The organism is Blastomonas natatoria, assembly GCF_003201955.1.
GTDB lineage: Bacteria > Pseudomonadota > Alphaproteobacteria > Sphingomonadales > Sphingomonadaceae > Blastomonas > Blastomonas natatoria.
Window position 1 is genome coordinate 112242 of record NZ_QJJM01000010.1, and the last position, 54975, is coordinate 167216.

At 63.7% G+C, this 54975-nt stretch carries 50 protein-coding genes and 1 tRNA gene (1 of these 51 cut by a window edge); 27 read left to right on the plus strand and 24 right to left on the minus strand.

Features of this window, described 5'->3' with window-relative positions; translation table 11 throughout:
• The 9 genes in view from ccoN to C7451_RS13700 are tightly spaced (at most 11 nt apart) and all read left to right on the plus strand, a layout consistent with a single transcriptional unit that may run on beyond the window.
• Positions 1-1543, plus strand: partial view of a cytochrome-c oxidase, cbb3-type subunit I gene (gene ccoN / locus C7451_RS13660; RefSeq protein WP_110299521.1) — the 3' portion only. It extends 116 nt beyond the left edge of the window; 1543 of the gene's 1659 nt are visible here — the last part of the coding sequence; its start codon lies beyond the left edge, outside the window; its stop codon occupies positions 1541-1543.
• A gap of 11 nt (positions 1544-1554) precedes the next feature.
• On the plus strand, positions 1555-2358 hold the full coding sequence (ccoO, locus tag C7451_RS13665) for a cytochrome-c oxidase, cbb3-type subunit II (protein WP_110299522.1): 804 nt from the start codon (positions 1555-1557) through the stop codon (positions 2356-2358).
• Complete coding sequence (locus C7451_RS13670) at positions 2355-2513, plus strand: cbb3-type cytochrome c oxidase subunit 3 (RefSeq protein ID WP_060980016.1); 159 nt, start codon at positions 2355-2357, stop codon at positions 2511-2513. Before ccoO ends, C7451_RS13670 begins: the two co-directional genes overlap by 4 nt.
• Complete coding sequence (gene ccoP / locus C7451_RS13675) at positions 2506-3435, plus strand: cytochrome-c oxidase, cbb3-type subunit III (RefSeq protein ID WP_110299523.1); 930 nt, start codon at positions 2506-2508, stop codon at positions 3433-3435. Before C7451_RS13670 ends, ccoP begins: the two co-directional genes overlap by 8 nt.
• Positions 3428-4882 carry a cytochrome c oxidase accessory protein CcoG gene (ccoG, locus tag C7451_RS13680; RefSeq protein ID WP_110299524.1) on the plus strand — a complete coding sequence of 485 codons (1455 nt, stop codon included), beginning with the start codon at positions 3428-3430 and terminating at the stop codon, positions 4880-4882. The genes ccoP and ccoG overlap by 8 nt, the downstream gene beginning before the upstream one ends.
• A complete protein-coding gene (locus C7451_RS13685) occupies positions 4882-5352 on the plus strand; it encodes a FixH family protein (protein WP_110299525.1) in 471 nt (156 codons plus the stop codon). The genes ccoG and C7451_RS13685 overlap by 1 nt, the downstream gene beginning before the upstream one ends.
• Entirely contained in the window at positions 5349-7484 is a 2136-nt protein-coding gene (locus C7451_RS13690; RefSeq protein WP_110299526.1) for a heavy metal translocating P-type ATPase, read from the plus strand. Before C7451_RS13685 ends, C7451_RS13690 begins: the two co-directional genes overlap by 4 nt.
• Complete coding sequence (ccoS, locus tag C7451_RS13695; RefSeq protein ID WP_110299527.1) at positions 7481-7645, plus strand: cbb3-type cytochrome oxidase assembly protein CcoS; 165 nt, start codon at positions 7481-7483, stop codon at positions 7643-7645. The genes C7451_RS13690 and ccoS overlap by 4 nt, the downstream gene beginning before the upstream one ends.
• Positions 7642-7902: a hypothetical protein gene (locus tag C7451_RS13700; RefSeq protein ID WP_110299528.1), complete on the plus strand. Its 261-nt coding sequence runs from the start codon at positions 7642-7644 to the stop codon at positions 7900-7902. The genes ccoS and C7451_RS13700 overlap by 4 nt, the downstream gene beginning before the upstream one ends.
• Before the next feature lie 13 nt (positions 7903-7915).
• Here the strand turns inward: C7451_RS13700 and C7451_RS13705 are convergent, their stop codons facing one another.
• The 3 genes from C7451_RS13705 to C7451_RS13710 form a co-directional block, all read right to left on the minus strand.
• Complete coding sequence (locus tag C7451_RS13705; protein ID WP_244181890.1) at positions 7916-8287, minus strand: DUF421 domain-containing protein; 372 nt, start codon at positions 8285-8287, stop codon at positions 7916-7918.
• The gene (locus tag C7451_RS20425; RefSeq protein ID WP_279629500.1) at positions 8284-8418 is read right to left on the minus strand and encodes a hypothetical protein; all 135 of its coding nucleotides are present in this window, start codon (positions 8416-8418) and stop codon (positions 8284-8286) included. Before C7451_RS20425 ends, C7451_RS13705 begins: the two co-directional genes overlap by 4 nt.
• 86 nt (positions 8419-8504) lie before the next feature.
• Positions 8505-9035 (minus strand): low temperature-induced protein, encoded by a 531-nt coding sequence (locus C7451_RS13710; protein ID WP_110299529.1) that lies wholly within the window; start codon positions 9033-9035, stop codon positions 8505-8507.
• A 299-nt stretch (positions 9036-9334) separates the two neighbouring features.
• Between C7451_RS13710 and C7451_RS13715 the strand changes: the two genes are divergently transcribed.
• The 3 genes from C7451_RS13715 (at position 9335) to C7451_RS13725 (ending at position 13332) form a co-directional block, all read left to right on the plus strand.
• Positions 9335-11206, plus strand: a complete 1872-nt coding sequence (locus C7451_RS13715; protein WP_244181891.1) for a methyl-accepting chemotaxis protein — start codon at positions 9335-9337, stop codon at positions 11204-11206.
• Positions 11207-11291: 85 nt separating this feature from the next.
• A complete protein-coding gene (hemN, locus tag C7451_RS13720; protein WP_110299530.1) occupies positions 11292-12635 on the plus strand; it encodes an oxygen-independent coproporphyrinogen III oxidase in 1344 nt (447 codons plus the stop codon).
• A 64-nt stretch (positions 12636-12699) separates the two neighbouring features.
• A complete protein-coding gene (locus C7451_RS13725) occupies positions 12700-13332 on the plus strand; it encodes an isochorismatase family protein (RefSeq protein ID WP_110299573.1) in 633 nt (210 codons plus the stop codon).
• Positions 13333-13456: 124 nt separating this feature from the next.
• On the opposite strand, the gene C7451_RS13730 is transcribed toward C7451_RS13725, so the two are convergent.
• The 5 genes from C7451_RS13730 to C7451_RS13750 all read right to left on the minus strand — a co-directional run bounded on the left by C7451_RS13730 (position 13457) and on the right by C7451_RS13750 (position 20509).
• Complete coding sequence (locus tag C7451_RS13730) at positions 13457-14668, minus strand: CaiB/BaiF CoA transferase family protein (RefSeq protein ID WP_110299531.1); 1212 nt, start codon at positions 14666-14668, stop codon at positions 13457-13459.
• A 12-nt stretch (positions 14669-14680) separates the two neighbouring features.
• Positions 14681-16558, minus strand: a complete 1878-nt coding sequence (locus C7451_RS13735) for a hydantoinase B/oxoprolinase family protein (protein WP_110299532.1) — start codon at positions 16556-16558, stop codon at positions 14681-14683.
• 199 nt (positions 16559-16757) lie between these two features.
• On the minus strand, positions 16758-18806 hold the full coding sequence (locus C7451_RS13740; protein WP_110299533.1) for a hydantoinase/oxoprolinase family protein: 2049 nt from the start codon (positions 18804-18806) through the stop codon (positions 16758-16760).
• Positions 18807-18865: 59 nt separating this feature from the next.
• Positions 18866-19771 carry a hydroxymethylglutaryl-CoA lyase gene (locus tag C7451_RS13745; protein ID WP_110299574.1) on the minus strand — a complete coding sequence of 302 codons (906 nt, stop codon included), beginning with the start codon at positions 19769-19771 and terminating at the stop codon, positions 18866-18868.
• Positions 19772-19825: 54 nt separating this feature from the next.
• Positions 19826-20509 carry a GntR family transcriptional regulator gene (locus tag C7451_RS13750; RefSeq protein ID WP_110299534.1) on the minus strand — a complete coding sequence of 228 codons (684 nt, stop codon included), beginning with the start codon at positions 20507-20509 and terminating at the stop codon, positions 19826-19828.
• A 187-nt stretch (positions 20510-20696) separates the two neighbouring features.
• Here C7451_RS13750 and C7451_RS13755 point away from each other — a divergent pair, with 187 nt between their 5' ends.
• The 4 genes from C7451_RS13755 (at position 20697) to C7451_RS13770 (ending at position 24868) form a co-directional block, all read left to right on the plus strand.
• Positions 20697-21449 carry an aspartate/glutamate racemase family protein gene (locus C7451_RS13755; RefSeq protein WP_110299535.1) on the plus strand — a complete coding sequence of 251 codons (753 nt, stop codon included), beginning with the start codon at positions 20697-20699 and terminating at the stop codon, positions 21447-21449.
• Positions 21449-21880, plus strand: a complete 432-nt coding sequence (locus C7451_RS13760) for a nuclear transport factor 2 family protein (RefSeq protein WP_110299536.1) — start codon at positions 21449-21451, stop codon at positions 21878-21880. The genes C7451_RS13755 and C7451_RS13760 overlap by 1 nt, the downstream gene beginning before the upstream one ends.
• The gene (locus tag C7451_RS13765) at positions 21880-22278 is read left to right on the plus strand and encodes a nuclear transport factor 2 family protein (protein WP_110299537.1); all 399 of its coding nucleotides are present in this window, start codon (positions 21880-21882) and stop codon (positions 22276-22278) included. The genes C7451_RS13760 and C7451_RS13765 overlap by 1 nt, the downstream gene beginning before the upstream one ends.
• 76 nt (positions 22279-22354) lie before the next feature.
• Positions 22355-24868: a TonB-dependent receptor gene (locus tag C7451_RS13770; protein ID WP_244181892.1), complete on the plus strand. Its 2514-nt coding sequence runs from the start codon at positions 22355-22357 to the stop codon at positions 24866-24868.
• 42 nt (positions 24869-24910) lie between these two features.
• On the opposite strand, the gene C7451_RS13775 is transcribed toward C7451_RS13770, so the two are convergent.
• The 9 genes from C7451_RS13775 to C7451_RS13815 all read right to left on the minus strand — a co-directional run bounded on the left by C7451_RS13775 (position 24911) and on the right by C7451_RS13815 (position 37244).
• Complete coding sequence (locus C7451_RS13775; RefSeq protein ID WP_110299576.1) at positions 24911-25237, minus strand: DUF423 domain-containing protein; 327 nt, start codon at positions 25235-25237, stop codon at positions 24911-24913.
• Positions 25238-25256: 19 nt separating this feature from the next.
• The gene (locus C7451_RS13780; protein WP_110299538.1) at positions 25257-26321 is read right to left on the minus strand and encodes a PLP-dependent cysteine synthase family protein; all 1065 of its coding nucleotides are present in this window, start codon (positions 26319-26321) and stop codon (positions 25257-25259) included.
• Complete coding sequence (locus C7451_RS13785) at positions 26318-28360, minus strand: M3 family metallopeptidase (RefSeq protein ID WP_110299539.1); 2043 nt, start codon at positions 28358-28360, stop codon at positions 26318-26320. Before C7451_RS13785 ends, C7451_RS13780 begins: the two co-directional genes overlap by 4 nt.
• A gap of 52 nt (positions 28361-28412) precedes the next feature.
• Positions 28413-30419, minus strand: a complete 2007-nt coding sequence (locus C7451_RS13790) for a tetratricopeptide repeat protein (RefSeq protein ID WP_167398555.1) — start codon at positions 30417-30419, stop codon at positions 28413-28415.
• A gap of 49 nt (positions 30420-30468) precedes the next feature.
• On the minus strand, positions 30469-31878 hold the full coding sequence (gene prsR, locus C7451_RS13795; RefSeq protein WP_208625219.1) for a PEP-CTERM-box response regulator transcription factor: 1410 nt from the start codon (positions 31876-31878) through the stop codon (positions 30469-30471).
• Positions 31879-31881: 3 nt separating this feature from the next.
• Positions 31882-33999 carry an XrtA/PEP-CTERM system histidine kinase PrsK gene (gene prsK / locus C7451_RS13800; RefSeq protein WP_110299578.1) on the minus strand — a complete coding sequence of 706 codons (2118 nt, stop codon included), beginning with the start codon at positions 33997-33999 and terminating at the stop codon, positions 31882-31884.
• A gap of 4 nt (positions 34000-34003) precedes the next feature.
• Entirely contained in the window at positions 34004-35389 is a 1386-nt protein-coding gene (locus C7451_RS13805) for a TIGR03013 family XrtA/PEP-CTERM system glycosyltransferase (RefSeq protein WP_110299541.1), read from the minus strand.
• 103 nt (positions 35390-35492) lie between these two features.
• Positions 35493-35771, minus strand: coding sequence for a hypothetical protein (locus C7451_RS13810; protein ID WP_110299542.1), 279 nt, complete (start codon positions 35769-35771; stop codon positions 35493-35495).
• Between the two features lie 75 nt (positions 35772-35846).
• Positions 35847-37244 carry a helix-turn-helix domain-containing protein gene (locus tag C7451_RS13815; RefSeq protein WP_110299543.1) on the minus strand — a complete coding sequence of 466 codons (1398 nt, stop codon included), beginning with the start codon at positions 37242-37244 and terminating at the stop codon, positions 35847-35849.
• 364 nt (positions 37245-37608) lie between these two features.
• Here C7451_RS13815 and C7451_RS13820 point away from each other — a divergent pair, with 364 nt between their 5' ends.
• Positions 37609-37929 (plus strand): hypothetical protein, encoded by a 321-nt coding sequence (locus C7451_RS13820; RefSeq protein ID WP_110299544.1) that lies wholly within the window; start codon positions 37609-37611, stop codon positions 37927-37929.
• 54 nt (positions 37930-37983) lie between these two features.
• Here C7451_RS13820 and C7451_RS13825 read toward each other — a convergent pair whose 3' ends face one another.
• From C7451_RS13825 to C7451_RS13835, 3 genes are all read right to left on the minus strand, one after another.
• Positions 37984-38577, minus strand: coding sequence for a DUF3501 family protein (locus tag C7451_RS13825; RefSeq protein WP_110299579.1), 594 nt, complete (start codon positions 38575-38577; stop codon positions 37984-37986).
• A gap of 17 nt (positions 38578-38594) precedes the next feature.
• Positions 38595-39938, minus strand: a complete 1344-nt coding sequence (locus tag C7451_RS13830) for a (Fe-S)-binding protein (RefSeq protein WP_110299545.1) — start codon at positions 39936-39938, stop codon at positions 38595-38597.
• Between the two features lie 228 nt (positions 39939-40166).
• Entirely contained in the window at positions 40167-40592 is a 426-nt protein-coding gene (locus C7451_RS13835) for a rubrerythrin family protein (protein WP_031318249.1), read from the minus strand.
• Between the two features lie 244 nt (positions 40593-40836).
• On the opposite strand from C7451_RS13835, the gene C7451_RS13840 reads away from it, so the two are divergent.
• Entirely contained in the window at positions 40837-41112 is a 276-nt protein-coding gene (locus tag C7451_RS13840; RefSeq protein ID WP_110299546.1) for an HU family DNA-binding protein, read from the plus strand.
• A 133-nt stretch (positions 41113-41245) separates the two neighbouring features.
• On the plus strand, positions 41246-42736 hold the full coding sequence (locus C7451_RS13845) for a helicase HerA domain-containing protein (protein WP_110299547.1): 1491 nt from the start codon (positions 41246-41248) through the stop codon (positions 42734-42736).
• 123 nt (positions 42737-42859) lie between these two features.
• On the opposite strand, the gene C7451_RS13850 is transcribed toward C7451_RS13845, so the two are convergent.
• Complete coding sequence (locus C7451_RS13850) at positions 42860-44188, minus strand: dihydroorotase (protein WP_110299548.1); 1329 nt, start codon at positions 44186-44188, stop codon at positions 42860-42862.
• 48 nt (positions 44189-44236) lie between these two features.
• Here C7451_RS13850 and ygfZ point away from each other — a divergent pair, with 48 nt between their 5' ends.
• From ygfZ to C7451_RS13865, 3 genes are all read left to right on the plus strand, one after another.
• Entirely contained in the window at positions 44237-44974 is a 738-nt protein-coding gene (gene ygfZ, locus C7451_RS13855; protein ID WP_110299549.1) for a CAF17-like 4Fe-4S cluster assembly/insertion protein YgfZ, read from the plus strand.
• 73 nt (positions 44975-45047) lie between these two features.
• Positions 45048-45692, plus strand: a complete 645-nt coding sequence (locus C7451_RS13860; protein WP_110299550.1) for a TetR/AcrR family transcriptional regulator — start codon at positions 45048-45050, stop codon at positions 45690-45692.
• A 91-nt stretch (positions 45693-45783) separates the two neighbouring features.
• Positions 45784-45858, plus strand: a tRNA-Val gene (locus tag C7451_RS13865).
• A 122-nt stretch (positions 45859-45980) separates the two neighbouring features.
• Here C7451_RS13865 and C7451_RS13870 read toward each other — a convergent pair.
• Positions 45981-47078, minus strand: coding sequence for a tyrosine-type recombinase/integrase (locus tag C7451_RS13870; protein ID WP_110299551.1), 1098 nt, complete (start codon positions 47076-47078; stop codon positions 45981-45983).
• A gap of 193 nt (positions 47079-47271) precedes the next feature.
• Positions 47272-47493, minus strand: a complete 222-nt coding sequence (locus tag C7451_RS13875; RefSeq protein ID WP_244181893.1) for a hypothetical protein — start codon at positions 47491-47493, stop codon at positions 47272-47274.
• A 105-nt stretch (positions 47494-47598) separates the two neighbouring features.
• Between C7451_RS13875 and C7451_RS13880 the strand changes: the two genes are divergently transcribed.
• From C7451_RS13880 to C7451_RS13895, 4 genes are all read left to right on the plus strand, one after another.
• Positions 47599-48003: a helix-turn-helix domain-containing protein gene (locus tag C7451_RS13880; protein ID WP_066526817.1), complete on the plus strand. Its 405-nt coding sequence runs from the start codon at positions 47599-47601 to the stop codon at positions 48001-48003.
• A 615-nt stretch (positions 48004-48618) separates the two neighbouring features.
• Complete coding sequence (locus C7451_RS13885; protein ID WP_244181896.1) at positions 48619-48906, plus strand: helix-turn-helix domain-containing protein; 288 nt, start codon at positions 48619-48621, stop codon at positions 48904-48906.
• The gene (locus C7451_RS13890) at positions 48903-50165 is read left to right on the plus strand and encodes a type II toxin-antitoxin system HipA family toxin (protein WP_110299553.1); all 1263 of its coding nucleotides are present in this window, start codon (positions 48903-48905) and stop codon (positions 50163-50165) included. The genes C7451_RS13885 and C7451_RS13890 overlap by 4 nt, the downstream gene beginning before the upstream one ends.
• 329 nt (positions 50166-50494) lie before the next feature.
• A complete protein-coding gene (locus C7451_RS13895) occupies positions 50495-52810 on the plus strand; it encodes a TonB-dependent receptor (RefSeq protein ID WP_110299554.1) in 2316 nt (771 codons plus the stop codon).
• Here the strand turns inward: C7451_RS13895 and C7451_RS13900 are convergent.
• Positions 52794-53204 carry a winged helix-turn-helix domain-containing protein gene (locus C7451_RS13900; protein ID WP_110299555.1) on the minus strand — a complete coding sequence of 137 codons (411 nt, stop codon included), beginning with the start codon at positions 53202-53204 and terminating at the stop codon, positions 52794-52796. The genes C7451_RS13895 and C7451_RS13900 overlap by 17 nt on opposite strands.
• A gap of 396 nt (positions 53205-53600) precedes the next feature.
• Here C7451_RS13900 and C7451_RS13905 point away from each other — a divergent pair, with 396 nt between their 5' ends.
• Positions 53601-54917: a TonB-dependent receptor gene (locus tag C7451_RS13905; protein WP_244181894.1), complete on the plus strand. Its 1317-nt coding sequence runs from the start codon at positions 53601-53603 to the stop codon at positions 54915-54917.
• The last annotated feature ends 58 nt before the right edge of the window (positions 54918-54975 follow it).

The window sequence follows — 54975 nt, forward strand, 5'->3', positions numbered from 1 at the left end:
CGCCGCGCTGCTGGCCCTTTGGTTCACCATGAGCCGTGCCGATTATGGCGCGATCGCGCGGGGCATCCTGAGGGCGCCCGCCCATCAGGGCGAATATGATGACGATCCCATTCGCTGGGGCGTTATCGCCACCCTGTTCTGGGGCACTGCCGGCCTTGCCGCCGGGCTGTTCATCGCGCTGCAGCTTGCCTATCCCGCGCTCAACTTCAATCTGGAGTTCACGACTTTCGGACGCTTGCGGCCACTGCATACCTCGGCGGTGATCTTCGCGTTCGGCGGCAATGCGCTGATCGCGACCAGCTTTTACGTCGTGCAGCGCACCTGCCGCGCGCGCCTGGCCTTCCCGTCCATGGCCCGCTTCGTGTTCTGGGGCTATCAGCTGTTCATCGTGCTCGCCGCGACGGGCTATCTGATGGGCGTGACCGAGGCGAAGGAATATGCCGAGCCCGAATGGTATGTCGATCTGTGGCTGACCATCGTCTGGCTTGCTTATCTGGCGGTGTTCGTCGGCACGATCGTGAAGCGGCGCGAACCGCATATCTATGTCGCCAACTGGTTCTATCTCAGCTTCATCATCACCATCGCCATGCTGCACGTGGTGAACAACCTGTCGCTGCCCGCCACCATCTTCGGATCGAAGAGCTATGCGGCGTTCGCAGGCGTGCAGGATGCGCTGACCCAGTGGTGGTACGGCCATAACGCCGTCGGCTTCTTCCTGACCGCCGGCTTCCTGGCCATGATGTACTATTTCGTGCCCAAGCAGGCCGAGCGCCCGGTCTACAGCTATCGGCTGTCGATCATCCACTTCTGGTCGCTGATCTTCCTCTATATCTGGGCGGGTCCGCACCATTTGCATTACACCGCGCTGCCCGACTGGGCGCAGACCCTGGGCATGGTCTTCTCGATCATGCTGTGGATGCCGAGCTGGGGCGGCATGATCAACGGCCTGATGACGCTCAACGGCGCGTGGGACAAGATCCGCACCGATCCCATTATCCGCATGATGGTCATGGCGCTCGCCTTCTATGGCATGAGCACCTTCGAAGGCCCGATGATGTCGATCAAGTCGGTCAACAGCCTGTCGCACTATACCGACTGGACCATCGGCCATGTGCATAGCGGCGCGCTGGGCTGGAACGGCATGATCACCTTTGCCTGCATGTACTATCTGGTCCCGCGGCTCTGGGGTCGCCAGCGGCTCTATTCGCTGCGGATGGTCAACTGGCACTTCTGGCTCGCGAGTGCAGGCATCGTCTTCTACGCCGCCTCGATGTGGGTCGCGGGCATCATGCAGGGCCTGATGTGGCGCGAATACGGGGCCGACGGATATCTGGTCTACAGCTTCGTCGAAACCGTCGCCGCGATGCACCCGATGTACCTGATGCGCGCCTTTGGTGGCCTGCTCTACCTCAGCGGCTTCATCATCATGATCGTCAATGTCTGGGCAACGCTGGCCGGCAAGGTCCGCGACGAGAAGCCGATGACCGAAACGCCGCACAATGCCGCCGCCGACCGTCCGCTGGTCGCTGTGCCCGCTGAATAAGGAGCCGAGAAATGGCCGAACCAATCGCCGAACCGCGCTTCAGCCACAAGAAGCTGGAACGCAACATCACCCTGCTGGGCCTGGGCGCGCTCGCCGCCGTCGTCGTCGGCGGCATCGTGGAAATCGCCCCGCTCTTCTGGATCGACAACACGATCGAGAAGGTCGAGGGGATGCGCCCCTATACCCCGCTCGAGCTGTCCGGACGCAACATCTACATGCGCGAGGGCTGCTATACCTGCCACAGCCAGATGATCCGTCCGTTCCGTGACGAGGTGGAACGCTACGGCCATTACAGCCTCGCGGCCGAAAGCATGTACGATCACCCGTTCCAATGGGGATCGAAGCGCACCGGGCCGGACCTGGCCCGCGTCGGCAAGCGCTATTCGGACGAATGGCACCGCGCGCACCTCGCCGATCCGCGCAGCGTGGTGCCGGAATCGATCATGCCGCCTTATGCGTTTCTCGCCGAGCGTGAACTGGAAGCGGGCGACATGAGCGATGACCTCACGGCTCTCTCACGGGTAGGCGTACCATATAGCAAGGCCGCAATCGCCGCCGCCAATGCGGACCTCAAGGCACAGGCCGACCCCAATGCGGATGGGGCCGAAGAACTGCAGGCGCGCTACCCCAAGGCGCAAGTGCGCGACTTTGACGGCGACCCGTCGCGGATTACCGAGATGGACGCGCTGATCGCGTATCTGCAGATGCTGGGCACTCTGGTCGATGTCGAAAAGGCTGCGCCGCAGGATCAGGGCGATGCGCCCGTGCCTGCCAAGGTCGCCGCCGCTGCCCCGGCCAAGGGAGGCAATCCATGACCTATGACGATCTGCGCCACTTTGCCGACAGCTGGGGCCTGCTCGCCATGACCGTGCTGTTCATCGGCCTGATCGCCTGGCCCTTCCGCAAGGGCGCGCGCCAGCACAACCACGACGCCGCCAACATGATCTTCAGGGAAGACGACAATGTCTGACAAGAGCCGCATCGACGAACCCACCGGCACCGCCACCGTCGGCCATGAATGGGACGGCATCGAAGAGCTGAACACCCCGCTGCCGCGCTGGTGGCTGTGGACCTTCTACGCGACCATCGCCTGGGCGGCGGTCTATGTCGTGCTGTTCCCGGCCTGGCCGATGGTCAACAGCGCCACGCGCGGAATGCTCGAGTGGTCGAGCCGCGGCGATCTCAAGGCCGAGCTCGCCGCGCAGGATGCCAAGCGCGCGCCGATCGCCAAGGCGATTGCGGCCACGGCGATTACCGATCTTGCCGCCCGGCCCGAGCTGATGGAAGCCGCGATCCAGGGTGGCAGCGCCGCGTTCAAGGTGCATTGCGTGCAGTGCCATGGCGCGGGCGGGGCTGGCGTGGCCGGAGCCTATCCCAGCCTGACCGATGACGACTGGCTGTGGGGCGGCGACCTCGCTGCGATCGAGACCACGCTGACGCATGGCATCCGCAACCCCGACCACACCGAAACGCGCTTCAACGTGATGCCCGCATTCGGCAAGGACGGCATTCTCGACACTGCCGCGATCAACGATCTGGTCAGCCATGTCCGCGTCATCAGCCGCCAGGAAAAGCCGAGCGCTTCTTCGGCACGCGGCGCGGTGCTGTTCGAGGCCAATTGCGTCGCCTGTCATGGCACGAACGGCGAGGGCATCCGTGAGCTGGGCGGCCCGAAGCTGACCGACGCCGTATGGCTCTATGGCGGCAGCCGCGAGGCGATCGCGAAGACGATCTACGCCCCGCGCAACGGCGTGATGCCGCGCTGGAACGACAAGCTCGACGCGGTGACCATCAAGATGCTCAGCGCCTATGTCCATTCTTTGGGCGGCGGAGAGGACGCTCCCGCTCCTGTCCTCACCGCTCAGCCCAAGGGGGAGGCCGACAATGGCTAACCCTGACGCCCTTGCGGGTGCCGAAGGCCCGCTCTACGTCGCACGCAAGGGCGTCTATCCCAAAAAGGTGGACGGTCCGTTCCGCCGCCTGAAATGGCTGATCATGGCCGTCACCCTGGCCATCTATTACGGAACGCCGTGGATCCGCTGGGATCGCGGCCCCTATGCGCCCGACCAGGCGGTACTGGTCGATCTCGCGAACCGGCGCTTCTACATGTTCCAGATCGAGATCTGGCCGCACGAATTCTATTATGTCGCGGGGCTGCTGATCATGGCGGGCATCGGCCTGTTCCTGGTCACCAGCGCGGTCGGCCGGGCCTGGTGCGGCTATGCTTGCCCGCAGACCGTCTGGACCGACCTGTTCCAGCATGTCGACCGGCTGATCGACGGCGACCGCAACGCGCAGATCCGGCTCGCCAACGGCCCCTGGACGCTGGAGAAGATCGGAAAGCGCACGCTCAAATACGGGCTCTATCTCGCCATCGCCTTCTGGACCGGCGGCGCGTGGATCATGTATTTTGCCGATGCGCCGACCCTGACACGCGAATTCTGGACCGGCGAGGCTGCCTCTGTCGCCTATGCGACGGTCGGCGTGCTCACCGCGACGACCTTCGTGCTCGGTGGTTTCATGCGCGAACAGGTGTGCATCTACATGTGCCCCTGGCCGCGCATCCAGACCGCAATGATGGACGAAAAGTCGCTGCTGGTGACCTACAAGGACTGGCGCGGCGAGCCGCGCGGCAGCCTCAAGACCGCGCTCGCGCATCCGGGCAGCGTCGGCGATTGCGTCGACTGCAACCAGTGCGTCGCGGTCTGCCCCACCGGCATCGACATCCGCACCGGGCCGCAGATCGGCTGCATAACCTGCGCCTTGTGCATCGATGCCTGCGATCATGTGATGGCGCAGGTCGGTCGTCCCCGCGGGCTGATCGACTATTGCGCGCTCGACGATGTCGCGGTCGAGCGCGCGGGCGGCACCGCGCAGCCGGTGCTCAAGACGCTGCTGCGCCCCCGTCTGATGGTCTATCTGGCCATCTGGTGCGCGATCGGCCTGGCGATGCTTTTCACGCTCGGCCAGCGCACCCGGCTCGATCTCGCCGTGCAGCACGAGCGCAGCCCGCTCCATGTCCAGCTGTCCGACGGGATGATCCGCAACAACTACACGCTCAAGCTGCGCAACATGGAAGCGCGCCCGCGCAAGGTGGCGATCAGCGTCAGCGGCCTGCCCGGTGCGCAGCTCTGGACCGAGACCGGATCGCGCGAAAAGGCAAGCCAGCGGGTCGAGATGACCATCTCGCCCGACAGCGTCACCCGCGTCCGCCTGTTCATAGCCGCGCCTGCTGATGGCCCGGCGCGGCAGGACTTCACCATCGCCACACAAGGCCGCGACGGCGATGCGCGAGGCGATGCAGACACCATCCAGTTCGACCGTCCGGAGGCACGATAATGGCTACCCGCACCGCCCCTCGCCCTTTTACCGGCTGGCACATCACTGCGATCCTTGTCGGGTTTTTCGTCATCGTCATGGCGGTCAACTTCACCATGGCGCGACTGGCGCTGTCGAGCTTCGGCGGCAAGGTGGTCGAAAACAGCTATGTCGCCAGCCAGCATTATAATGAGCTGCTCGAGAAGGCCGAGGCGCAGGACCGGCTCGGTTGGCAGCCCTCGGTCTGGCTCGACCGCACCCGCCATGTCCGCGTGACGCTGGCGCATGACGGCGAGCGCCTACCGATCGAAAGCGCCACCGCGATGATCCACCACCCGCTGGGCCGCCTGCCCTCGCAGGCGCTGGTGATGGTCGGCGACGGCCAGGGCGGAATTGTATCGACCAAGGCGATTCCGCAGGGCCGCTGGCGGATCGAGCTCGCCGTGACCCATGGCGACGACGAGGCACGGTATCGGAGGGACCTGAAATGAACGTGATGACCCGTCTCGCGCCCGAACCGGCGCTGATCGAACGCGACTTTGCCGTGCCTGACATTCGCTGCGCCGGGTGCATTTCCAAGCTCGAACAGGGCCTGGTGCGCGATGCCCGGATCAGGAGCGCGCGCGTCAACTTCACCGAAAAGCGCGTGCATGTGGCGCATACCGCCGATGCGGATATGCCCGCCCTGCTCGGCGCGTTCACCTCGCTGGGTTTCGAGGCGCATCCGATCGGCGAGGGCCCGAAGGACGTCGACGGCGAGGCGGCGAGCAGCCAGGAACTGGTCCGCGCGGTCGCGGTCTCCGGCTTTGCGATGATGAACATCATGCTGCTCTCGGTCTCGGTCTGGTCGGGCGCGACCGGGGTGACACGCGACCTGTTCCACTGGCTCTCCGCGCTCATCGCGCTGCCGACCATTGCCTATGCTGGGCGGCCGTTCTTCCGCTCGGCCTGGCGCGCACTGCGCCACGGGCACACCAATATGGACGTGCCGATCAGCATCGGCGTCACGCTCGCCACGGCGCTCAGCATCTACGAGACCGCGACGCATGGCGCGCATGCCTATTTCGACAGTGCCGTCATGCTGCTGTTCTTCCTGCTCTGTGGCCGCTGGCTTGACAGCGTGATGCGCGACCGCGCGCGCGGCGGCGTCACCGCGCTGCTGCGCAACATGGGCACCGGCGCGATGGTGGTCGGTGCGGATGGCAGCACCCACTGGACCGATGCGACCCAGCTGCAGCCCGGTATGGTGATGCTGGTGGCGGCGGGCGAGCGCCTCGCCGCTGACGGCGTGATCGTGCAGGGCCGTACCCGGATCGACCTGTCCCTGCTGACTGGTGAGAGCGCGCCGCAGGATGCCGATATCGACGATCCGGTGCATGCCGGAACGCTCAACATCGATGCCCCGGTGCGCGTGCGCGTGACCGCTGCAGGCACCGATACCGCAATTGCCGATATCGCACGGCTGATGGGCGAGGCCTCACAGGGCAAGTCGCGCTATGTCCGCATCGCCGACCGCGCCGCGCGGCTCTATGCCCCCGCAGTGCATGGCCTGGCTATCACTGCCTTTGCCGGATGGATGGTCGCAGGCGCTGGCTGGCACGAGGCATTGCTGATCGCGGTGGCAGTGCTGATCATCACCTGCCCCTGCGCGCTGGGCCTCGCAGTCCCCGCCGCGCAGATCGTCGCGGCAGGCGCATTGATGAAGCGCGGGGTGCTGATCAAGGACGGCTCCGCGCTCGAGCGCATGGCCGAGATCGACCGCGCGCTGATCGACAAGACCGGCACGCTGACGCTCGGCCGCCCGGTCGCGAGCAATCTGGCCGAGATCGCGCGCGAACATTACCCGCTGCTGCTGGCGCTGGCACAGATGAGCCGTCACCCCTTGAGCGCAGCGCTCACCCGCGACCTCACCGCGCAGGGCGTGCACGCCGCGCAGATCGACGAGGTCCAGGAAACGCCGGGCTTCGGCGTTGCCGCCCTATGGAACCATCGTCCGGTCACGCTCGGCAGGCCGCAAGGGCACGAGGCGGGAAGCGAACTGGCAAGCGAACTCAGCATCGACGGCCAGCCTGTCGCGCTGGTGCGCTTTGCCGATGCGCTGCGCCCCGATGCGGTGCAGGCGATTGGCGCGCTCAGGGCGGAAGGCGTCGATGCCATGATCCTGTCAGGCGACCGCATCGAAGCCGTCGCGCCGGTCGCGCGCGCACTGGGCCTCACCGCGATGACCGGGCTCAGCCCACAGGACAAGCTCGCCGCCATCGGACGTACCAGCGGCGCAGGTCACAAGGTGCTGATGATCGGCGATGGCCTGAACGACGGCCCCGCTCTCGCTGCCGGCCACGCCTCGATGGCGCCCGGCAGCGCCAGCGATGTCGGCAAGAACGCGTCGGACTGCATCTTCATGGGTGACCGACTGATGCCTGTGGTCGACACCATCCGCATGGCCAAGCGCACCCAGGCAATTGTCCGCCAGAACTTCGCACTGGCGATCGGCTACAATGTCGTCGCGGTGCCGCTTGCCTTTGCCGGACTGGTCACGCCGCTGGTCGCCGCGATCGCCATGTCGGGCTCGTCGCTGATCGTCGTGGGCAATGCGCTGCGCCTCAAGGGAGCGTTGAAATGAACGGTCTGCTGCTGCTTATCCCTATCGCCCTGTCGCTCGGCCTGTTGGGGCTGGGCGCCTTCTTCTGGTCGGTCCAGGGCGGTCAGTATGACGATATGGATGGCGCCGCCTTGCGCATTCTGGTCGACGACGATGCCGGTGCCGACGGGGCCCTGCCATGAACGCGCTGCGCCGTCCCGGCGGTCTTCCCGCCCTATGCGCGCTGGTCATCGCCATCGCGATGGTCAACGCCCCGCTGGCGCGCGCGCAAGGCCGGGTTTTGGTGATGGAAAACTGCAATGGCGGCACGACCACGATCCTGATTCCCGAGAAGGACGATGGCCTGCCCAGGAAGCAAAGCGATTGCGCCAAGGCCTGTCATGCCATGACCGACCGGCGCGGCAAGAGTACCGGCAAGAAGGCCGGCCCGCATTGCTGACTAGTTGGGCTGACTAGTTGGCAGACGGCAGAGCGTCGCGATTTCCAGCCTGGCTCCGCAGAATCACGCTGAAGCTGCCATCGGTCTCCAGAACCACTGCGGCAATAGCGCAAAGATCACCATAACCCGCGCTGCGCACGGCCGAGAGTACCTCCGCGCGCGTAACCCGTTCGTGCTTCATGGCCTCTTCCTGGAGCTTCCCGTCTATCAGCAGACAGCAAGCATCCGCCTTCGCGACAGCCTCGACGGCGCGGAACCGTACGGACAAGGCAGCGATGAGATATTGCGCCAGTCCAAGCACGAGAAAGGCCGCTACACCCTGAGCCAGCGCAGTGTCCTTGCTCAGAATGATGGTCGCAAGCGATGAACCCAGCGCGACCGTCACCACAAGGTCGAATGCATTCTTTTCGCCAGCGTCCGCTTGCCGCTGAGCCGCAGCAGCAGAACCAGCGAAACATAGGCACCGACGCCCAGCACCAGCACACGCAGCACCGAATTCCAGTCGTCAAAGAACATGTCCGCTCCCGGGCTCTCGCCGCAAGCTTTGCGAAACATCTGAACGGGGCCGACAGCCGATGCGGCCGACCCCGTTTCAGGCCGGATCAGGCGAGCGTGCCGGTGCGCGCGTTCAATGAATTGTAGCCGCCTGCCCCGAACAGGATGTCACGCACATGCATGGGCGAGACACCGGCAGCATCGGCATCGACCGATACGAAAATTCCGCCCTGCGTCATGCGCTCTTCATAGAAACGGGCCTCGTCCTCGTCGACGCCGTGGCTGGTAAGGACACCGAGCAGGCCGCCTGCCGCGGCTCCGACCACGGTTCCGGTAATCGCCGCGCCGCCAACCGCCGCCTCGGCAATGGCGCCTGCGGCTATGAAAGGCCCGACGCCAGGAATGGCGAGCGCGGCGATGCCGAACAGCGCACCCAGGCCTGCGCCGGCGGCCGCCGTGCCGACCACGTCACGCGTCGTTTCTTCGCCTGCACCATCGGTGGCAGTCGCCTTCCCGTCTTCCGAGCGCGCGATGATGGAAATCGCGCTGTCGGGCACACCGGCCGAACGGAGCTGTTCGACTGCCTGTCCGGCCTGTCGTTGATTGTCGAAGATCGCGGATACGAAACTGTTATGCATGGGGTTTCTCCTCTGTCACCCGGCCCGACAGGGAAGATACGAGGGCACAGGCACGTCCGTTCCCTGCATGCAAAAATGCCAGACCAAGCTCGAATGGCGCGGCGTTCGGTGTTCGGATTCCAGGACAGCTGTTCCGTTGCGTTTGCTGATTGAGCAACGCGAGAATAAGACATTGCCGCAAGGATCAGCTCTATTCATTGTTACTCAAGCATAATTTGGCGTTAACCCAAAATTCAGCGCTTTGCGTAACTATGTCGCGCATTCGCTATTCCAGACAGCCTTCAGAAAAGCTGAGGCTCATGACACTTTCCCCGATGATGTCGGGAACCGGGCGATCTGGCTGGCGCGAAAGGGCAGGACAGATGCAGATCGGCAAGGCCACGCTGGCAGGGACCGGCGTCATTTTCGCTACCGTAGCGGCTGCTGCGCTTTTCGTAGGCGCGGCGATGGCCACCATCAGTGTCGGCGGCCCGATCTCGAACGACAATCAGCAGGCGTCCGATCTTGTCGCGGATATCTTGCCGCCACCGGTCTATATTCTCGAATCCTATCTTGAGGCGAGACTGGCCATGGCCGAGCCTCAGCAGTTCGATCATCATGCCGCACGGCTGAAAAAGCTGCACAGTGAGTTCGACGCGCGCCAGAGACACTGGGCGGCATCCACCCTGCCCGATGACCTGAAGGCTCAGGTGCACAATGTCGACGCCCCTGCCCGCCGCTTCTATACCGAGCTCGAACAGCGATTTCTGCCCAGCCTGAAACGCGGCGACGAGGTGGCCGCGCGGCAGAGCGTCCGGCGGCTGGCCGGCGCCTATGCCGATCACCGGCGCGAGATCGACCGGCTGGTCGAGCAGACCTCCATCTATCAGGCCGCAACGCGGCAAGCCGGCGACAGCTATGTCACCATGGCGTTTGTCGCGATGGCCGTGGCGGGGCTCATCCTGCTGCTCGTGCTGGCCGCAGCCAATCTGCTGCTGCGCCGCCATCTGGTCGATCCGTTGAAGGCCGTGTCCGGGGTCATGTGGCGCATGGCCGAGGGCGACCTCGGGGCCGAGGCCAGGCTCGACAAGCCGATGGATGAAATCGCAGACATGATGCGCGCGATCGAGGTCTTCCGCAAATCCTCGCAGGCCTGCCTCGCCGCCGACGTCCAGGCTGGTGTGGTGCGCGAGCTGACCATGGGGCTCGAGGCGCTCGCCAGTCGCAACCTGGCCTATCGCATCGCTGCGGCCTTTCCGCCCGAGTTCGAACCACTGCGGATCAGTTTCAACAGCGCGACCGAAACCTTGTGCAGCGTGGTCACCCGGACTGCTTCCTCGGCCAGCAATGTGCTCAACGGATCGGCCGAGATCCGATCGGCCTCGGGCGATCTGGCGCAGCGTACCGAGCAGCAGGCGGCGAATATCGAGGAAAGCGCCGCCGCGATGCGTGAGGTCACCGGCATGGTGCAACAGACCGCGAAGAATGCCTTCGATGTCGGCCAGCAGGTGTCCGACGCGCACGGCAGCGCGACCGAGGGCGGCATCGTCGTCACGCGCGCGGTCGAGGCGATGGGGCATATCCAGAAGTCTGCCAACGAGATCACCAGCATCATCGATGTCATCGACGGCATCGCCTTCCAGACCAATCTGCTCGCGCTCAACGCCGGGGTGGAAGCCGCGCGCGCCGGCGAATCGGGCAAGGGATTTGCGGTCGTCGCCAACGAGGTCCGCGCACTCGCACAGCGTTCCGCCGACGCCGCCAGCGACATCAAGGCGCTGATCGGCGCATCGCACGCATCGGTGGCCGAAGGTGTGGCGCTGGTCGACGAAACCGGTACCGTTCTGATGCGGATCGGCGAGCGCGTCGCCGCGATCAACGACCGCATCGCCGAGATCGCCGATTCCGCCCAGGCTCAGGCGCTGCGGCTGCAGCAGGTCAACCAGGCGGTGAGCGACATGGACAAGATGACGCAGCAGAATGCCGCAATGGTCGAACAGTCCAACGCCGCCGCACGCAGCCTTGCCGACGAGGCGAACGACCTTGCAAGGCTGGTCGAAGGCTTCGACACCGGCCAGCGCGCCAGCCGCCCAGCTTCGCGCCCTGCCCATGCGAACCATCGGCCTGCGCTGGTGACCGGCAATCTGGCGCTGAAGGCGGATCCCGATAACGAGAGCTGGTCCAGCTTCTGACGGGCGCAGGCACCGCGCGCGCGTCTTTCGAGGAACTTTGACCTCCATCAATGTTGCCCGACGCCGAACGGCATAATCTGCGGGCATGTGGACATATCACCCCGATCTGCTCAGCCGCCCCGTGCCGCGCTACACGAGCTATCCGACCGCGGCCGATTTCGGCGAGGATGTGGGGGCTCAGCAGTATATGCACGCGCTCGATGCGGTGGAATCGGGAGCCCCTCTCTCGCTCTATGTCCACATACCCTATTGCGAGCAGATCTGCTGGTATTGCGGCTGCAACACCGGCGCGGCCAATCGCAAGCACCGGCTGACCGATTATCTGACCGCCCTGCGCGCCGAGATCGCGATGGTCGCCAAGAGGCTGGGCGGGCGCGGTCGCGTGAAGCATATCGCCTTTGGCGGGGGCAGCCCCAATGCCATCGCGCCGGTCGAGTTCGTGCGCCTGCTCGACCGGATCATGACGGTGTTCGATTGCTCTCGCCCCGAAGTGTCGATCGAGATCGACCCGCGCAACTTCTCCTCGGAATGGGCGCTGGTGCTGGCATCGTCGCGGGTCGGCCGGGTGAGCATGGGGGTACAGACCTTCGCGCCGCATATCCAGGCGGCGATCGGCCGCATCCAGCCGCTCGACCATATCGAGACCGCGATGACCAGCCTCAGGATGCGCGGGATCGACGCGATCAATTTCGACCTGATGTACGGCCTGCCCGGCCAGCATCTCGACGATCTCGATGCGACGCTGCAGCAGACGATCCGCCTTGCGCCCAGCCGTATCGCGCTGTTCGGCTATGCCCATCTTCCCGATCTGATTCCGCGGCAGAAGCGGATCGATGCACGCGACCTGCCCGATGATCGCGAGCGGTTCGAACAGGCGGCCTATGGCTATCTGACGCTCACCCAGGCGGGCTATGTCCCTGTCGGCTTCGATCATTTCGCGCTGCCGCATGACCCGCTCGCCATTGCCGCGCGCGAAAGCCGCGTGAACCGCAATTTCCAGGGTTTCACCCATGACGGCGCGTCGACGCTGCTGGGCTTCGGGGCCAGCGCGATCAGCATCTTCCCCGATCTGATCGTGCAGAACGAGAAGAACGCGGGCCCCTATCGCAAGCTGGTGAGTGAGGGCCGCCTGACGCCGACGCGCGGCGTCGCGCTCAATGCAGACGATATCCGCCGCGGCGACATCATCAACGCGCTGCTGTGCCGGGGCCGCGCGAGCCTGAATGACGAGTTCCTCCCTACTGCCCGCGCCGTAATGACCGAGTTCGAACGGCGCGGGCTCCTTTTCTGGGAGGATCACGATCTGGTGCTGGCCGAGGGATCGGAACCCTATGCGCGGGTGATCGCCGCGCAGTTCGATGGCTTTCGCGGGCAAATTCATCCGCATGGCGGAGCCCAGCGCTTGCATTCCGCAGCGCCAGCCTGTTGAGCTTGAACCCTTGAGGCTGCAGACCCGCGAATCAGCGGGGATCGGCGGCAAAGGGGGACTGGCCATGACGGAATCGCAAGCAGCATCGAACTATGCGGGCGTGTTCGGCAACCGCATCGGTTTCGGCAAAAGCCCCGCCCTGCTGCTGATCGATTTCGTCCAGGCCTATTTCGATCCGGATTGCCCGTTGTTTGCTGACGTCGACGATGCGCTGGCGAGCGCGATCCGCGTGCGCGATGCCGCCCGTGCGGCGGGCGTCCCGATCATCTATACCAATGTCGTCTATCACCCCAGCATGGTCGATGGCGGCCGCTTCAAGCAGAAGACGCCGCTGCTCGAGGTGTTCAAGGCAGGATCACCGATGGGCGCCTGGCCGCAGGGGCTGGAGCCGAATGCGGACGAGTTGGTGATCTCCAAGCAATATCCGAGCGCGTTTTTCGGCACCTCGCTCGCCGCGACGCTGACCGCGATGGGCGTCGATACGGTGCTGCTCACCGGGCTTTCCACCAGCGGCTGCGTGCGCGCGACCTGTGTCGACACCTCAAGCCACGGCTTCATCCCCATCGTCATCGCGGATGCGTGCGGCGACCGGCACCAGGCCCCGCACGAGGCCAACCTGTTCGACATGGACGCAAAATATGCCGATGTGGTGCGCGAGGCCGAGGCGCTGGACTATCTGGCCGGGCTGAAAGGTTGAGTTGACCTTCACCTGCCAACCCCTTCCCGTCACCCCCGCGAAAGCGGGGGTCCCGCTTGTACGCAAGGTACAGAAAGAAGCGGGATTCCCGCTTTCGCGGGAATGACGAGGCACCCGGACGGAATCAGATCGCCCCTGCCGCCTTCAGATTATCGATCGTCTGCTGGTCCATGCCGAGTAGCCTGCCATAGATCTCGTCATTATGCTCGCCGATGCTCTGCGGCGCGAGGCTGCGGATTCCGCTTGGCGTATCGGACAGCTTGGGGAAGCTGTTCTGCATCGCGAACCTGCCCCAGCGCGGGCTCTCCACCTCGACCAGGGCCTCGCGCGCCTTGAAATGCTCGTCCTCCAGCATGTCGGCCGCGCCGTAGATCCTGCCCGCCGGCACGCTGTATTCGATCATCAGCGCCTCGACCTCGGCCACGGTCAGCGTCCTCGTCCAGGCCTCGATCAGACCATCGAGCTCCTTCTGGTGCTGGCCGCGCGCGACATGGCTGACATAGCGCGGATCGGTTGCGAGTTCGGGCCGCCCCATCGCCTGGCACAGACGGGCGAACACCGCATCCTGATTGGCGCCGATCAGATATTCGCCATCGCTGCACTGATAGACGTTGCTCGGCGCGATGCCTTCGAGGATCGATCCGGTCCGCCTGCGGACATGGCCGCTGACCATATATTCGGGCACCAGGCTTTCCATGACCTGCAGCACCGCTTCATAGAGCGCACTGTCAACGACCTGGCCCTTGCCGGTCCGCTCGCGGGCATGGAGCGCGGCGAGCGCGCCCATGCAGCCATAGGTCGCCGCGAGACTGTCGCCGATCGACACGCCCATGCGGCTGGGCGGACGATCGGGATCGCCGACGATCGCGCGCCAGCCGCCCATCGCCTCGCCGATGCCGCCAAAGCCGGCACGCGATGAATAGGGGCCGGTCTGACCGTAGCCCGAGACGCGCACGATGATCAGGCGCGGGTTGATGGCGTGCAGCGCATCGGGGCCCAGCCCCCATTTCTCGATCGTGCCGGGCTTGAAATTCTCGATCAGGATGTCGGCATGTGCAGCGAGCTTGCGCACGATCTCCTGCCCTTCGGCGATGCGCAGATTGGCGCTCACCGACTTCTTGTTGCGCGAGACGACCTCCCACCACAATTTGTGCTCGCCATGGCCCCAGTTGCGCATGGGATCGCCGCCGCCCTTGCCGTCGACGGCGGGGGGCTCGACCTTGATCACTTCTGCCCCCATGTCGCCGAGCAGCTGGCCGCAGAACGGGCCTGCGATCAACTGTCCCAGTTCGACGACACGAATCCCGGCCAATGCCCCCCGGTTTTCCTGGCTCATCTCACCCGTCCCTTATTCTGCAGCAATGGCGTAATTGGCCCAGCGCGGCTGGATCGGCGCGGGCAGCCCGGTTTCGGCCTCGCAATGGGCGCGCAAGGTCTCGATTCCCGGGCCATAGTCGAACAGCGCCAACTCGCCGCGACCGGCGCGCATCTCCGACCGCAGTGCCTCGGTCGCGGCCGGATCGACCACACCCTCGCTGTCTGCAACCACGCCATAGGCCTTGGCGCCGGTCGGCGTGACCAGACCCTGGCGGATTTCCTTGCCCACCAGCTCGGGATCGCGCTCGAGCGGGTCGCCCCAGCCGCCGCCACCCCAGGTGATGAAGTGCAGGACATCGCCCGCTTCGATGGCGACATCCTCCACCTTGTTGCCGACGATGGTTTGCGTGCCATCGGGCTTTTCTAGGATCTTGCGCGCGCGGGCGCCCGGCTTGCCGCCATTGACGCCCCAGGGCGGCACGAACCAGCGATCGTCATGGATCGCGATGACGCCCGGCTCGAGGAAGCGATAGGTCATCACGATGCCGTTGCCGCCGCGATGCAGCCCGGCGCCGCCGCTGTCCGCGACGGTCTCGTAGCGTTCGATGACGAGCGGGAAATAGCGTTCCAGAAACTCGTTGGGCACGTTGGTAAAGCCCGGCCACAGCGAATGGCCATCGGGCCCGTCGCCCATCGGACGGCCCGGAATGCCGCCAAAGCCGATCTGGAACAGCTGGAACCACTCACCCTTCCTGTCGGTGCCCGCATAGAACAGGTGCGGCGATGACGAGAAGCCTGCGGCGTTGAGGAATTCGGGCGTCTTCTGACCGAGCAGCCCGCCAAGGATGTCGAAGATACGGCCCAGCGCATGGGTGCGGCCCGACAGTGCGGCGGGATAGCGGGGCTTCAGCAGCGAGCCATCCGGAATGCGCACCTCGATCAGATCGTAGAACCGGTCGTTGAACAGGATCTGCGGATCGAACACCATGATCATGTAGATGCCGAAGAACATCTTGAACATGTTCTCGTTGAGCAGGAAGTTGATCGAGGCCTGGCTCTGCGGGTCGGTTCCGTCGAAATCGAGGATGACGGTATCGCCCTTGCGCCACATGGTGCATTTCAACTTGTAAGGGCCATAGCCCATGCCGTCGTCGCAGATATAATCCTCGAAGCTCACCGGCTCCTCGCTGATCGCCTGGGCGAGCAGCGTCTTCATAGCGCGGTGGTTGCGCGCCAGCAGCTCCTGCGTCGCCGAGACATAGGTATCGACACCGAATCGCTCGCTCATCTCGATCACGCGGCGCGCGGCGACGCGGCACGAGGCGATCAGCGCGTTGAGGTCCGCCGCGCACCAGGCAGGCGTACGGCTCTGGTGCAGCACCAGCTTGACCAGATCCTCGTTATAGACGCCCTTCTTCCAGATCTTCACCGGCGGAATGCGCACGCCTTCCTGGAAGATGTTGGTGGCATCGATCGGCATCGATCCGGGCACCTTGCCGCCGATATCACTCTGATGGCCGAACATCGCGGTATAGGCGAGCAGGCGGCCGTCCTTGAACACCGGCAGCAGCACCAGCCAGTCGTTGCAATGGCTGATCGCGCCGCCGACCGAATAGGGGTCGGACAGGAAAATCATGTCGCCATCCTCGAGCGTGCCGTCATAGCCCTCGAGAAAGCCGCCGATAAAGCTGCCGAACTGGCCGACGATCATCCGCCCCTCATGGTCGGCGATCAGCGGAAAGGCATCGCCCTGTTCGCGGATGCCCGGCGACATGGCCGTGCGCACCAGCGTCGCGTCCATTTCGATCCGCGCATTGCGCAGGGCGTTTTCGATGATGTCGAGCGTGACCGGATCGATCGCCTTTTTCTCGAACGGGGCGGTGTTGGTCTGGATGATGGTTGCGGGCATCAGAGTATCTCCAAATGCCCCTCTCCCTTTGCGGGAGAGGGTTGCGAAGTCTTGGCGACGAAGGAGCTTAGACGGAGCTGGGTGAGGGGGCGGCGACGCTCGCGCAGCGCAAGGCCCCCTCTGAGACTTGCTAGGCAGCGAGCTGCCAAGCCAAGTCTTTTCTCTCCCGTGAAGGGAGAGAAGTTTTCCGCGTTCCCCGTCATTGCAGCGTGATCAGGATGTTGCCGACACTGTCGACAGTGCCGGTGCAGTCCGCCTCGATCAGCGTGGTGGAATCCATTTCGATGACGATGGCAGGCCCGGGAATCACGTCTCCGGCGAGCAGCTTCGACCGGTCGTAGATGATCGCAGGGACCATCCTGCCGTCCATCCACAATTCGTGATCGCGCAGCTTGGCGGCGGACGGGTCGCCATTGCCCTGTGGCAGCTGCGCCGCAGGCAGATCGAGCGCCTTGCCCATCGCGACCGCGCGCAGGTTCACGATCTCGTGCTCGGAGTCCATGTTGAAGGTGAACAGCCGGTGATGTTCTTCGTCGAAGCGCCCGGTCAGCCATTCGATGCCGTGCGTGTGCAGATCGTCGCGGGTGACCGACATCGGCACCTCGAAGGCTTGCCCTGCATAGCGCACATCGACCTCGAAGGTGATGTCCACATCCTGCCTGGCCACGCCTTCTGCAACCAGCTCGTCGCCGATCTGCGCCGCCATCTCGTCGAGAATGCCGCCCAGTTCGTCCAGCGTCGTCTGCGAGGCCAGACGCGAGAAGCTGCGTGCGGTCTCGGTGCGCATCCGCGTCGTCGCATCGCCAAGCGCGCACAGCACGCCGGGCGAGACCGGCGAGATTGCGGGCCAGCTGCCCATCAATCGGGCGACGGCGTTGACGTGCAGCGGCCCTGCCCCGCCAAAGCCCATCAGCGCAAAGTCGCGCGGGTCATAGCCCTGCTGCACCGAGATCATGCGCAGCGCACCGAACATGTTCTCGTTGACGATGTCGATGATGCCGCGTGCAGCAGCATAAAGGTCGATGCCCAGCGCATCCGCGATGGTCTGCACCGCCTTTTTGGCACCCTCGCGGTCGAGCTTGAAGGTGCCGCCGAGCAGCGCTTCGGGCAGGTAGCCCAGCACGACATTGGCGTCGGTCACCGTCGGCAGCTCGCCGCCCTTGCCATAGGCGACGGGCCCCGGCACCGCGCCCGCCGATTGCGGGCCGACACGCAGGGCGCCGGTCAGTTCGGGCACATAGGCGATCGATCCGCCGCCTGCCCCCACGGTCTTGACGTCCAGCGCCGATGCGCGGACCGAAAGATGCCCGACTTCGGTGGTGCGCACACGGCGCGCCTCGAGATTTTCGATCAGCGCCACATCGGTCGAGGTGCCGCCGACATCCAATGTCAGGATGTTCCTGATCCCGGCATTCTTGCCGACCCAGATCGCTCCGGTCACGCCGCCTGCCGGACCCGACATCAGCAGCGAGACGGGATGCTCTTCGGATTTTTCCGACGACATCAGGCCACCGTCCGAGCGCAGCAGCGCGAGCTTGCCTGCCATGCCGGCATCGCGCAGCCGGCTGCGCAGGTTGCGCACATAGCGACCGACGACCGGGCGCACGGCCGCATTGGCGACGGTGGTCAGGGTGCGCTCATATTCCTGCATTTCGGGAAGCACGATGTGGCTCAGCGAAATCGGCACATCGGGCAGGATTTCCGCCGCCAGATCCGCCACCCGCTTTTCGTGCGCGCCATTGAGATAGGCGTTCATCAGACTGACGGTCAGCGCCTCGACGCCCTGCGCCTTGAGCTTCAGCAGCGCAGCGCGGATATCGTCATCGTCAATGGGGCGGATTACCTCGCCCTGCGCCGACATGCGCCCCCTGATCTCGACGGTGTCTTCCAGCGCGGCCAGCGGGGTGGGCTTGGGCCAGACGATCCAGCCGGCGAGCCCGCCGGGCACGAAGCTGCGCGCGATCTGCATCACCTGACGATAGCCTTCGGTGACGATCAGGCCGACGCGCGCGCCCTTGCCTTCAAGCACCGCATTGGTCGCGACCGTGGTGCCGTGCAGGAATATCTCGACATCCGCCGGGGTGATCCCGGCATTGGCGCAGATCGCCTGCACACCGGTGAGAATGCCTTCGGAACTGTCATGCGGCGTCGAAGGGGTCTTGTGACGCCAGAAGGCGCCCGATTGTTCGTCGAACAGCAGCAGATCGGTAAATGTGCCGCCGACATCGACACCCAGCCTGTAACTCATTCATTCACCCCTTCGCTTGCCGGCACGGGGGCCGACACGATTGATTTGTTGGCCGTTCCTCAAGCTGCCGCACGGGCAACCAGGGAGGGCAGCTCCCGGCCGAGAATCCCGGCCATCCAGCGATTGGCCGCGATCGCTGCGTGCAAATCCATGCCGTGGTCGATGCCTGACCGCTCTGCGAGATAGATCAGCTCTTCGGTCGCGATATTCCCGGTGGCCTTCGGTGCGAACGGGCAGCCGCCCAGCCCGCCCAGGCTGGCATCGAGCACGCTGACCCCGGCCTGGATGGCCGCCCAGGCATTGGCGATGCCGGTGCCTCGGGTGTTGTGGAAATGCGCGCGCAGCGGAATGTCGGCGGGCACGAATTCGCGAAGGCGCCCGTAAAGATCGCTCACCTGCGCGGGAACGCCGACGCCGATCGTGTCGGCCAGTGCGATCTCGGACGGCCCGGCTTCGAGAACCGCCCTGGCGATATCGACGATCCGCTGGGCAGGAACGTCACCCTCGAACGGGCACCCGAAAGCGGCGGAGATGGTCACCTGCGCGATCAACCCGTTTTCCTTGGCGAAGCGGATCATTTCGCTAGCCTCGGCAATGCCTTCCGCCACCGTCTGCCCCTGGTTCTTCTGCCCGAAGGTGTCGGTGGCAACGATCACGCAGCCGATTTCATCGACGCCACGCCTGCCGCCCTCTTTCGTGGCCAGCGCGCGAAGCACCCCGCGCTTGTTCAGCGTCAGGCCGATATAGGACACGTCCTCGCGGTCGGGCAGGCCGGCGATCACGCTTTCCGCATCGGCCATCTGCGGCACGCGCTGCGGATGGACGAAGCTTGCCACCTCAAGCCGGCGCGCACCCGCGTCGATCATCCGCCCGATCATCTCCAGCTTGTCGGCGGTGGAGACGATATCGGGCTCGTTCTGCAGGCCGTCGCGCGGGCCGACTTCGACAATCTGGATACTGGTCATGGGCATGTTTGTATACATTTCGATCATGCGCGTCCAGCGCGCGCGAAAATTGACTCAGTCATTGGCCTGACGCTGCTCCTTGTGCCGCTTGGCGGTGCTGCTGAAGACGTGAAAGGCACGGCGGATATGGCTGGTCATCACTGCACGCGCCCAGTGCGAATCACGCGCGGTGAACGCGGCGATGAGCTCGCGATGCTCGCGCGCCGACTGTAACAGCTCCTCGGTCTTGTACTGCGTTGCCGTGCGCCGGACGACCGGCTGCTCGACCAGCATCGGCAGCATGGCGGACAGGCGGGGCGAGCAGGCCGCCTCCAGGATGATCTCGTGAAACCGGCGATTCTGAGCCAGGAACTCGCTGACATCGGGAGGACTGCAGCGCACCGCTGCATCGAGAAGGTCGGATATCCGGCCCAGTTCCTCGATCTGCCGGCCCGATATGTTGCGCGCGGCGCGGCTGGCGGCATGGCCTTCGAGCATCCCGCGCAACACGAACATCTCATCGATATCATCGGCAGACCAGTCGGCAACGAACAGCCGCTTCGAATCGCTGCGCACGATCAGCAGCTCGTTCTCGAGCCGGCGCACCGCCTCGCGCACCGGGGTCCGCGATACGCCGGAAATGCGCGCGAGCTGCTCCTCGGTCAGCTGCTGGCCCGGCTCTGCCCGGCCCGAAAGCACGAATTGCCGGATCTTGTCATAGGCAATGTCCGACGCCCGCGGCGATGTGGCATTTTCCATCAAGTTTCATCCCGTCCCAAGATTGCGCAGCCTTCGCGTCGTCCCTTGCTCGGCATGCGCCAAATTGCGTTGATCTGACGCCAACCGAATTTCGTTCTTGACGATAGACATTTGTATACAATACCGTCAAGCCATGGATCGCGACCGGGCAAACTGGCGCAACAGATCCGCGGAGGTGGGGTAGCGTATGGCAGATGATCGCCGCATCAAGGTGATAGTACCCATTCCCATGGACGAGGCCGGCGTCGCCGCCCGCGCCGCGCAGCTGCCTTCCGATTTCGTACGCCCCGGATTTGCGCCCGAATTCGTTGCCGTGCCCTGGGGCGCCGCGCTTGGCGACAGCTATCACGACATGCTGCTGATGGACTGGACGGTGTTCCAGACCGGAATCACCGCCGAGGCCGAGGGCTATTCAGGCGTGCTGATCGACACGGTCAGCGATTCGGGGCTGCGCGCGCTGCGGTCGCGCCTCACCATCCCGGTCATCGGCCCGGGCGAGGCCGCGTTCGCCGCCGCGATGATGCTGGGCAAGAAGTTCACCGTGCTGACCATGTGGCCCGAATGGTTCCCGCTCTACCAGAAAACGCTGACCGAATATGGCTTCTGGGACCGCGTCGCATCGCTGCGGTCGATCGACACCCGGCCCGATGTCACCGAACTGCTCGCGGGCAAGGAAGAGGTGATATTCGACAAGCTGAAGGCCGAAGCTATGCGCGCGATGGAAGAGGATGGCGCGGACGTGATCGTGCTCGGCTCCACCACCATGCACCAGTCGGCAACATTTCTCGCGGCGAACCTGCCGATCCCGGTGATCAATCCCGGCCAGGTGGCGTGGAAATTCCTCGAAGGGCTGATCGAGTGCGGCCTTACCCACAGCAAGAAGGCATTTCCGACCCCGGAAGTGCCCAAGGATGCAGATATCAGAAAGGGTTGGTTCTGATGACAGACTGGTCACCTGGCGGCGCAGGACAGGCTCCGCTGCCCTATCCGTTCTATATCGACATCGTCAGCAAGCGCTATTTCGATGGCGTCGACAACAAGAACATGGACGAGGTGCTGAACTGCTTCGCGCCCGACGCGCGGCTGACCGAGGTCACGTCGAACACCGTGCATGACGGGCGCGAGGCGATCCGGGCCATGTTCGTCAAGCTGTTCGCCGATTTCGAGCAGATCTGGCACGGCAATTTCGTGCATGTCGCCGACCCGCAGTCGAACGCGGTCTGCTCGCAGTTCACCGTGCTGATCACGCCCAATGGCGGCGAGCAGCTGCGCTACGAGAACTGCAACCGCTTCTACCTCAAGGACCGGCTGTTCCAGGAGGTGTTCGTGTACATGAGCGGCGACAATCTGCTCAGGCAAGGGGATCTCTGATGCAATATGCCCCGACCATGAGCCGCGATGAGCTGATCCGGTTCGCGACACAGAGCTATTTCGCCAGCGTCGACCGCAAGGACATGGCAGCAACGCTCGCGTGCTTCCACGACGAGGCGCTGTTCACTGTCCAGACCAGCTTCACCACGCATGCCGGCAAGGCCGAAATCGAGCGGATGTTCACCGATTTCTTCGGTGCGTACGAAAAGATCGTCCACCGCGATTTCACCTGCACGGTCGACGAGACCAATGGCCGGATCGCGGCAAGCTTCGTTGCCGAGCTGACCGCCGCCGATGGCAGCGTCACGACCTTGCACAACACCAATTTCTGGCGCCTGCGCGATGGCAAGTTCCAGGAAGTTTACGTCTATATGAGCGGGGCCAACGTGCTGGTCTGAAGACCGGACGCAACAACACCCGCCAAAACAAGAACAAAGGGTTCGGGGGAACCCACCTCATCAGGGAGTTCACAGCATGCGCCTATCCAGTCTGTTTGCCGCAGCATCGGCCACCGTCCTCGCCAGCGCATTGGCGACGCCCGCCTTCGCGCAGGAAAGCGCCCAGGCAGAACCGGCGGATGACGTGATCATCGTCACCGCCCGTCGTCAGAATGAAAGCCTGGCCGATGTGCCGGCATCGGTTACGGTGCTGACGGCCGATGCAATCCAGAAGACCGGGGTCGAGACCGCCGACCAGTTCGTTCAGCTGACGCCGGGCGTCACGATCGTCACCGGCACGGCGGAAGCGGGCGATACGCAGATCAACATCCGCGGCATCAATGGGGCGCGCGACGCGGAAAGCTCGGTCGCGCTGGTGGTCGACGGTATTCTCAAGACCAATACCGCCCAGCTCAACCAGAACCAGGGCACGCTGCGCCAGATCGAAATCCTGAAAGGCCCGCAGGGCGCGCTCTATGGACGCAATGCGGCGGCCGGCGCGATCGTGATCCAGACCATGAAGCCCGGTGACACGCTAGAGGCAGGCATAGAGCTCAGCGCTGCCGAACAGCAGACCTATCGCGGCAATGCCTATATCTCGGTGCCAATGGGCGAGAATGCCGGCCTTGTCCTGTCGGGCAGCTATCTCAAGACCGATGGCTTCTATCGCAACATCTTCCTGAACAATTCGAAGACCATCGACGATCAGGAAGTCTGGTCGGTTGATGGGCGCTTCGTGGCACAGCTCGGCGATCGCACCGAGATCGACGCCAAGGCACGCTATTCCGACCTGACCGGCGCATCGATCGCGTTCAACGCGTCGTTCCACCTGCCCAATTTCGCCGGAGCTAACCCTGCCTTTTTCGAGGACGTGAACCGTCATCCGTTCAGCTTCTACAACAACATCCGTCCGACCAACGATCAGACGACCTTCGATGCGTCGATCAAGCTGGAGCATGAGTTCGATTTCGCCAAGCTGACCCTGTGGGGTCTGTACAGCGATGTCGACCAGTCACTGACTGCCGACGGCACCTCGGCGGACTTTGCCCGTTTCACCTTTCCCGGTGCGACTCCTGCCTCGGTCGCAGCTTCCAATGCCTGCTTCCAGAGCACCGCGCAGCTGACGGGCTTTCCGGTCAATCAGCCCGGATTCATCGGTGCGACGCCGGTGCCTTTCATCTTCGCGCCCGCGACCGGATCGACCTTCGGTCCGTACAGCCCGACGACCTGCGACGGCACCCAGTACCAGATCCGCCAGCAGGAAGATTTCAGCGGTGAAATCCGTCTGTCCTCGACCGGCGATGGTCCGTTCAGCTGGCAGCTGGGCGCCTATTATCTCAACATCGCCCGTGATGTCGGCGTGAGCCTGGGGGCGGACCTTGGTCAGGGTATCATCCGTCAGCTCTACAACGCCCCCAACACCACCAACCCCACCACCCAGCTGTATTTCGACCGGTTCAGCACCGACGTCTACGCCGCTTTCGGCTCGGCTGAATATAACTGGAACGATGTCGTCAACGTCGGCCTGGCTCTGCGCTATGACATAGAGGATCGCAGCGTTTCGAATCGCGTTCCGCTGGTCACCGATCCGTTTACCGGTGGACCGATCAACCCGGGCCAGGTGGCAGGCCCCATTGCCGACAAGTCGGAAAGCTACAAGCAGCTGCAGCCCAAGCTGACCTTCCGCTGGTCGGTGGCCGACAATGTCAACGTCTATGCCAACTGGGGCATCGGCTTCAAGGCGGGCGGCTTCAACAACTCGGGTTCGGCCGCAATCGTCGATCAGGCGTTCAACCAGTTCATCGGATCGAACGTGCGCATCACCGACGACTACCGCAAGGAGCGCTCGAGCGCGTTCGAAGGCGGCATCAAGGGGTCGATGTTTGATGGCAAGGTGACCTTCGATCTCGCCGGCTACTATACCGATGTCCGAGACATGCAGTTCTTCGAATTCTTCGTCGGCGGCTTCGGCCTGCTGCGTGTGGTGTCGAATATCGACAAGGTCGAGCTGTACGGCGCGGAGTTGAACCTCAATGCCGAGGTGACGCCGGGCTGGACCATTTTCGGCGCGTTCAACGTCACAGAAAGCGAGATCAAGGAAAATGCCTCGCGTCCGCAGACCGTGGGCAACAAGTCGCCCTCGACCGCGGATTATACGATCAACCTGGGCACCCAGATCGTCGCGCCCATCGCCAAGAGCTTCGATCTGGTCGCGCGCGCCGATTATCGCATCACCGGGCCGACCTGGTTCCACACGCTGCAGAACAACAGCGTGCCGACAATCTTCAGCGGCCTGCTGCCGGGGTCGGCGCTGGCGCTGCCCGCCTTTGTCGGCGATGCCGATTATGGCGTGACCCGGCGCGATGCCTTCGGCGTGCTCGATGTACGCGCCGGGCTGGAGGGCGAGCAGTGGCGCGTGACGCTGTTCGCCGACAATGTGCTCAACCGGCGCTATCTGAACGAAGTGATCACTGCGGCCGAGTTCGGCGGATCGTTCATCTCGCCAGGCGGCTTGCGCCGCATCGGCGTGGAAGTCGGCTACAAGTTCTGATGCCTGCTGCTGGCACCACCCGCGCTGCGGCGCGGGTGGTGATCAGGCCTTGAGATAGATCCAGCCGGCCCAGAGCCAGCCGCCAATCAGCAATGTGCCGCCGATCGGCGTGACCGCGCCGAGCCAGCGGGGAGCACCCAGCGCCATGGCATAGAGCGTTAGCGCGAAGATCGCCCCGCCGAACAGCAAGGTCCAGGCCGCACCGGGCGCGCGGCCCATGATCGCGAGTGCCGCGACGGCGTGCACCATCTGATACATTCCGCCGGTGCGCAGCCATTCGGCCTGCTGCTCGCCCGCCGCCGCATGCGCGCCGAATGCCCCTGCCGCCACCGCCAGCGCCGCCGAAAGAGCCGCCAGAACTCCGATCATCATCGTGCCGCTCCCCTTGTCACTGTCCGAGCAGACCGGCGATCCGCCCTGCCGCCGGTTGCCAGGCCAGGCCGCTCTCGCCAAGCCAGGCATCGTCATAATAGCTGGTGTGGTAGCGATCGCCGCCATCGCACAGCAAGGTGACCACGCTGCCCTCGGTGCCCGATGCCGCCATCTCCTCGATCAGCGCGGCGCAGGCGACCAGATTGGTGCCGGTCGATCCGCCGACGCGGCGACCCAGCCGGTCGGACAGCGCGCGCATCGCGCCGATGCTGTCGCCATCGTCGACCGCGATCATCCGGTCGATCACGCCAGGGATAAAGCTCGGCTCCACCCGGGGCCGCCCGATGCCCTCGATCCTGCTGGCACAGCCTTCGGGCAGCGAGGTCGCATCGCGATCGTGAAAATGCTGATGGAACACCGAATGCACCGGATCTGCGACGCACAGCCGGGTGGCATAGCGCTGATAGCGCAGATAGCGGCCGATCGTCGCCGAGGTGCCGCCGGTTCCCGCGCCGCAGACGATCCATTCGGGTTCAGGATATTCCTCTTCGGCCATTTGCGCGAAGATGCTTTCGGCGATATTGTTGTTCCCGCGCCAGTCGGTCGCGCGCTCTGCATAGGTGAACTGGTCGAGATAATGGCCGCCGGTCTCCGCCGCCAACCGGTGCGCGACGTCATACACGGTGCGCGGATCGTCGACCTTGTGGATCTCGCCGCCCTGAAAGCGGATGGCATCCAGCTTGGCGGGCGCGGTCGTCGCAGGCACCACCGCGATGAAGCGCAGCCCCAGCATCCGCGCGAAATAGGCCTCGCTCACCGCCGTCGAGCCCGAGGAGGCCTCGATCACGCAGGTCTCCGGCCCGATCCATTCGTTGCACAAGGCATAGAGGAACAGCGATCGCGCCAGCCGGTGCTTGAGGCTGCCGGTCGGGTGCGAGCTTTCGTCCTTCAGATACAGCGTTATGCCGGGATAGCGCGGCAGATCGAGCCGGATCAGATGCGTGTCGGCCGAACGGTTGTAATCCGCCTCGATCCGGCGGATCGCATCATTGAGCCAGCCGCGCGGGCACAGCTCGCTCATCCTTGCGCGTCCGCCAGCCCGTGGCGCACCAGCATCGCGCGCGGATCGGGGTCACGCCCCCGGAACGCGCGGAAGCTCTCCGCCGCCGGCCGGGTCGCACCGCGCGCGAGCACTTCGGCTCGGAAACGATCGCCGGTCGCCCGGTCGAGCAGCCCGGCCTCGACGAACGCCATGAAGCCATCGGCGGCGAGCAGTTCGGCCCAGAGATAGCTGTAATAGCCCGAGGCATAGCCGCCCGCGAAGATATGGCTGAAGGCGTGCGGGAAGCGGTGCCATTCGGGCGGGCGGATCACCGCCACCTCGTCGCGCGCCGCCTCGATCACCTCCACCGGATCGCTGCCCATGGTGCCCAGGTGCAGCAGCATGTCGAAAAGTGCGAATTCGATCTGGCGGATCAGGAACAGTCCCGCCTGAAAATGGCGCGCGCGCAGCAGCCGGTCGAACAGATCGTCGGGCAGCGGTTCGCCGGTCCTGTAGTGACCCGACATGGCGGTGAGCACCTGACGGTCCCAGGCAAAATCCTCCATCAGCTGGCTGGGCAGTTCCACCGCATCCCATTCGAACCCGGTCGTTCCGGCGATGCTGGGGCGGTTGACCTCGGTCAGCAGCAGGTGAAGACAATGGCCGGTCTCGTGCAGCAGCGTGCCGACATCCGAATGGCTGAGCAGCGATGGCGCATCAGGGCCTGCGGGCGAGAAGTTGCACACCATATAGGCGACGGGCAGCTGGGCATGGTCGCCATCGTTGCGGCGCGGGCGTGCCTCGCCCATCCACGCGCCGCCGCGCTTGCCGGGCCGGGCGAACAGATCGAGATACAGGCCAGCGACCGCCTGGCCGCTTTCGTCCATGACATCGTAGAAGCGCGCATCTGCATGGTAGAGCGACGCATCGCCGCGCTGCTGCAGCCGGATGCCAAACAGCTGCTCGAGGAGCATCTGCCAGCCCTGCATCACCTTCTCGACCGGAAAATAGCAGCGCACTTCGGCCTCATCGACGGCATAGAGCGCCTGGCGCAGCCGGTTGGAGGCAAAGCCGACATCCCAGGGCTGCAGATCGGCAATGCCGAGCCTTTCGGCGGCAAATGCTCTGAGCTCATCAAGATCGCGCTGTGCCGCCGGCTTGGCGCGCGCCGCAAGATCGCGCAGGAAGCCGAGCACAGAAGCCCCGTCCGAAGCCATCTTGGTCGTGAGCGACCATTCGACCGGATCGGCAAAGCCCAGCAATTTCGCCGCCTCTCGCCGCAATTCGAGGATGCGCGCGATGCGAGCCGAGTTGTCGAACTGTCCGGCGTGCGGTCCCTGGTCGGAAGCGCGCGTACCAAAGGCCTGATAGACCCGCGCGCGCAGATCGCGATTTTCGGCAAAAGTCAGGATCGCATTGACCGAAGGCGCCTGCAGCGTCACGCGCCAGCCGGTCTGCCCCTTGGCCTCGGCGGCGGCAGCGAACATCGCCTTGTCGGTGTCCGATACGCCTGCCAGCTCCGCTTCGTCGGTGATCAGCTCTTCCCAGGCATCGGTGGCATCGAGCACCGCGCTGCCGAATTCGTTCGACAGCGTCGCGAGTTCGACCGAAACCGCCTTGAACCGCTCGCGCGCCGCCTCGTCCAGCGCCACACCCGAGAGGCGGAAATCGCGCAGTGCGTGCTCGACCGCGACCCGGTCGGCCTGAGGCAAGGCGGCGAATTCGGGCGTCGCCGCCAGCGCCTCGAACACCTCGTAGAGGTCGCGGTTCTGGCCGACCATGATGCTGTTGGTGACCAGCCGCTGCTCACCCTGCTGATAGGCAGCGCGCAGCTCGGGGCTGTCGGCCACCGCATGGAGGTGCGAGACCGCCGCCCAGATGGCACCGAGTTCGGCCTCCGCGCGCTCGAACGGCAACCAGGCCTGGGCGAAGGTCGCAGGCTTGTCGCGCACCAGCGTTTCGATGGTTGCAGCATGGCGGGCCAGCGCCTCGTCGAGCGCAGGGGCGACATGATCGGCGGTGATTTCGGCAAAGCGCGGCAGCGCGCGCGTATCGAGCAGCGGATTGGTCGTGGTCATTCCCGCCCTTTAGCCGAAAATGCCCGGCGGTCAGGCAAAAATCTGCACCAGGTCAGCTTCGCCCCTGAAGATTGCGGAGCATGGCTGCAGCCGCTGATCGTTCGGGAAAAGCTCCCAGGGACAATGAGGCGCGCAGCGCCGCCATCGCCCGGCCCGGCTTGCCCGCCGCTGCATAGGCTTGCGCCAGATGATAGCGCAGCCAGGGGTTGCGCGGTTGCAGGTCTCGCGCCTTTTCCAGCATTTCCACTGCCAGCATCGGCGTGTCCGCCGCCTCGGTCAGCGCCATGCCGCGCACATGCGCGACCAGCGGACTGGCCGGCTGGACCCGATAGGCAAGCCGCGAATCGTGGGCAGCCATCGTGGCATCGCCCGCGCGCAGCCGCGCCAGCGCCAGATCGGTGAGCAGCATCGGCTGGCTGCTGCCCAGCTGCGCGTGCAGCGCGGTCAGCATCGCCACCGCCCCCGGCCAGTCGCCCCGGTCGATATAGGCATTGGCGAGAAGGCGGATGCCGCCGGTATTGGCCGGACTCATGTCGACGAAACTTTCGAGCAACGCATCCGATTCGCGCACCCGGCCCAGCTCGCGCAGCACCAGCGACAGGCGGCGGACCACGGGTTCGGCCAGACGGATGCGCGCGGCGCGTTCGTAATAAGGCAGCGCTCCAGCGGCATTGCCCGAGGCATAGAGCACATCGCCCTGCAGCATCTGCGCGTCGGGCACGCCCGGATTGGCCTCGGCGAGCGGCCTGGCGAATTCGCTGGCCAGCACAAAATCACCGCGCGCCACCAGCATGCGGACATAGGGGATGACCGCGCGGGCATCGCGCGGCGCGGCGCGCGCCGCGTCGGCAAGCAGCCAGGGTTCATCGTCCTGATCGAGCCGGAGCAGCGGGGCGGAGTCGGGAACCGCGGCGCGCGCCAGATATTCGAGCGCAGCGTCACGCTCGCCCATCGCTTCGAGCGAGCGTCCGACCAGGGTCAGCAGATAGGCGCTCGCGCCTGCCCGGTTGGCGATAGCGCGGAAACGTTCGAGCAGCGCCTCATGCTCGCCCTCGGCATAGAGCGCGCGCGCCAGCAGTTCGGCCGCTCGGCGGTTGTGCGGCTGGGCATCGGCGAGCTTTTCGAACCGATCGATCGCCTGGCGGTAATTGCCGAGTTCGAACTCCACCACGCCTTCGACCTGCATGGCGGCAGGCACGCGATCAAGCGCGCCGCCGGTCTTCTGGATCAGCGTGCGAGCGAGATCATGGCGCCCGGCGCGCGCAGCAAGCACGGCCTGCAGAAAATAGCCGCGCGGATTGTTCGGCTCCAGCGCGACAATCTGCCGCGCCGCTTTCAGCATGGCGCGCATCCGGCCCATATCGCCCAGCGTCGCGGCATATTCGCCGAGCACCGCAACGTCATTGGGATCGATCGCCAGCGCGCGCTCGAACCAGGGCAGGGCAGCGGCGAGCCCGGTCTGACTGCGCGTCAGCTCGCCGCGAAGCTGGAGCGCGCGGACATTGCCGGCATCCAGCCTGACCGCATGATCGGCCGCTTCGAGCCCACCCGCCTGATCCCCCGATGCGGTGCGGAAGCGCGCAATATCGGTCCAGAGCAGGCTGTCATCGGGCGCGAACTGCAGCGCCCTGTCGAATGCGGCGCGCGCCTCGTCAAACTGCCCCAGCGCCAGATGCGCGCGGCCGAGCGTACGTGCGGCATAGCCCCTGTCCGCATCGGCGACCGGCCCCTCGCCCAGCCAGCGGATCGCATCCTCGACCCGGCCCTGCTGCACCAGGGCGTCAGCCATCGGTGCGCGCACCAGTACGCGGTCCGCGCCGAGTTCGAGCGCGCGTTCGAGTTCGCCTTGCGCGCCATCGGCATCGAACAGGGTCAGGAACACCCGCGCCTGGGCGAGACGCGGTTCGATCAGCCTGGGTGCGGCCTTGATCGCGTTCATCAGCTCGATCCGCGCAGCGCGATTGTCACCGCTTGCCCGGTAATCGGCAGCCCGCGCCATGGCCTGCCGGGCGGCCCCCATATCCTCGGCCTGCAGACTTGCGCCGGCTCCGCCCAGCATCAAGCCGCCAGCGACAAGCGCCAGCCACAGCTTCCTGCCAGGACGGGAATCAGCTCTGGATGTCATATTGCCTGAGCAGATCATAGAGCGTCGGGCGGCTGATGCCGAGTAGCTTGGCCGCGCCCGAGATGTTGCCCTCGGTCCGCGCCAGCGCATGGCGGATCGCCTTGCGGTCGGCCAGCTCGCGCACCGCCTTCAGGTTCAGAAATTCCGGCGTTTCCGGCTCGGCGCGTTCAAGGTCGAGATCCTCGGCAGTCACCAGCCGGCTTTCGGCCATGATCACGGCGCGCTTCACCCGGTTTTCCAGCTCGCGCACATTGCCAGGCCAGTGCCAGGCATCGAGCATCTTGAGCGCATCGGGGGCAAAGCCCTTGACCGCCGGGTTCATCTCGGCAGCGAAGCGACCGAGAAAATGCTTGGCCAGCAGCACCGCGTCGCCGGGCCGTTCGGCAAGCGAGGGGATGTGCACCACGATCTCGGCGAGGCGATAGAACAGGTCCTCGCGGAACCGCTCCTCGGCGATCATCTTTTCCAGATTCTGGTGGGTCGCACAGACCACGCGGGTATCGACCGGGATCGGGCTGCGCCCGCCGACGCGTTCTATCACGCGTTCCTGCAGGAAGCGCAGCAGCTTGACCTGGAGCGGCAGCGGAATGTCGCCGACCTCGTCGAGGAACAATGTGCCGCCGGCGGCCTGCTCGATCTTGCCGATGGTCGTCTTGATCGCCCCGGTAAACGCCCCCTTCTCGTGCCCGAACAGTTCGGATTCGAGCAGGTTTTCCGGGATTGCTGCGCAGTTGATCGCGATGAATGCGCCGCTGCGGCGGTTGCTCTTCTCGTGCAGGCCGCGCGCGAACAGCTCCTTGCCGGTTCCGCTCGCGCCGAGCAGCATCACCGAGACATTGGTATTGGCAACGCGCTCGATCGTCCGTGCCGCTTTCACCATCTGCGCATCGCCGGTGATCATGCCGCCCAGCACGGTATGATCCTCGCCCGATTTCTGGCTGAGGCGCGCGTTCTCGCGCTCGATCTGCTGGACGTTGAGCGCCCGGCGGACGATCAGCGCAAGATCGTCGATCTCGACCGGCTTGCGATAGAAATCATAGGCCCCCTGCGCGATCGCATCGCGCGCGCTCTGCCGCTCGCCATGGCCCGACGCAATGATGACCTTGGTATCGGGCTTGAGCCGCAGGATTTCGGCCAGCGTCGCAAAGCCTTCGCTCACCCCGTCGGGATCGGGCGGCAGGCCGAGGTCGAGCGTGACGACATCGGGCTCCTCATAGCGCAGCAGGTCGATCGCGCTCGCCCGGTCGCCCGCGCACAGCACTTCGAAATCGTCGAACGCCCATTTGAGCTGACGCTGCAGCCCTGCATCGTCTTCCACCACCAGCAACCGCGGCAGGCGGTTGGCGCCCTTGCCGCCACCGTTCATCGCGGGATTGGGGGTCAGATCGGTCATTTCTCAGGACACCTTTTCAATGGTCTGCGCGGTCGTCACCGGGTCGTCAGATTCGATCCGGGTGGCAAGGGGAAGATGGATGGAGAAGCGGCTGCCCTCGCCCTCGCGGCTTTCGACCTCGATCCGGCCGTTCATCGCCTCGACCAGCAGCCGCGCCTCATAGGCGCCGATGCCGAAGCCATCGGTCTTGCTGGAGATGAAGGGCTTGAACAGCTTGGCACGCACGAACTCGGTCGACATGCCTGCACCATGGTCGACAATCTCGATGACCCCGTACAGACCGTCGCGCGCCATGCTGACATAGACCGGCGTGTCAGGCGCGCTGGCGTCGATGGCGTTCTGGATCAGATGGCCGAGCACCTGATCGAGCTGAGCCGGATCGGCCATCAGCACCAGCCTTTGCACGCTGCCCAGAACCACAGGGTGGGCGTGCTGCTTGGTCGCAACAACCGCTCGGACGATGCGTTCGGCATCGATTGCGCGGATGCCCTCGCCAGCCGAACGGGCATAGCCGGTCAGGCGGCGGATCAGCGTGTTCATCTTGCCGACAGAATTCTGCAGCGTCACGATCATGTCGGCACGAAATTCGGGATTGTCGGCATGGCGTTCGGCATTGCGCGCGACAAGGCTGAGCTGGCTGACCAGGTTCTTGATGTCGTGCATCACGAATGCCATGCGGCGGTTGAACTCGTCGAACTGATCGGCCTCGCGCAATGCTTCCTGGCTGCGCGCCTCGGCGAGATAGCTGGCCAGCTGCCGTCCGACCAGCCGCAGCAGATCGAGATCCTCCCAGTCCAGTCGCCGCTCGACCAGCGGTCGTGCCAGCACGACCAGTCCGGCCAGCCGATCGAAATGGACCAGCGGCACGATAGCCCAGGCATTGCTCTCCTCAAGAACCCATTCGGGGATCGCGCGGCGATCGGTTTCCCGGTCCTGCCCTGACCGCAATGCGTCAAGCTCGACGATTCGCGCCGTTGCCTGGAAATAGCCGTTGGTGGCAGACGTGCAGGCCTGGGCGGGCACATCGGCTGTTGGCCAGTTGAAGCGTGCCTGCAATTGCATGCGGCCGTTGTCGCCCGGCGCCAGCAGCAGCCCTGCCGGGCTGTCGCTGATGTCTGCCGCCGCCTTGATCACGCGCTCGTGAAAGGGTGCTGTACCATCGCCGGGCCGTCCGATCGTCTCGGTGAAGCGGATCCATTCGGCGCGATAATCATAGCGGTGCTGGAAGAAATGCTTGGTCGCCTTGACCTTGAACCAGGCGCGAAAGCGATCCGAAGGAAGCAGCACCAGGGCGGCCAGCGACATGCCCAGTACCAGCAGCATCTGGGCACCGGAGGCCAGCGTTCCGCCGAACGCGCGGAGCATCTGCGCCACCGCGATCATCGTCACCAGATAGCCCAGGATCGCGAACAGCGAGAGCGAGCGATAGGCGATCTTGCGCGACAGGGTGAGTTTCCACCCGCCCGGGCGGTTGGCGGCCAGCGCAAAGAACGGTACGATCAGGATCATCAGCACGCCGCGCAGCGCGAGCATGTCAACACTCGGCGTGCCGGCGAGATACCCCATGGTATAGAGATTGAGATCGTAGAGCCACATCGCCGCGAGGGCGGTCAGCGGAATGCGCAGGCTGGTGCGGGTTTCCGCATCGGCAACGCTGTAGAGATTGTGTGCCAGCACCAGCGCGCCCACCACGAAGATCATCCGCAGAAGCATCGCCGTGTCGAACGACAGTTCTCCGAGCCCCTCCCGTGCGGTGAGCATGCCAAGCCAGCTGTCGACTATGGGCTGTACCAGCAGGATGACCGACAGCACCAGATAGATGGCGGTGACGGTCCGGGGCTGGGCCCTGGCGGAACGAACCATCTGGAACAGAAAAGCCAGCCAGGCGAGATTGCGCAGCGATTCCGCCAGACCGGAGACCGCCTGTCCCGGTCCCAGCACTGCGACAGCAAAGGCCCACAGACTGGTCGATAGCAGCGCCAGCAGCAGCGCCACGTCGCCCAGCGATGGACGGGCACCTCGCAGCCGTGCCCAGCGCTGCAACAGCCAGGCGGCCACCAGCAAGGTCAGCGCCGCAGCGCCGGAATGCGCCCAGAGGCCTATATCGGACCAGTTGGCCATGGCTTCACCGCGCACCATCCGGCCACAGCACGACGCGCAACGTCTGCAGGATGATCAGCAGGTCCAGAAAGGGTGTGTAGTTCTTTGCGTAATAGAGATCATATTCCAGCTTGTGCCGCGCATCCTCGACCGAGGCGCCATAGGGATAGTTGATCTGCGCCCAGCCGGTAATGCCCGGTTTGACCATGTGCCGCTCGTTATAATAGCGCATCTTGGTTTCCAGATCGGCGACGAATTCAGGCCGTTCGGGACGCGGGCCGACAAAGCTCATGTCGCCCTTGAGCACGCTCCACGCCTGCGGCAGCTCGTCGATCCGTACCTTGCGGATGAAGCGCCCCAGCCGCGTGACGCGCGGATCGTTTTTCTGCGCCCATTGCGCGCCATCGACCTCGGCATCGATCCGCATCGAACGCAGCTTGATGATCTCGAACGGCTGGCCGTACAGACCCACCCGCTCCTGCTTGAAAAATGCAGGGCCCTTGCTGTCGAGCTTCACCAGCAGCGCGAAGAGCAGGATGATCGGCGCGGTCAGCAGCAGCAGGATCGAACTGACGACCAGATCGAACATCCGCTTGGCGATGGTCGAAATGCGGCGACCTGCAGAGAAACCATCCGAGAAGATCAGCCAGCTGGGATTGACGGTATCAAGATCGACCCGGCCAGTCTCGCGTTCCAGGAAGGTCGACAGATCGTTGACATGGACCCCCGTGGTCTTGATGCGCAGCAGATCGTTCAGCGGCAGCGCGTTGCGGCGTTCTTCCAGCGCCAGAACCACCTCGGTCACATTGAGATTCTCGACATGCTTGGCGAGGTTCTTGATCGCATCTCGGTTGATGGCCTCTTCGACCACCAGCGGCCCGTCATTCATCGCCACGAAGCCGACGAGCACGAACCCGGCATCGGATCGTTCCGACAGGACCTGTACCCGCTGCGCACGCTTGCCCGCACCCAGTACCATCAGGCGCCGCTTGAACGCGGTTGTGCCGAGCAACCCGCCCAGAATGATGCGATTGGCGATGAGGAAGACGATGGACAGCCCCATCGCGTAGAGGCTGTTCGACCGCCACAATGTGGATCCGGGCAGGATGAAATAGGTTACCGACAGGAAGATGACGCCCAGTGAGATCGCCACCAGCAACCGGGCGGCAGCGAAGCGCAGCGACTGCAGGGAATCGGGTCCGTAGACGCCGACCGCGATCATCGCCATGTGCACCAGAAGCGCGAAGGTGATGATCGGCAGTGGCCGCTGGCTGAGCGGATCGACCTCCATTCCGATCTCGTGCGCCCGCCAGACCCAGCCGATTTCCGCAGCCAGACCCAGCAGGGCAAGGTCGAAAAAGCCGAGCAGCAGCACCGCGTGCGGCACATAATGTTTGAACAGCCTGAACATGGGCTGCTGCTATAGCGCGACAAAGGTCAAGTGTCGGTTAATTTTACAGCCATCGCGGCGCCAAAGCGCCGAATTTCCGATGCTCTGTCAAAGGTTTTTACGCTTATTCGCCAATCTTCTGTGCCGCGTCCTGAGCGGCATCGCCCACCTTTTGCGCTGCATCGCCGACCTGGTTCGCAGCGCCGGCCACAGCATCGGTCCGGACTTCGCCCTGCTGAAGGAATTGCCAGGCGAAGAATCCGCCAACGACCAGGATCAGCAGCAGGATTGCCATCATCATCCCGGAACCCCCTCCGGATCGGCGCTCCACAACAGTGGTATGGGTGTGAACGGGCTCATTCGGTCGTTCGGTCACGGTGGTGGTCGTTGCGCTGTCGGTCATGTCCTGTCCCGGATTTGTTGATCTGGAACGGATACGTGCCGCCGCGTCACCCGTTCCCCGCAGACCGGAAAGGCGTCAATCGGTAACGAAATCGAACGGCGTGACGCCGCGCTCGCGATCGTCGAACTTGAGGCGGATGCCGATCGGCGGCTTGGAGCGTTGCGGACAATCGCCGCGCTTGCACATCGCACAGCCGGGCCCGATCCTTGTTGCACCTGCGGCGCTCAGGTCCATGCCGCGGGCATAGCAGAGTGTAGCGGCCTGATCGACCGGAACGCCCAGACCGATGGCGAATTCTGCGGTCGTTCCCGCCGCGCCATAACCAGCGCCCTGCACGCTGCGCGCCAGCGTCAGCCACCGGCTGGCGTCTTCCAGCTCGACAACCTGGACCTGGACCTGGCTGGGCCGTGAAAAGGCCTGGTGCAGATGCCACAGGGGGCAGGTGACTTCGGTATCGGCCAGCGGTGCGCGGCTGGCACCGCCGAAACGCTTGGACACCTGTCCTGCCCGGTCGATGCGGATCATGAAGAAACCGAGCCCGCGCTGCCCTACGCGCTGCAAGGTTGTCAGCCGGTGCGCGACATGCTCGAAGCCCGCGCCGAAGCGGCGCTGCAGCAGCAGCATGTCATAGCCCGATTGCTCGCAGGCGCGCAGGAAGCGGCCATAAGGCATCATCACGGCGGCGGCGAAATAGCTGAAGATATGCCGCTGATAGAGCCGCTCGGCCGTCCGATCCCCGAACTGCGCCCCGGCAACCAGCGCGTTGATGTCCGCCCGATGCTCCAGCTGCCCCAGCAGATAGGCCGCCTGGAACGTGCGCGAGGCCATGTCGAGCATCTCGGAAAGCTGCAGCTGCCTGGCGTGCAGATCGAGCCGTCGCAGTCGGCCCGGCATCACGTTTTCCGGCAGAATCCGGATGGAAAGCTGGTGCTTGGTGCGAAGCCGTTCGGAAATCGCCGAGTAAAGGTCCCCGCTCTGCAACCGCAGCGCGTCGGCCAACTCCTCGGCGGCATGGTCAAGATCGGCAAAATGGTTGCGCCATCGCTCGATCTCGCCGCGCACCCGCGCCACCGGATCATCGACGGTCACGCCTGCCGCAACGCCTCCCCCTCCGCCCTGCACCCGGTCATACAGCCGGGCGAATGCCGCAGCCGTGCCGGGCGATGCTGCCAGCCAGTCCTCGATCTCGCCTGGCTCGACGCCAAGATCGGCAAAGACCGGATCAGAAAGCCGTCGCCGCATGGGACCCAGGCCACCCCCCGGTTCATCTCCTGTCAGATCACGCGGATCGACATCGAACCGCTCGGCCAGCGCCAGCATCAATCGTGCGCTGACCGGACGCAGATTGCGTTCGAGTAGGTTGAGATAGCTGGGCGAGATATCCAGCCTTTCGGCCATGGCAGCCTGGGTCAGGCCTGCATTGCGGCGCAGACGGCGCAGCGCCGGTCCGGCGTGAAGGGACGATTCGACCATGGCTCTGTTTGTAATATTTGTGACAAGCTGACAACAGATTTGGCGCTTCTGGTGGGGAAATTCGCTCAATTCTTGTCAATTTGTGCTGCCTTCATCACCCCTGGCGTCTAGAAAGAGGCCAAGCGTTGTCGGTGACGAGCTAGCAGGAGAGGATCAGGGTGAGCGGGGCAATCCCGCCACCCCGCCTTTCCTGACTGCCCCGACCATTGCACGAGCTTTCCTGGGGAGGAAAGACATGCCGCCGGGAGCCATGGCTGCCGGCGGCATTTTCATTGGCCTCGCCCCGACCTTGCAGCGCGCACGGAATGTTAACCGGTCTCTGGCACTCGTCGAATCATCGACGCCGGAAACGAGGTAGGACGCAGTGCTGAAACAGGTCATGCTGGGATCGGGCGGCATCATGCTCGCTGCGGCGATCTTTGCATCTTCGGTGGACACCGGAAGCGCACCTGCTGAAGACCCTGCCCAGCCCGGCGCCCCCTTGATCGCCCCTGCACCACCGACCATGTCAGCGCCCGGCAGTCCGGTGCCCGATGTACCGCCGCCTCCGTTCGTCGATCAACCGACCGGAGATTCGCACTTCGGATCCCCGATGCTTTCCGCGCAGCCCGTGGACGAGGCGACCGCTGAACCATTGCAGATTGCGGTCGACCCCGAACGCGAACGCACGGAACGCGACAGATGATTCGGCGGCCCGATCAATGGGCCACCCTGATCGCGCAGCCGCGCAGACGCAGAACTAGAGACAGGCGCGGGTCAGATAATGGCGCGTGTCGGCTCCGATCAGGGCCGCATGGCCGTAATTCGGGTGGCTGATCTGCACCATCGCGACATTGCCGGCATCGTGCCAGGCCGCAATCGCGGCGTCATCCAGGGGAAAATGCAGGAAATGCACCGCACTGGCCTTGCCCGACGCGCTGGTGCGCTCGACATCCTGTTCCGGGACGGCAGCGATCTTCACATTGCCGATGGTCAGGAAGATATGCTCCTCCACGCCGCCGATCGTGCGCAGGAACGCATCGCGCCGCTCGGGATTCTCGATCTCGAACATCAGCGTTGCGGTCAGCTCGCGGCCATTGGGAACCATCGGGTTATAGGCCGCCAGCTCGTCCGCCAGTTGCTCCTCGCCGCCCTTCTCGATCCGCAGCATCTCCTGGATCTGCAGCCACATGCTGTCCCAGCTTTCGAAGGTGATCATGGCGTGCGGGCCGATCGCAAGACGCGAGAATTTCTTGGCGAGGATGCTTTCCTGGCGCTTGTCCTTGCGGATCAGCTCGTAATCGGCGAGGTCCATGATGTCCTCGCGGGTAATGGAACGGCGGTCTCTGGGCATCGTCTTTTCCATATCCATTAGAGTCCGTAAGCCTTGGCCATCAGTTCGACGGGATGGCCGATCCGTTCGGGCAGCTTCGCCGCCCCGCCCTGCTCCATCACCTGCTTGAGGTGCGATCCGGCAAGCGGGCATTCGCTGACCATGTAATCGGGCGCGGTCTTTTCGAGCGAGCGCACCGCCGGGCGCGCCAGCTTCACCGCCGTATCGAAATTCTGCTGGTAGATGCCCCATTTGCCGCCATGGCCCGAGCAGCGTTCGGTCAGCACCGGCTTAGCCTCAGGGATGAGCTTCAGCATCTCCATCGCCTTGGGGCCCATGTTCTGCGCGCGCGAATGGCAGGCGAAATGCACGCCGATACTGGCATCCATGGCCTCGACCGGGGTCAGGCCCGCCTGTTTCGACAGCTTGACGATATATTCGCTGATGTCGTGGGTCGCGGCGGAGAGCTTCCTGATGTCCTCGTTATCGGGCTCGATCAGCGGCCATTCGAACTTCATCATCAGCGCGCAGCTCGCGGTGATGGCGACGACATCATAGCCCTGGTCGATCAGCGGCGCAAAATGCGCGGCCACCCGCGCAGCGGCGCTGGCAACGGCTGGAATGTCGCCATTTTCAAGCTTGGGCATCGCGCAGCATTCGGGATGCTCGATCCGCACTTCGACGCCATTATGCGCCAGCACCTTGACCGCTGCCTCACCGGGCGTCTGGTCGTTGAACTGGTCGTAGCAGCTGGCATAGAGCGCGACGCGGCGACCGAAGCCGGGCGCGTCCGGATTGGGCGCCGGCACCAGCGCGACCGCGCGGTTGGTCAGCGGAATGTCGGCGAACTTGGGCAGATGCGCGCGCTTGTCGATGCCGAGCATCTGCTGCATGATGCCGCGCGTCGTCTCGCTCTTGCCATCGGTCGCCCAGTTGGCTACGTCGGAAAGCACACTGCCCAGCTTGCCGTTGCGATCGGTCTCGGCGAGGAGCCGGTCGGCCTTCGACGTTTCGCCCTTGCGATGCTCGACCGCGCGATAGCGCAGCATCAGGTGCGGAAAATCGAGGTTGAACTCGTGCGGCGGAACGTACGGGCACTTCACCATGAAGCACATGTCGCACAGGGTGCAGGCATCGACGACCTGCTTGATCTGCCCGGCGGAAAGATCCTCGACCTCCTCGTTCGGGCTTTCGTCGATCATGTCGAACAGCTTGGGGAAGCTGTCGCACAGGTTGAAGCAGCGGCGGCAGCCGTGGCAGATGTCGAACACGCGGCGCAGCTCGGCATCGAGCGCGGCCTCGTCATACCAGGATTCCTCGCGCCACGGCAGCGCGTGCCGTGTCGGCGCGTCCAGGCTGCCTTCCTTGTATCCGGTTGCCATATGCTCTCACCCTGAAAATCCTCCCCGGCACGGGGAGGGGGACTGCGAAGCGGTGGAGGGGAAGCGTGTTCGAGCGAACGGACAATCGCCGCGTAATATCGCTGCCCCTCCGTCAGCGCTGCGCGCTGCCACCTCCCCGAAGCGGGGAGGATTTAGGAAGTCAGAAAAATGGCCTGCGTTTCGTGCCGAAACACGAAGACGCAGGCCAAGTTGTCGTTCAACTGAAAATCAGGCTTCGGCCAGCAGCGCGTCGAGCGTCTTCTGGAACTTGCCGGCATGGCTCTTTTCCGCCTTGGCCAGCGTTTCGAACCAGTCTGCGATCTCGTCAAAGCCTTCATCGCGGGCGGTCTTGGCCATGCCCGGATACATGTCGGTATATTCGTGCGTCTCGCCTGCGATCGCCGACTTCAGATTGTCGGCCGTGGTGCCGATCGGTTCGCCGGTAGCAGGGTCGCCGCAAGCTTCCAGAAACTCGAGATGACCATGGGCATGGCCGGTTTCGCCTTCAGCGGTCGAGCGGAACACGGCGGCAACGTCGTTATGGCCCTCGATATCGGCCTTCTGGGCGAAATAGAGATAGCGGCGGTTGGCCTGGCTTTCGCCGGCAAACGCATCCTTGAGGCACTGCTCGGTCTTCGATCCCTTGAGTTCCATGGTCATCCCTCTCTTGTGAGTCCAATTTGGCTTTTCCAAAGGGTTATGCCGATGCCGCCCGACGCGCCATGTGATTTTCTTGAATAGAATAATCGACAAAACCGATCACCCTGATTGATAATGTTTCTCAATTTCCTGCAAATCGTCTCCATTTTTGGGGAAAACGCCCGCAATCCCCGTGACGAACGCAAAAACTGCCGTTAAACCGCCGCCACCGAAATCCAATTGGAAGGGACGTTACCTCATGAACAATGCTGAACTCGCAGAGAAGATTGCCGCCGAACACGGCGTGACCAAGGCGGATGCCCGCAAGCTGGTCGATGGCGTTTTCGCTGCCATTGCCGATGCGGCTGCTGCTGGCGAAGAAATCTCGATCAACGGCTTTGGCAAGTTCAAGGTGAAGGCCACCCCGGAACGCGAAGGTCGCAACCCGGGCACCGGCGCCACCATCACCATCAAGGCCTCCAAGAAGCTCGGCTTCACCCCCGCAAAGGCGGTGAAGGACAAGCTGAACGGCTGATCCGTTCCGGCCTGAGCCGAACGACAAAGGCCTCGCCTCCTCGGGCGGGGCCTTTTCATTTGCCCCCCTTGCCCCCAGCATTTGGCCGCGCGAGCGTTGCAACCGCTTTGGCAACGCGATAGGGCCCTGAGCCGTGGGCGCATCGATCGAAATAGGTCTGGATGAGACAGGGCAGCCTGTCGGCATCGATATCGAAGAACTGCTGGCGACCAGGCTTTTGGTCCAGGGCAATTCCGGATCGGGCAAGTCGCATCTGCTGCGCCGCCTGCTCGAAGAGAGCGCAGGGCTCGTCCAGCAGGTGATCATCGACCCCGAAGGCGATTTTGCCACGCTTTCGGACGCCTATTCGCACATCGTCATCGACGCAGGCGACTATAACGAGCGCGAGATCGCCCGCATCGCCGCGCGCATCCGCGAACACCGCGCCTCGGTGATCCTCAACCTCGAATCGCTCGAGCTCGAAGCGCAGATGACCTGCGCCGCGACCTTCCTCAACGCAATGTTCGATGCCCCGCGCGAACATTGGTACCCGGCGCTGGTGGTGGTCGACGAGGCACAGATGTTCGCGCCTTCGGTTGCGGGCGATGTGCCCGATCCAGTGCGCCGCGCCAGCCTGTCGGCGATGACCAACCTGATGTGCCGAGGACGCAAGCGCGGGCTCGCCGGCGCAATAGCGACACAGCGCCTCGCCAAGCTTGCCAAGAACGTTGCCGCCGAGGCCAGCAACTTCCTGATGGGGCGCACGTTTCTCGACATCGACATGGCGCGCGCGGCTGACCTGCTGGGCATGGAGCGCCGACAGGCCGAGCGCATCCGCGACCTGGAGCGCGGCTGCTTTCTGGGGCTGGGTCCTGCGATCTCACGCCGCCCGGTAACCACCCGGATCGGCGCCACCCGCACCACCAGCCGCACCGGCACGCACAAGCTGCTGCCGATGCCCGAGGCGCAGGGCGAGGATCTGCGGGACATGCTGCTCGCCGCCGGAGCAAAAAACGATGCACCGGTGCCGATGCCGCCGCCGCGCCCCGCACCGGTCGCCGCCGATGAGCTGATCGGCAGCATCGCCCCTGCTCCCCTGCCCCACCCCCACCCGATGCCGGAGCAATCCGCGATGTTTGCCGCGCGCCGGGAGGCCGAGGACGCAGCAGATGCGATCGATGCCGAGGCGGTCGTCGTCGCCGTGCTCACCGACATGCTGGCCGATGGCAGCACCGCCAGTCAGACCGAGGCTCTGCTCTATCAGGACTTTTCAGTACGCTGCCGGATGCAGCGGCTGATCCGCCCGCCGCTCGACATGGAGGGCTTCCGCCAGCGGCTGGCGCTGGCGCGCGGCGGCATTTTCGACCCCAGCGATGCTTCCTGCGCGCCGCTGCTGGAAGCCGCAACCCGGCTTCCGCAGGAAATGTACGCGCCCTTCCTGCTGATCGCCCGAGCCGCCATGGACGGCCAGCCGTGTCCCGACGATGTTGCGCTTGGCCGCGCCTATGGCACCAGTTCGCCCGGACGCATCCGGCGGCTCATCGAATATATGGAAAAGCAGGGCGTCATCGTCGTCCGCGCCGATTTCGGCGGGCGGCGGTCGATCGGCATTCCGGACCTGGGGCTGAGTACGGGGGCGGAGTAGCAGTCGCTTCCCCTATTGCCGTCACCCCCCGCGAAGGCGGGGGTCCCGCTTCTCAATCAACAGTGCGAGATAAAGCGGTATTCCCGCTTTCGCGGGAATGACGATGGAACTGCTAGTCTCTGATCAGAACTCCGTCGCCTCGAACCGAACCGGCTCGCCGATCGCGCTGTCGGCCAGCGTATCCTCCCACATCACTTGGTTTCCGCGGATGATCGTGCCGATCGGCTTGCCGGTCAGCTCCATGCCGGTGAACGGGCTCCAGCCGCAGCGCGATTGCAGCCAGTCCTCGGTCACCGTCCAGCGCTTCTTGAGGTCAACCACGGTGAAATCGGCATCATACCCTGCGGCGATCCGGCCCTTGCCGACCAGTCCGAAGATGCGCTGCGCGCCAGCCGAGGTGAGGTCGATCAGCCGCTGCATCGACAGCCGGCCATGGTGCATGTGATCGAGCAGCAGCGGCAGCAGCGTCTGCACGCCGGGCATGCCGCTGGGCGTATCGGGATAGGTCTTGGACTTCTCCTCGATGGTATGCGGCGCATGGTCGGATCCGACGACATCGGGCACACCCTGCGCCAGCCAGTGCCACAGCCCGTCGCGATGCGCGCCGCTGCGGATCGGCGGGTTCATCTGGGCATAGGTGCCAAGGCGCGGATAGGCCTCCTCCCCCGCCAGCGTCAGATGCTGCGGCGTCACCTCGCAGGTCGCGATGTCCTTGTGCTGCGCGATCAGCTCCAGCTCCGCCGGCGTGGTGATGTGCAGGATGTGGATGCGGCGCTTCGCCTCGCGCGCGAGCCTGAGGATGCGGCGCGTCGCCAGGATCGCGCTCTCGTCGTCGCGCCAGACCGGATGCGAAGAAGGGTCGCCGGTGACGCGCTCGCCCGCGCGCTCGTTCATGCGGAATTCGTCCTCGGCGTGGATCGCGACGCGGCGCTTGCCGCTCGCCAGAACGCGGGCCAATGCGCCGTCATCGGCAACCAGCAGGTCGCCGGTCGACGCGCCCATGAAGATCTTCACGCCGGCCGTGCCGGGAATGCGCTCCAGATCCTTCAGCGAATCGGCATTGGCGGCGGTCGCGCCGACATAGAAGGCATGGTCGCACCACATGCGGTGGTGTGCGCGGGCAAGCTTGTCGGCGACGCGCTCTGCGGTATCGGTATTGGGCTTGGTGTTGGGCATTTCGAACACCGCCGTCACCCCGCCCATCACGGCGGCGCGGCTGCCCGATTCGAGATCTTCCTTGTGCTCGAGCCCCGGCTCGCGGAAATGCACCTGGCTGTCGATCACGCCGGGCAGCACGTGCAGACCGGTACAGTCGATGACCTGGCCCGCATCACCGCTGATTGCACCGATGGCGGCGATCTTGCCGGCGGTCACGCCGATGTCCGCTGCAATCGGTCCGCCGGGCAGATACACGGTGCCGTTCTTGACGATCAGGTCATAGGTCGCTGTCATCGCATCTCTCCGCTTGAAACTGGCTGAGCGATACGCATGTTGAGCGCCATGTCCACCCCCACGCTTCTCGCCCGTCGCGCCCTGATCCGCCTGTCGCCGACCGATCCGCAAGAGGATGTGCGCGGGTTTCTGCAGGGCCTGGTGACACAGGATACGCAGGCGATCGCCCCGGGAAATCCGCAATATTCCGGGCTTCTGAGCGCTCAGGGCAAGGCGATGTTCGACTTCCTGATGTGGGATGATGGCAGTGACGTGCTGATCGACTGCGATGGCGACGTCGCGGATGCGCTGGCCAAGCGGCTGACAATCTATCGCCTGCGCCGCAAGATTTCTATCGCGCCGGACGAGGCATTGCAGGTTCACTGGTCGGCAAACCCCGTCGACGGAGCGGCCCCCGACCCGCGGCTGGCGGCTCTGGGATGGCGCTGGCTGGCTCCGACGGGCGATACCTTTTCCGCGGATGCTGCCTGGCTGGCGCACAGGCTTGCGCTTGGCGTCCCCGAAGGTGCGGCCGAACTTGGCGACATCCTCTGGCTTGAAACAAATGCCGCCGAATTGAACGGCGTCAGCTTCACCAAGGGCTGTTATGTCGGCCAGGAAAACACCGCGCGGATGAACTGGCGGCAGAAGGTCAACCGCCGCATCGTGGTGCTTCCCATCGACCAGACCGACGAAAAACGGCAGAAAACCGCCTATCCCGAACTTGGCTGGACGGTCGAGCATCGCCGTGTCGAGGACCTCGACCCCGTGCGGTTACCGGGCTGGTTGCAGGCGGCACAGGCCTGATTGCAACATTTGATAAAGTACAAAATTTATTGTATAACTGTTTTATCCTCCCAAGTCAGCAAGGCTGCATCCGATGTCGCGTCCGCTCAACGATCATGAAGCCATTCGCCAGCAGTTGATGGACGCAGCCGAGGAGATGGTCCGCACGCGCGGCGCGATCAACCTCTCGCTGACCGAGGTCGCGGCGGCCTGCGGCATGTCGCAATCGAGCTTCTACCGCTATTTCTCATCGAAAGAGGCGTTTTTCGAAGCCATTGCCGGCCGCTGGTTCGAGGAACTGAACCAGATCATGGAAGATGTCGTGGCATCCGACCTTCCACCACGCGAGAAACTGTTCGAATTCGTTGCCCGCCGCGTTGCCGTCAAGCGGGCACGGTTCGAGGCCGATCCCAATCTTTTCCGCGCCAACATGGACCTGGGCGAGGAACATTGGGAGGTCATCCGCGGCTATGTCGATCTGGCAGACCATTACATGGCGGTGATCCTGGGTGAGGCGATGGCCGAGGGCTGTTTCCCCGGTTATGATCTCGACCATGTCGTCTCGCTGACCAATCTGGTGATGCAGCCCTTCTGCAATCCGTTCGTGATGATGGACATGATCCGCACGGCGACACCGGCCAATCTGCGGATCGTGGTCAACACGCTGTTCGACGGCCTGGGCGCAGCGCAGGCGATTCAGGGCGCTCAAAACGTGACGCCGCTGCGCGCCATTTCCTGATCGAGACCGCCCTTCCGCCCCTTGCCAAGCCCAGCCGCTTCTGGCAATGGAGCGCTCCGCACGGCGCCGCACTCCCGGTGATTCCGTGATCGGGCGCGTAGCTCAGTGGTAGAGCACACCCTTCACACGGGTGGGGTCGCAGGTTCAATCCCTGCCGCGCCCACCATAAATCCCTTTGAAATATAGGGAATTTATGGCTTCCCCATTTTCTTCTCTGCAGGTTTCGACGCCGTTTCACCCCGTAAAGGGGCCGGAATCGGCCTTCGCTCGTACAAAACCCGTACAGCATCAAAGCTCCTTTCTCAGCTTGAGCCGCGTCTTGCGCTCGGCTTTCAACAATCCCCGTCGCAGGGCTTGATTGATCTTGATCTCCGCATCCTCGGCATGCGTGTAGGTGTTGCGCATCAGATTGAGGTCCGACCAACCGCCGAATGCGCCGGCGGCCTTCTCGTCGACTCTCTCGCGGACGTTCATTTCCTGGCCGAAGCCATGGCGGCCCGCCGGATGGAACGGGATCTGTTCGATACCGGCATCTTCGCAGGCCTTGTTCCAGAGCTTTCTGGGTCCGCCGCGGTCTGCATAGCCGAAGAGCCTCAGGTTCTCCGGTTTGCGTTTCCAGTTTCGGGGATAGACCTCAGGCAATGCCGTCAGCTCGGATAGGATCTCCTCGGGCACACGCAGCCATCGATCCCCGTGACCTTTGGCACCGGGAATGCAGATCATGCCCTTCGCCTTGTTGATATGCTTGTGCGGATGCATCGAGACTGCCTGACTGATCCGGGCGCCAGTGACGAACATGAGCAGCGCCAGCGCGCCCAAGCGAGGAGATGCATGCTCCCGGAACTTGAGCAGCCATTCCCAGCTGCCCGGCGGATACTTCTTCCGCCCGGTGCTCTTGCGCTTGTTGTCCTGCGCGACCTTTTCTTTCTGGGTATAGCCCCTGACTCGAAAGGCGATTCCGCTTTCGCTATCATTGATGTTGTTGAGCACCGCCCTGACCGGTGTGACAACCTGGCGTGTCCAGGTGTCGGTTGAACAGTTGGGATAGAGCTTCGGGCCTAGCTCGCGAACCAACTTTGGGCTGATATCCTGGATAGGGATCGAGCCGATCTCCAAGGTTATCGGGACGAGGTAAGCAGCTTCCTTGGGCTTGGCATCATACTTCAGAACAGCATCGGCGAACGTGATAGTCTTTTCTTCCGGATCCTCACCTAGAAGGTGGATGCGGATGGCGCTTTGCTCTTCCTTCCGACACCAGTCCCAAGCGCCTTGTTCCTCAGATGCGCCAGTGCTGCATCGGTAGTATTCGGTGATCGGCGCGCCGTTGTATTCGACCCGACCGCGCGCCCACCAGACCGCGCCGCGGGGATAAGGTTCGAGGGGCATTTCTTTTGGCTTTCGATAATGAGGTCGAGCTGCTCAGGGGTGATGAGCATGACCCGGCCCACTTTATGGCAAGCACCCCACCGGTACGCTAACTCCCGCAAGGTTCGTGGCGAGAGCACGATGCCATTCTCCGCAAGCAGTGCGGACCAAGCCTCGGGCGTCTTTGCTCGGTCGAGGATGGGTGTGAGGCTGGTCACAGCAGAAGTCCCCTCGATTTGGGCGAAGGCTGCGAACCAAATTCAAGATCTGGCTCAACCATATTGGCCTGAACGAACTCATCCACGGCATTGGCTGGAAGAAGGAGCAAGCCGTCAAGTTTCACATGGCGAAGCCGACGTGCTGCCACGAGGCGGCGGATCCGGCCCTCCGGCCAGCCCGAATGCCGCGCGATCTCTCGGATGGTCATCATTTGCATATCAGCAAATCCTCCGTATTCTGCGTGTTCACCCGCCGATGGCCACTCATTATGCAGATACGACAATAATATGCATTTCGTGATAATTCGCAAGCCTTTTCGTATATGACGACGATCGGACAACGATTCTTCGATGTGCGCCGCGCAAAAAAGGCGACGCAAATCGAGTTCGCCAGCAAGCTAGGACTCTCACAGTCGGCTCTCGTCGCTTATGAACGAGGTGACCGCGACCCACCCGCTGCTGCCATTGCAAAGATCTGCCAAGAGTATCGCGTTGACCCTACTTGGCTGCTGTCCGGCACAGGAATCATGTTTCGCGACAACCTGCTGCAGATGTTCGAACAAGCGATCCGCCTCGCGAAGGATTTCAACCTCAGGTATGAGGTAAACCCAAGCAGCGAGAACGAGATCAACCTCGCGAAATTGTTCTTTCAATATTTGATCGAGAACGGCACAATTTCGGACGATATGGCGGACGTGCTGACCAGAAGGATGGCAGCCAATGAATGACAATGATGTGTTTGGCACTGCAGAACGAAACCTGCATTCGTTCTTCGCCGATCGGTATCCTGATCGCGCAGCTGCACAACGGACCATAGTTCGCCAATCCATCCTACAAAGAGCACGACGCGAACATTTGAGGCTCGTGTTGCAAAGCTATATGTCTCTGATGAAATGGCTAAAGCCCATCACACTGGCTCTGGTTTTTTTCGCATCGGCAGCATATTTCCTACGGGTGTCATCGCTAGGCCTATCAGCAGCCCTGCCAGAGCCGCACGAAGGTATGATTTTATTCCTCTTTTGCGTCCTCCTCACTCTGGAGAAGATGATTGGGCGGCCAGTCTTGCGTGGAAATGCCTGGAATTGGCGGGACGGATGGCGACTGGAGCTAAGTCCGGCGTTTAAGAGGATGTACCGCGCGAGCCATACCTCAATACAGAACCGTCGAAGAGCAAGGATGCATTGAGCGTTTCCGGCGAAGTGGCTGTGACGGCACCGGACTATCAGCGCGAAATTTCAGCTAGATCAGGTCACCCGAATAGATCGGCCACATGTGGCCCATAAGGTTGACTTATTGATCTAGAAGGCCATATATGGCCAATGCTTCTCACCCTCAATGACCAGATGTCGGACCTCGGAAAGCGGATCAAGGCGCGCCGTCTGGCGCTCGATCTTACCCAGCAAGTGGCAGCAGCCAAGGCAGGCGTAGCTCACCGAACGTGGCGGCGGATGGAAGCCGAAGGTCGAGCTTCCATCGAAGACCTCGTTCGCGCTGCCATCGCGCTTCGCTGCGATGAGGGCATTGTCGCGCTGTTCCCAGATATGGCCGCCTCGAACATGGATGAACTGCTCGCGCAGCAACGCAAGGCAACAAGGCCGCTGCCGCAGCGCGCCAGGGGTACAAGGCCATGAAGCTGGCGCCAGGAACGCCCTTGGCGGTTAGACTGCTTACCGATGAGAGTGCACCAGCACGCTCGGTCGGCAGGCTCGCGATGGCCTCCCGACTGGCGCAGCTCGAATGGTCGGCAGACGTCATTGCAAAGGGCCTCGCAATCTCTCCCCTGCGCTACCCCGCCGAGCCCGGCTTGCACCCTGCGCGCAGTCGTACATTCGATGGACTCCACGGTTTCTTGTCGGACTGCCTGCCCGATGCCTGGGGAATGCTATTGTTGAAACGTCGGGTCCAGCAGTTAGGTCACCGTTTCGAAGATCTCGATGCGGTCGACCGGCTCGCCCTTGTTGGGACGAAAGGCCGCGGTGCTCTGGTCTTTCAGCCTGAAACTCTCACGCTCGATGCCTCCGGCGGTATCGATCTTGACCTTCTGGCCGATGAAGCCCGCCATGTGCTGCTGGGCGAGGAGTCCGAATTGGATGACCTGCTAGCGCGCCTCGGCGGCGGTTCTGGCGGCGCGCGGCCAAAAGTCCACGTGGCGATCGAGGCAGACGGCAGGCTGTTCACCGGGGACGAGCTGGCTGTCGCGGGAACCGGAAACGCCAGTGAGGAATGGATCGTCAAATTTGCAGCAACCAATGACCCCGCCGATATCGGGCCAATGGAAGAGGCTTACGCCAGGATGGCCCGCGCCGCGCATATCGACATGGCTGAAACGAAGTTGATTTCGTCGGCGACCGGACCTGGCCATTTCGCTACCAAGCGCTTCGATCGCCCCTCACCGGGCAAGCGGCTACACATGGTCAGCCTCGGTGGAGCGCTAGAAGCATCACCGCATATGCCGAGCGTAGACTACGATGGATTCCTGAAGGCGACATTGGCGATCACCCACAGCATGGCAGATGTGGAACAGGCCTTTCGCCGGATGGTCTTCAACGTGCTCGCGCGAAACCGCGACGATCATGTCCGCCAGCATGCATACCTCATGGACGAGCGAGGTAATTGGCGGCTTGCGCCTGCCTTCGACCTCACTTTCTCAAACGGCCCCGGCGGCGAGCATTACATGGCCGTTCTGGGCGAAGGCCGCGCCATCACGCGCGACCAGGTCATGAGGTTAGCAAAAATCCACGGAATTCCAGCAAAGCGTGCCGGCGCCGCCATTGACGATGTTCGTGCCGCACTCGCCGATTGGCCGTCGCATGCTTGCGACACCGGAGTAGGGGGGTCCATCGCTACTGTGTCGGAAGGCTTGGATGCAGTGGCTCAGCAGTTTGGCTGACCGATCAGATTTCGACCACCAGCTTGGGTTTGAATTCATCATTCTCGATGATCCCGCTCCGCGCCTGCGGACCATAAACGCCGCGTCGTGGGACAAAGCCGCCAATCGCCGCCGTGCTTGGGAATGACCGGCTTAGCTGAAACCCGCCATTCGGCAAGCGACCCCACAACGGTCAATTGAGGTCTTGGCCAACCGGATGGGACACGCGGCACAAATCCCCATTGCCTGATAGGAATGTCTATATATCTTTAGATATAGATTAGACCGCCAATCAGGGGAACTTCTTGCGCATCATTCCTGGAACGGGCCTACTCAGCGGCGCCGTACTTATGCTGTCGGCACCGGCCATGGCCGACGAGTCCTCAGCGGAGAGCGAGGCCAGCGAAACCATCATTGTAACCGCGCGCCAGCGCCCGGAGGATGCTCAGGATGTGCCCGCCGCGCTTTCGGTGGTGGGGGACAGATGGCTGGAGCAGTCCTACACGCTCAACACTCGCGACCTGACAACGTTGGTGCCCGCGCTCAACTATTCCTCTGCCAATCCGCGCAACACCGCCTTCACCATCCGCGGGCTCGGATCGAGCGTGGTGGCGGTGAGCCAAGCGAATGACGGATTGGAGCCGGGCGTCGGCTATTATGTCGATGGCGTCTATCACGCGCGGCCCGCGACCGCCGCCTTCGACTTTTCCGATATCGAGCGGATCGAGGTGCTGCGCGGCCCGCAGGGCACGCTGTTCGGCAAGAACACCACGGCGGGCGCGATCAACATTATCTCCGCCGCGCCGAGCTTCACGCCCGGGGTTAATGCCGAGCTGAGTGTGGGCGAGCGCCAGTTCGTGCAGACGCGGGTCTCGGCGACGGGGCCGCTTGCCGGGCACAAGCTCGCCTACCGGCTGTCCGGCACGTTGACGCGGCGCGACGGCCTGCTACGCAACATCGTCAACGGGCGGGACCAGAACACGCTGGGAACGCAGGCGGTGCGGGGGCAGGTGCTCTGGCAGCCCTCGGCGGATTTCAAGTTCCGGCTGATCGCGGACTTCGCCAACTTTGACAGCGAATGCTGCACGCAGGTCTATCTGCGCGTCGGCACCAGCCTGCGCGCGGCCGCGCGGCAGTTTCCGGCGCTGGCGGCAGCGGCGGGGTATACGCCGGCGAGCACCAATCCCTATGACCGGCTGACGGACATTGATGCGCCCCTCGCCGTGAAGACCAGCGAGGGCGGCATCGCGGGCACAGCGGACTGGAACATCGGCGCGGCGACCGTGACGTCAATCAGTGCGTGGCGGTTCTGGAACTGGGACGCGGCGAATGACCGCGATTTTACAAGCCTGCCGATCCAGCTCATCCAGCGCATCCCCTCGCGGCAAGACCAGTTGAGCCAAGAGCTGCGGATTGCCTCAAACGGTGATCGAGATTTCACCTATGTCTCGGGTCTTTACTTCTTCCGGCAGGTGCTGACCGGGCATCCCACCAGCGTCTTCGGGCCCTACGGCGCGCCGTGGCTGATCGGCGCGACAACGGGCGCGAATGCCACACCAGTGCCCGCGAACTTGCTCGATGGTTACGGACAGACGGGCGACACGCGCTTTGCGGTCAATAGCTATGCAGCCTTTGGCGAGGCGAATTGGCGGATCCTGCCGCGCCTGACGCTGACTGGGGGCTTGCGCTACACCTACGAGGTCAAGGAAGGTGACTTCAGCACGCAGGTTTTCGGCGGGCCGACCACCACGAGCACCGCGCTGAACAATGCCAGACTTGGCGTGCTGCGGCCGCAGACCTACTCTGCGCGCGATAGCGAGGGCAGCCTTTCGGGCCGCGCCAACATTGCATGGCAGCCTGTGGAGGACGTTCTGCTCTACGCCAGCGTTGCGCGGGGGTTCAAATCGGGCGGGATCAACATGTCTGGCCTGCCGCTCGATGCGAACAACCAACCGGCGCTGTCGACTGCGGTGGTGGAACCGGAACGCAACACGACGTGGGAGGCCGGGATCAAGTCGACCCTGTGGGACAATCGCCTGACGCTCAACCTCGCTGCCTATCACACCACGGTCAGCGATTTTCAGGCGACGGTGGTGGATTCGAGCCAGACCGTGGCCCTGCGGGGATATCTTTCGAACATCCCCGAGGTGCGCGTGCAAGGGATCGAGGCCGATGCTGCACTTCGCATCGGCCGCCTGACGCTGATCGGTGCACTGGCATATAGCGATGGCACTTACACCGATTATCCCGCAGGCCCCTGTCCGCTCGAGGTGCAGACCGCCGCGACGGCGGCATGTGACCTCAGCGGTCATCGATTTGCGGGCTTGCCACGCTGGTCCGAGACGCTGAGTGCCGATTATACCGTGCCGGTGGCGGACGGCGCGCTGTTCTTCCATGCCGACAGCAATTGGCGCAGCGGCTATTTCGGCGATCCGAGCCTTTCGCGGTTCACCTTCATCGACGGATACAACCTCACCAACGCCAGCCTCGGCTACCGGCGGGAGAATGCCGACGGGGAAGGCTGGGAGATTGCGGTCTTCGCGCGCAATCTGTTCGATGCCGATTACATCCAGAATGTGACCATTCAGGCGGGCAATTCGGGGCTGATCCTCGGCACGCCCAGCGATCCGCGCACCGCCGGGGTGACCTTCAGGCTGCGCCGCTAGGATCGTCGGCCGTTGGCCCTTCGCTGCGCTTGGGTGGGCGCGGTGCATGGAGCAATTGGCCGGTGATCGCCGCAAGCCCGGCGCTGCCGATCTGCTCCGCATCGCTCTGCGCTTTGCGATAATGGCCAAGAATGCGCTCACCCAGCGGCGTGAGGTGTGCGCCTGCCTTCTGGTTTCCCGGCGTGGTCGCCACCAGCGGCCCCTGCCAGCACCGGTTCATCGCATCGACCAGCAGCCAGGTGCGGCGGTAACTCATCCCCATCGCCCGCCCCGCAGCCGAAATCGAACAGTGCGCGGCGATCGCGTCAAGCAGGTCGGCCTTGCCCGGCCCCATCGCGATCTCGTCGCCGCACATGATCTGGATCTTGAGCTTGAAGGGAGATGGGCGCGTCATGGCGGAAATGTAGCCGCGCGCCGCTCACGGTCTAGCGTTAAATGGATTGTGATTGCTCCGCCGCTCGGTTCGAGCCGCGCAACACGCGGATTCTTCCGCTCCCCTGTGATCAATCGCACCGGCGCTGGACAGCCAAGGATCAGTCGCTCATGAAGCAGCCTTGATGGCAGCTTTCCAATCACTCCCGCTGATGCGCGACCCCGCTCATCAACGGGAGTGGTGGCTCTTGGCAGAACCATACGTTTAATTTGATGGATGTGGACGGCCGGGTCTGGGTGGTCAGCTGCCAGATGCTGCTGATACCTACTGAAATTACAAATGCCGCAAACCTGCTGTATCGGTCGTCGTGTGACGATGGCCGTTTCGCCGGACTGAACTACCTAGGGGGTGCGAGCCGTGAGATATCGTTGGTGGGCGTTCTCGAGTGCCGCAATTCTGGTATCGTTCCAAGCGGGCGCAGCAGCAACCGCATCGACGGAACACGAGGCGCAGGACGAAGATGCCTTAGCGCGTGAACGCGACGTTCAGGAAGTAGACCCGGACAACACGATCATCGTTTATGGCCGTGCCGTCCAGCAGATAGGCGTCGCCAGATCCGGATCGCAAGGGACGATCGGCTATGCTGATTTCGAGAACCTGCCGATCTCGCGCACAGGCGAGCTGGTAGAGAATGTTCCTGGTGTCATCGCTACGCAGCATTCGGGAACGGGCAAGGCCAACCAGTATTTCCTGCGTGGGTTCAACCTCGACCACGGCACCGACTTTGCCGGTTTCGTTGATGGCGTGCCGATCAATATGCCAACCCATGGACACGGCCAAGGCTATCTCGATTTCAACTTCATCATCCCCGAGACGGTTGAGCGGATCGACTTTCGCAAAGGGCCCTATTTTGCCGATGTCGGCGACTATTCTGCTGCCGGTACGATAGCATTCAAGACCTATGACACCCTGGAACCCTTTGCGCAGGCTACGCTCGGGATGTTCGGTTATTATCGCGCGACCGCCGCTGGCAGTGCCCCTTTGGCATCCGGAAACCTGCTGGTCGCCATCGACAGCACATTTTCGAACGGGCCATGGCTGCTCGACGAGAACTTGGAGAAATACAACGGCCTGATCAAGTTCAGTTCGGGCACGCCGGGCGATGGCTTTTCGGTGCAGCTGAACGGCTATCATGCACGCTGGGATTCGACCGACCAGATCCCGGAACGCGCAGTACAAAGCGGGCTGATAGATCGCTTCGGGTTCATCGACGATGACGTCGGCGGCAAAACCACGCGCGTCGGTCTGGTTGCCAATGGCGCATTTGGCGGTCTGAAGCTCAACGCGTTTGCCACCTATTATGACCTGACGCTGACGTCGAACTTCACGTATTTTCTCGACGACCCCGTCAATGGCGACGAGTTTCAACAGGCAGACCGGCGTGCGATTATTGGAGGAACGGCAAGCCAGCGCTGGGAAATGGCGAATATGCCTCTACCGGTGGCACTCACGGTCGGCGGAAGCGTCCGATACGACAGGATCGACCGCGTCGGCCTGTTTCGAAGCGTCGAGGCCCGGCCGATCGCCACCGTTCGCAGCGACAAGGTCGATGAACTGGCAGCCGGGATGTTCGTCGAGGCCGAAGTAAAGCCAACCGACCGGCTGCGCGTGTATCTTGGCCTTCGCGGCGACTATCTGGGGTCGGTACACAGAACGGACCCAGATATACGCTAAGGTTTTGCCGTGCCTTCGACGGCGCGCATCTGGCGAAGCGGTCTGAGCGCGGTGGATG

Bases quoted from the DNA above. Each gene is read 5' to 3' on its own strand.
- C7451_RS13725 (WP_110299573.1), top strand. From the start codon at position 12,700: ATGACGGAATCGCAAGCAGCATCGAACTATGCGGGCGTGTTCGGCAAC.
- C7451_RS13900 (WP_110299555.1), bottom strand. From the start codon at position 53,204: ATGACGCGCCCATCTCCCTTCAAGCTCAAGATCCAGATCATGTGCGGC.
- C7451_RS13850 (WP_110299548.1), bottom strand. From the start codon at position 44,188: ATGACAGCGACCTATGACCTGATCGTCAAGAACGGCACCGTGTATCTG.
- C7451_RS13840 (WP_110299546.1), top strand. From the start codon at position 40,837: ATGAACAATGCTGAACTCGCAGAGAAGATTGCCGCCGAACACGGCGTG.
- C7451_RS13770 (WP_244181892.1), top strand. From the start codon at position 22,355: ATGCGCCTATCCAGTCTGTTTGCCGCAGCATCGGCCACCGTCCTCGCC.
- C7451_RS13765 (WP_110299537.1), top strand. From the start codon at position 21,880: ATGCAATATGCCCCGACCATGAGCCGCGATGAGCTGATCCGGTTCGCG.
- C7451_RS13785 (WP_110299539.1), bottom strand. From the start codon at position 28,360: ATGACCACGACCAATCCGCTGCTCGATACGCGCGCGCTGCCGCGCTTT.
- C7451_RS13715 (WP_244181891.1), top strand. From the start codon at position 9,335: ATGACACTTTCCCCGATGATGTCGGGAACCGGGCGATCTGGCTGGCGC.
- C7451_RS13760 (WP_110299536.1), top strand. From the start codon at position 21,449: ATGACAGACTGGTCACCTGGCGGCGCAGGACAGGCTCCGCTGCCCTAT.
- C7451_RS20425 (WP_279629500.1), bottom strand. From the start codon at position 8,418: ATGTTCTTTGACGACTGGAATTCGGTGCTGCGTGTGCTGGTGCTGGGC.
- C7451_RS13775 (WP_110299576.1), bottom strand. From the start codon at position 25,237: ATGATCGGAGTTCTGGCGGCTCTTTCGGCGGCGCTGGCGGTGGCGGCA.
- C7451_RS13700 (WP_110299528.1), top strand. From the start codon at position 7,642: ATGAACGCGCTGCGCCGTCCCGGCGGTCTTCCCGCCCTATGCGCGCTG.
- C7451_RS13870 (WP_110299551.1), bottom strand. From the start codon at position 47,078: ATGCCCCTCGAACCTTATCCCCGCGGCGCGGTCTGGTGGGCGCGCGGT.
- C7451_RS13825 (WP_110299579.1), bottom strand. From the start codon at position 38,577: ATGCCCAGAGACCGCCGTTCCATTACCCGCGAGGACATCATGGACCTC.
- C7451_RS13890 (WP_110299553.1), top strand. From the start codon at position 48,903: ATGAAGCTGGCGCCAGGAACGCCCTTGGCGGTTAGACTGCTTACCGAT.
- ccoP (WP_110299523.1), top strand. From the start codon at position 2,506: ATGTCTGACAAGAGCCGCATCGACGAACCCACCGGCACCGCCACCGTC.
- C7451_RS13895 (WP_110299554.1), top strand. From the start codon at position 50,495: ATGCTGTCGGCACCGGCCATGGCCGACGAGTCCTCAGCGGAGAGCGAG.
- C7451_RS13810 (WP_110299542.1), bottom strand. From the start codon at position 35,771: ATGACCGACAGCGCAACGACCACCACCGTGACCGAACGACCGAATGAG.
- C7451_RS13685 (WP_110299525.1), top strand. From the start codon at position 4,882: ATGGCTACCCGCACCGCCCCTCGCCCTTTTACCGGCTGGCACATCACT.
- ccoO (WP_110299522.1), top strand. From the start codon at position 1,555: ATGGCCGAACCAATCGCCGAACCGCGCTTCAGCCACAAGAAGCTGGAA.
- C7451_RS13805 (WP_110299541.1), bottom strand. From the start codon at position 35,389: ATGTTCAGGCTGTTCAAACATTATGTGCCGCACGCGGTGCTGCTGCTC.
- C7451_RS13670 (WP_060980016.1), top strand. From the start codon at position 2,355: ATGACCTATGACGATCTGCGCCACTTTGCCGACAGCTGGGGCCTGCTC.
- prsR (WP_208625219.1), bottom strand. From the start codon at position 31,878: ATGACCGATCTGACCCCCAATCCCGCGATGAACGGTGGCGGCAAGGGC.
- C7451_RS13735 (WP_110299532.1), bottom strand. From the start codon at position 16,558: ATGCCCGCAACCATCATCCAGACCAACACCGCCCCGTTCGAGAAAAAG.
- C7451_RS13790 (WP_167398555.1), bottom strand. From the start codon at position 30,419: ATGCTGGGCGGAGCCGGCGCAAGTCTGCAGGCCGAGGATATGGGGGCC.
- C7451_RS13880 (WP_066526817.1), top strand. From the start codon at position 47,599: ATGACGACGATCGGACAACGATTCTTCGATGTGCGCCGCGCAAAAAAG.
- C7451_RS13830 (WP_110299545.1), bottom strand. From the start codon at position 39,938: ATGGCAACCGGATACAAGGAAGGCAGCCTGGACGCGCCGACACGGCAC.
- C7451_RS13755 (WP_110299535.1), top strand. From the start codon at position 20,697: ATGGCAGATGATCGCCGCATCAAGGTGATAGTACCCATTCCCATGGAC.
- C7451_RS13740 (WP_110299533.1), bottom strand. From the start codon at position 18,806: ATGAGTTACAGGCTGGGTGTCGATGTCGGCGGCACATTTACCGATCTG.
- prsK (WP_110299578.1), bottom strand. From the start codon at position 33,999: ATGGCCAACTGGTCCGATATAGGCCTCTGGGCGCATTCCGGCGCTGCG.
- ccoG (WP_110299524.1), top strand. From the start codon at position 3,428: ATGGCTAACCCTGACGCCCTTGCGGGTGCCGAAGGCCCGCTCTACGTC.
- ygfZ (WP_110299549.1), top strand. From the start codon at position 44,237: ATGTCCACCCCCACGCTTCTCGCCCGTCGCGCCCTGATCCGCCTGTCG.
- ccoS (WP_110299527.1), top strand. From the start codon at position 7,481: ATGAACGGTCTGCTGCTGCTTATCCCTATCGCCCTGTCGCTCGGCCTG.
- C7451_RS13835 (WP_031318249.1), bottom strand. From the start codon at position 40,592: ATGGAACTCAAGGGATCGAAGACCGAGCAGTGCCTCAAGGATGCGTTT.
- hemN (WP_110299530.1), top strand. From the start codon at position 11,292: ATGTGGACATATCACCCCGATCTGCTCAGCCGCCCCGTGCCGCGCTAC.
- C7451_RS13885 (WP_244181896.1), top strand. From the start codon at position 48,619: ATGTCGGACCTCGGAAAGCGGATCAAGGCGCGCCGTCTGGCGCTCGAT.
- C7451_RS13875 (WP_244181893.1), bottom strand. From the start codon at position 47,493: ATGCAAATGATGACCATCCGAGAGATCGCGCGGCATTCGGGCTGGCCG.
- C7451_RS13815 (WP_110299543.1), bottom strand. From the start codon at position 37,244: ATGGTCGAATCGTCCCTTCACGCCGGACCGGCGCTGCGCCGTCTGCGC.
- C7451_RS13690 (WP_110299526.1), top strand. From the start codon at position 5,349: ATGAACGTGATGACCCGTCTCGCGCCCGAACCGGCGCTGATCGAACGC.
- C7451_RS13780 (WP_110299538.1), bottom strand. From the start codon at position 26,321: ATGAGCGAGCTGTGCCCGCGCGGCTGGCTCAATGATGCGATCCGCCGG.
- C7451_RS13730 (WP_110299531.1), bottom strand. From the start codon at position 14,668: ATGAGCCAGGAAAACCGGGGGGCATTGGCCGGGATTCGTGTCGTCGAA.
- C7451_RS13745 (WP_110299574.1), bottom strand. From the start codon at position 19,771: ATGACCAGTATCCAGATTGTCGAAGTCGGCCCGCGCGACGGCCTGCAG.
- C7451_RS13860 (WP_110299550.1), top strand. From the start codon at position 45,048: ATGTCGCGTCCGCTCAACGATCATGAAGCCATTCGCCAGCAGTTGATG.
- C7451_RS13750 (WP_110299534.1), bottom strand. From the start codon at position 20,509: ATGGAAAATGCCACATCGCCGCGGGCGTCGGACATTGCCTATGACAAG.
- C7451_RS13710 (WP_110299529.1), bottom strand. From the start codon at position 9,035: ATGCATAACAGTTTCGTATCCGCGATCTTCGACAATCAACGACAGGCC.